The organism is Chryseobacterium sp. MDT2-18 (assembly GCF_030815285.1).
In the GTDB taxonomy this organism is placed as follows: domain Bacteria; phylum Bacteroidota; class Bacteroidia; order Flavobacteriales; family Weeksellaceae; genus Kaistella; species Kaistella salivictor.
Genome location: NZ_JAUSWQ010000005.1, coordinates 230,687 through 279,129, shown reverse-complemented (window position 1 = coordinate 279,129; position 48,443 = coordinate 230,687). Strand labels below are relative to the sequence as shown.

Below are 48,443 nucleotides of genomic sequence, written 5' to 3'. Positions count from 1 at the left end.
AGAATCACATTATTTGGTACTTTACATTGATGCTACTTTTGTACATACACGAAGAGACAAATCAGTTAGTAAAGAAGGTTATTACACGATTTTGGAGATCAAAGAAGACGGATCAAGAGAAGTTCTGAGTATTGTCAATCATCCAACAGAAGGTCCACCCTCGATCCAGCGAATGATTTATACAACGAACTGGATCGAGCGCTTGAACAGGGATTACAAAAGGGTTTTAAAAATGCGTGGAGCGATGCCTAGTCCAGAATCAATACTTTTTTTAATGGGTTCTGTTGCGATGGAAAAAGAATATAAATCTTACAGTTATCCAGTAACAGCGTTTCGAGAAATAGAGGAACTTAAAAAAAAGCAAATAATAGAAGTAGCGGTTTGATTTAGAAATATGGATAACTTTTTTACGCTTCGCTTAAAGTTACCCACATTTCTAAACCAAATCAACAACAACGACAACATTTTTTTTACACACTCTTTAAGACACTACCTTTTTGTACTCTAAACTCATTGAAAAGAGTGAACTAGTCGCCAGTTTATCTCGTCCCAAAATACGTTCATTTTGATTATTGCTCACGTTACGCACCTGTGGAAAGAATTTTGTCCTGGTAGAAAGATGGAACACACCAGATGAAAACTTTGACGATGATTTGAAAAATGGATTTTAAACCTTTAAATATACATTGTCTGGAAAACCTGGATGATACAACCAACTTGCTTTCAAGTTAAAACAACACCTGATTTCCTCAAACGTCGGAAGTGATTAATAAACGGAACCACACGAATTGCAGTTAAATGATTTCTATATAGACCAGGACAATAGCAGTTCTTTTAAAAGTATTCTGCATCGTTGTTTTTTTCGTGTAAATAGATTGTTATTTATCCGTAAGGAACTATGTGAAGTAGATTGTGGTAAAATTGAAAGGGTATAAAACGGCTGATCCACCTAAATAAATTACCATTGATTTCGATAGAAACTTACTCTGAAATTCGTCGCATAATGCTGAACCTTTAGAAATACTATTTCAAAATTGATTGTAGGTAGATAAAAAGATTCCGCATTTCAAAATACAGACTGCTTATTTTTCGGAGAGGTAAACCTTCGTGAAAAACATTCGGTTAAATATGATTTTCAATAATATTATTTGATTTGAAAATCGATAAAATATCATTTTTGCTTTTTTTAATAAAATTTCCACAGTATTAAACTTTCATAAAGTCATTATAATTAGCCTGAATAATTACTAACTTTGATTAATACATTTTTTGTATGTTCAATCCAAATTCCATATCGGCTAACGCAAAAACATTTTTCTCCGAAATAGGAGATATGACTTTATTTGCGGGACGCTTTTTCAGGGAAGTTTTCAAGCCACCGTTTGAGTTTAAGGAGCTTATTCGGCAATGTTATAATATGGGAAACCGTTCCTTATTATTGGTGGGAGTTACGGGTTTTATTTTGGGACTGGTATTTACATTACAATCGCGGCCGACTTTGATACAGTTTGGCGCGCAATCCTGGATGCCGGATATGGTCAGTATTTCGATCGTTCGTGAGATCGGCCCAGTAATTATCGCCCTTATCTGTGCCGGCAGAATCGGATCGGGAATTGGGGCCGAACTCGGTTCTATGAGAGTTACTGAGCAGATCGACGCTATGGAAGTTTCCGGCACCAATCCTTTTAAATATTTAGTCGTTACGCGGATCGTAGCCACCACGTTAATGCTGCCGCTTTTAGTCATTATGGGAGATGCTGTTTCGCTGCTGGGTTCGGCTATTATTGAAAATATGAAAGGAGATGTCTCTTATATGCTCTATTTCAACAAAGTTTTCAGTGCACTTAGTTTTAGCGATATTATTCCGGCAACGATAAAAACTTATTTTTTTGGGTTTGCTATTGGTCTGGTAGGTTGTTATAAAGGATACAACTGCTCCAATGGTACTGTAGGAGTAGGAGATGCATCTAATTCTGCTGTGGTGTATACATCGATGCTTTTGTTTATCATTGATTTTATTGCTGTATTTGTAACCGATATTTTTTTTGATGTGTAAATGAATACCGTAAAAAACATAAAAGTCGTCCTGGAGATGAAAAACCTCCATAAAAGTTTTGGTGACAATCATGTGCTTAATGGTTTCAACCTGAAACTCTATGAAGGAGAAAACTTAGTGGTCATGGGTAAATCGGGTGCGGGTAAATCGGTAATGATTAAATGTCTTGTGGGTTTGATGCAGCCCGATAGCGGGAGTATCACTATTAATGATCACGATATTACTGCAGTGGGACATGACGAACTGGATATGTTGCGTACCGAGATCGGTTTTCTTTTTCAGGGAAGCGCACTGTATGATTCGATGACCGTTCGCGAAAATCTTGAATTTCCCCTGCGGCATCATAAAGATAAAATTAAAAATTTTCAGGGAACCGAATTTTTGGTTAGAGAAGCTTTGTCTAATGTCGGTTTGGAAAATGCCATCGATTTGATGCCTTCCGAACTTTCAGGTGGCATGCAGCGCAGGGTGGCATTGGCGCGGGCATTAATTCTGAAACCGAAAATTATTATGTATGATGAACCCACAACAGGTTTGGATCCAATCACAGCAAAGGAAATTATCCAACTGATGCGGACGATCCAGGACAAATACCGTACTTCGTCGCTCATCATCACTCATGATGTAGATTGTGCAAGGGTAATCGCGAACCGAATGATTTTGCTGATCGATGGCATTAATTATATTGAAGGAACTTTTGCGGAACTTTCTGCTTCTAAAGACGAAAAAGTGCGGGCATTCTTTAAAAACTAAAATGATGGAAAAATCTGGAGAGAAAGTAAAAGTCGGTATTTTTGTAGTGGTCGGAACCGTACTTCTTATTGCTGCCCTTTATTTCATTGGCCAGCAACAGCAGATGTTTAGTAAAACCATTAAGCTTTATGCTGTTTTCACGAACGTAAATGGATTGCAGTCGGGAAATTATGTACGCTATTCCGGTGTGAATGTAGGCACAGTCAGCGATATTGAAATGATGAAAGGAGGAAGAATATCAGTTCAAATGTCGGTGGATGCAAAAGCAGGCCGCTTCATTAGGAAAGATGCAGTTGCTTCAGTTGCTTCCGATGGTTTGGTTGGCAGCATGGTGGTGAACATCGTTCCTGGAGAAAATCCGAACGCAAGGCGGGTAGTGTCCGGAGATACAATTCATGTGCGCTTCAGGATTGCGACTGATGAGATGCTTGCCACCCTGAGTAAAACCAACAAAAACGCCGCGTTGCTGACCCAGGATTTATTAAAAATTACCCATAAAATTCTCGAAGGCAAAGGGACAATGGGAATCATGCTGAGTGATACATTGATGGCAAAAAACATCCGCAAGTCCGTGGCTCAGATCGAAAAATCGACTGCGGGTACTTCTGCTGCGATTGCCAAAATAAATACCATTATTTCTAAAGTAAATTATGACCAAAGTGCTGCTGCAGTGCTGCTGAGTGATAAAGAATCGGCTGAACAAATTAAAACAGTATTTGCCAATCTTGAGCAATCAAGTAATCATATCAATGATATGACGGAAAATCTGGATGATTACATCAGGGAAATGAAATCCGGAAAAGGTGCACTCAATTATATTACCGGGGATCAGGATTTACCAAAAAATATAGATTCAACGATGGTTAATATCAAGAAAGCCACCGAAAAACTGAACGATAATTTGGAAGCCCTAAAACACAATTTCCTTTTCCGTGGCTATTTTAGAAAGCAGGCAGAACAGAAAAAAAAGGACAGTATCAAACGCAGTAAATTAAAATAATTTTTAATGTTGATTAGTTCCTTAGCAATAGAAAAGTAATTTCATTTTATTTTAAAACCTGCTCAAAATTCCCCAGTGGATTTTGGTGTCGCCGAATTTTATAGGATTTCCAAATTCACTCCCATTGGAGATTTGAAAACTCATTAAACCAATTGGCAGAATAAAATTAAAACCTAATCCCAAACTGTACAATTTCGGTTTTAGTCCTAAGTTTTTATTGTGCAGTTCGCCGTACTGGCCGAAGACATCGAAGAACGCCTGATTTCCGACCAGGTAGCGATATTCGGCAGTTCCGAAATAATAGAAGTCAGCGTACAGCGAATTTTCATTAAATCCCCGGAAAGAATTCCAACCTCCGAACCGCAATAATTCGTTGACCGCAAAATCGTTTTTGGAATTCAGAAGCGCAGTTTCTCCTCTTAAATTTAAATAATTATTCCCGGAAATATGGAAGTTTCTTTCTCCCGAAAAGAAATAATTGGTTTGGCTGGCGTTGATATTTTCGGCCGTATAACTGGTCGCGATATAATCAGCTTCGGCACGGAGACGGGTTTTGAAGAGAAATAATTCAACATCGGATGGTTGGGAATAATCGTACCACATTCCAATTCCTTTTTTATCGTAATCTCTTCCCTGAACGTACAGAGAATCTAGAACGGTGGATGTTTCAAAGGTTCCCCGCAATCCGATTTTCTGATTATTCCGCAAATGCAGATAGAAAGCCGGCGTTAATTTTACGTTCGCATAAGTAGAATCCTGACGGAAAATATTGACTTTAAAATTCCCACCAATATTTGATTTAAACAAATAAGGACTATCACTTTGCAAATCGAAAGTCTGGCCTTTGTCCGGATTTCTTTGCCAGAAAATATTTACCGTTTCGAAACCATTAAACATATTTCTAAAGTTCAGATTAAGACTTCCGTTGAAAGTAAATTTCTCCGTTTTATCGTTTCCAAAACCGATAACGCCGTCGAACGAGTTGGATTTTTTCTTTTGCAGAAAAAGAAAAACCTGAGTAGAATCTTTGGTAAATAAAGTTTGCGGTGGTTTTTCCAATAATAGAAAAGGATGATTTTGCAGCGACTGTGCCAAGTTGGCTAACGTTTGTTCCTGATAGCTTTTCCCCTGATATTCCTTTTCTAAATTCTTCACAAAACGGTGCGGAACCTTCTCATAACCTTTCAAAACAATGCCGTCAATTTTCCTTTGTTCGCCTTTAGCGACAGAAATCTCAATTTGTGCAATTTCCTCTTTCAGCCCTTTAAATTCAGATTTTACGCGGTTAAAAACAAATCCCTGATTTCTATATTTTTCGCTGATTTCCTTTTTTAAAGAATCTAAATTCTTGGTGAAAAACTCCGGTTTATATTTAAAGCTCTTTACAATTTCACCGGAAAGTTTGACCTGTGTTTCATTGTAGTTTTTTCCTTTATTAAAGTAGATTTGTGTTGAATTACCTTCTCTTTTTACTTTTTTTATTTCGGTAAAATAGTAATGGTTTTGGGTTAAAGAATCCAGGAATTTCACCGCAGAAGCAGAATCTTTTGCCATCGTCTTTTTTTTCGTCTGTACGTCGATTAACCAATATTCTTTTGTCTGCGCTTTAAGAAAAACACAGGAAAAAAGGAAAAAAAAGTGAAATAGGGTTTTCAATAAAATTGTTTCTTTGTTTGAACTCAATTTGTGGGCGTTTATTATATGTTCAGCAATATTTTTTTATCTTTATCAAATTAACTGTTTTCAATGAAATGGCGCTTAACTTTGCGCATTTCAGTACTTTTATTTATGAAAAAAATTGGTTTATTTTTCGGGAGTTTTAATCCCATTCACATTGGTCATTTGATTTTGGCAAATTATATTGTTGAAAATACGGATATGGATGAGCTTTGGTTTGTGGTCAGTCCGCAAAATCCGTTTAAAGATAAAAAATCTTTACTGAAAGATCATAACCGTTTGGATATGGTGCAGCTTGCCGTGAAGAATTATCCGAAAATGCGGGCTTCCAATGTTGAGTTTTCTTTGCCCATTCCGAGTTATACGATCGATACTTTGACTTATCTGCACGAGAAATATCCGGATTATTCCTTCTCCTTAATTATGGGCGAAGATAATTTAAACGGTCTTTCAAAATGGAAAAACGCAGAAACTTTAATTAAAAACCATCAGATCATCGTTTATCCAAGAGTTTTTGAGGAGTCGAAAGAAGCGCACGAATATCTACAACACGAAAATGTTTCTTTAATTAAAGCGCCTATTATCGAACTTTCTGCCACTGAAATCCGCAAGATGATTAAAGACGGAAAGAATGTGAGGCCGATGCTGCCGCCTGAAGTTTTTGAGTATCTGGACGGAAGTAATTTTTATAAATAGGAAATTTTAAATCACAATAGTTTTATGATTATTAAAGTCCGTGAAAATATTTCTTAAAGTTCACAAAAAGCAATATTGAAAAACATCAGTTTCATCTTATCAATATTATAATTCTTAAATTTGCTGCTTCACTTTAACTAAAGTTTTTTAACAAAGATTTCTATGCATTTTATCGAGAATTTTTTTGCAAAATATAGCCATGAGCAAATTGTTAAATGGTTTAAACAGATTTGCGTTGCCGAAGCCATTTCCTGCTTTCTACTTTATTGCGTTGCCATGGTTTGGAAACGGTATGATCAGGAAGGTTTGTGGCCGACGGTTTTTATAATCATCATCGGAAACATCCACGGATTATTTTTTACATTGTATTTATTGCTTTTAATTCCTGCCAGAAAAATCTATACCTGGGACGATGAAGATACCGTATTTGCTTTACTGTCGGCGTTTTTCCCTTTCGCTACGATTTGGGTTGATAAAAAACTGGCAAGGCTTGACAGGGAATAAACTGATTAGCAGCACATTATTTAAAAGAGCATAAATTTCTGCTCTTTTTTTGTTTTTTAGGGTAATGTTTTGGTCTGTTTGGTTGTCTTCTATTTGTAGCTTCTAAAAAAGTAAAAATTTTTATTACTGATTATCAGCTATTTAGTTGTTTTAATTAAGTTTGTTCACTACTTTGTATTGCATGATACTAAATAAATGACATATCTTTGCATTGTAATACTACTAAAAAAACTATAACTGAATAAAAGAAGGAAGCAAAAAACCAATAACCCAAACTAATAACCTGCTCTAAACTAATAACACCGCTTCCTTTTTTTTCTTTTTTTAAAATTAAACGCCATGAAAAAACTTTTGATCACCGTCTCACTACTTACCGGATTTGTTGCTTTAGCACAGGGAACTCAAAAAAATGATTCTGCAAAAGTGCAGGAAATCAAAGAAGTCGTAATGACCAAAAAAGTGTTCAAAAAAGAAAGCGACCGTTTTGTATATGATGTTGCGGCTTCGCCAGTTGCTAAAGGAAATACTGCTTTCGGACTGTTAAAAGAAACTCCTTTGGTGTCTTCTACCGACGATAAAACTTTAAAAATTGCCGGAAAATCCAACGCCGTCATTTACATCAACGGAAGAGTTACGCAGATGGATGCAGAATCTTTGGTTCAGTTCTTAAAAAACACGCCGGCAGAAAATATCCAAAAAATCGAAGTGATTACCATGCCCGGAAGTGAATATAAAGTGGAATCTTCCGACGGAATCATCAATATTGTTTTGAAAAAGAAGGCCAGCAACGGTCTGAACGGAAGTTTGAGAATGAATAATCAGCAAAATTATTACAATTCTACAGGTGCCGGTTTAAGCCTGAACTACAGAAAAGACAAGTTGGGAATCAGCACCAACATCAACACCAGTGAAAATATAGAGGAGCAATATTATATTTTAAAAAACGGAAACAGCACCGCGACCAACCAGTCTGAAGGAAGAATTACAGATCCGAATAAAAATTTAGGAGGTTACCTGAATATTGATTATCAGTTGAATGACAAGAACAGTTTGGCATTAACGTATAATTCACGGGCGAACAGAAGTTATAATTCCACCGTCAATCTTTTTAATACCACGACCGATTCCGTTAAAAATGAAACCGATTATACCTGGACGAGAAGTAAAGAAGACGCGCGTTCTTATAACAATTCCGCGAATTTAAATTACGAGTTGAAGACCGATTCTCTGGGAAGTAAACTGAATCTGAATGTTGCAGGTTTACTGTACAAACGATTTCAAAATTCGAATAATTTCACCATCGCTTCTGATCAAAATGGAAATGATGGCAAAAGCCTTCTGAGAATTTATCAGGAACAGCCGCAAGTCATTCATAATTTTTCGGCAACCGCAGATTATGTTCAGAAGTTTAAAAAAGATTTAACTGTTTCTTTCGGTGGAAACTTCAACAAAACAAAAACTGATAATGACACGAAATATGATACTTACAACTATATTACGGATCTTGTAGATCCACAACCCAACCATTTTCTCTATGATGAGAATATTTTTGGCGGTTATCTTACGGTTGAAAAAGTATTTTCCCCAAAATTCTCCGGTAAATTGGGCGCCCGGTATGAACTGACCAACAGCGAAGGCCACTCTGATAATGCGCAGGATGAAAACCTCAGAAATATCAAAAGAGATTATGACAAGCTGCTGCCATATCTGAGTATGAATTATGCAATTAATGACAAGAATACTATTTCCTACGCCTTTTCCAGCAGAATGAGAAGACCAAGTTTTTGGGAACTCAATCCGGTGCGGAATATTTTAACTGAATTTAATTATACCCAAAACAATCCTTTTGTAAAAGCATCTTCGGTCTATAATCAGGAATTGACTTATATGTATAAAAGTTCTTATTTTCTGATATTAAGTCACAGTTTAACCAAAGATCAGATCACACAAGTTCCTTTGCAAGGCGTGATCGACGGGAAAAATCAGCTGAGATACATCCGGACGAATTTCGGCGACAAACAGCAGTTGACTGCGATGCTTGGAATGCAGAAAACTTTCTTTAAAGGCTATTTGACATCCAATTTTAATATCGGTCTGCAAAGGAATATGAACAACGGAAGTTTGAATCAGGATCCCCTGACTGGCGATATTTTTCCAACCTACGAAAATCATATAGCGTCGAACAGTTTATTGATCCAAACCAATAATAATATCCGTCTCGACAAAAACAAGACCTGGTTTTTAGGCGTGAATTATTTCTATGTTGACCGACAGCAGATCGAATTGGGCCAACTTCACAATTTGATGAGTTTAGATTTGAATATTAAAAAAATCTGGGATCAATGGACTTTCTCGCTTGGCTTTAATGATGTTTTAAATACGCACAAAATAGTTATTGAAGATTACCAGCAAAACGGGAATTACAATTATGTCAATCAGAATCAATACAGAAGAGGCGTTGAACTGACCATCGTGTATAACTTCGGAAACCAAAAGGTGAAAAAAGTACGGACCATTGACAGCGCAGATAAAGATATTAAGAACAGAACGAGATAATTTAAATTTTTCATACTTCCTATTAAATTGTAAAAAAAATCCACGACGTTATGTTGTGGATTTTTGATGTTTAAAAAGGGTTGGGATTTTAATCCGGTTGGAAAGTTTTCTTGCGGCAGTAAAAATCAAGTGGTGTTACAAAAAGTATCATAGCCTTCAACCACGGAAACTCTTCCGACATTGAACCCTACCAAAACTAGTCACAAATCGGATTTTTAATTCAACACTGCAAACAAAAAGCCACTCAATAAAGTGGCTTCTTTTTTATAATAAACTGCAGTTTGGTTCGCTTATAAATAATTGCTGTGGAAAAGATGTTTCGTATTCGTCCACAATAACTGATATTAGTTCTTCGGTAGAAAAACTTCCGCCAGCATGCATCTTGCGCTTCCGCCGCCGTTGACTTCAATCGTATTCAGATCGGCATAAATGATTTCGCAGTAATTCTCTATTCTTTGAATTTGTTCCGGAGTCAGTGATTTGTAAGCCGTTTCGCTCATCACTAAAAACTGAGTTCCTTCTTCGTTTTGAACCTGTACCATATTACCGGCAAACTGGTGAAGCTGCTCTTCAGTGATTTCAATGATTTCTTTTTCGGTTGATTTGATGACTTCCTGTACTTTTTCCCTTTCCAGTTCATCATCGATACAATCAAGGCAGATTACCACAAATTGTTCTGCAACGCACATCATCACATTGGTGTGGTAAATGGGTAATCTTTGATTTCCGACATTTTGATGCGAATGGAAAACAACTGGCGTGTAGTCAAACTGCTTACAAAAATCACGGAATAATTCTTCATCTAAACGGAGAGAAACAGAACCGTAGGCGATTTTATAGTCATGGTCGAAAATCATACTTCCCGTTCCTTCCAGAAATTTGTCCTCATTTTCGGGAGATGATAAATCGTCGACCTCCTTAATTACAAAGCCTTCATTGCGAACGGTATCTAAAATATCGGCGCGCCTTTCAACTCTCCGGTTGGGCGCAAACATCGGGTACAAAGCCACTCTTCCGTCTTCATGAAAACTCACCCAGTTATTCGGGAAAATAGAATCCGGGGAATGGGGTTCTAAAGTATCTTTCACCGTAATCACCTGAATTCCTTTGTCTCTAAGTTTTGCAACGAAATTATTGAATTCCTGAAGCGCTTTTTCCTGAATATCGGCTTCTTTTTGTTCAACCTGAAAATAATTGTTTTGAGCAGTTTGAGAATTGTAACCGAAAGCGATCGGTTCTACCATCAGAACGGTATTGGCTGTTTGCATGAATTGTATGTTTTAGCAGGATATTCACCCCTTTATGTCACAAAAATACTTAAATTTATAGACAATAAAAAACCTATGTTAGAAATTGCCTGTTTTGAAGTGACCTCTGCGGAAACCGCCTGCCAGTCGATGGCGGATCGAATCGAATTCTGTGATAATCTGGAGCTCGGCGGTACCACTCCCGACTTTTACGAATTTTTGCATCTCAAAAGAAATTATAAAATGCCTGTTTATGTGATGATCCGACCGAAAGGTGGGCCTTTCTTTTATTCTGAGGATGAATTTGTTCAGATGAAAAACAGTATAATCACTTTTAAAGAAGGAGGAGCAGACGGTTTTGTGTTTGGGGTATTGACTTCTGACAACGAAATTGACGTAGTCAGAAATAAGAAACTTCTCGAGCTTGCCGGAGAAACGCCGTGTACTTTTCACCGTGCTTTCGACCGGACCGCAGATTTGGAAAAATCTATTCAAACTTTAATTAAATTAGGTTTCAAAACGGTGCTCACTTCCGGTGGAAAACCAACAGCCATGGAAGGAAAAGAGATGCTGAAAACTTTAATTGAAAAATATTCCGATAAAATCGAGATTCTGATTGGTGGCGGCGTACGTTCCAAAAATATTTTGGAATTGAAAAAGTTTACGGGCGGAAAAAGTTTTCATTCTTCTGCGATCAGGGATTACGATACTTTCGTTACCGACAATGAAATTAAAAAATTGAAACTGTTAAGTTCTTAGAACCTTTATTTAAACCTCAAAAGACACCGGAGTTTTGTACTTGAAAGAAATTTAAAAGTTCAAAAAAATGGTATTGAAAATCTGACTTTTGTAAATTTAGCGTCATTCAGTTGAAAAAATGTTTACCGCAAAAGATACAAAAGCATTCTGCTATAATAAGTAACTCAAAAGACTGCAAAATGTAAGTGGAATAAAAATTCTGTTTTTTTGAATTCTTTTGGCAATCTATTTTCACATTACTTTTTTGTCTCTTTTGCGGTTAAAAAAGAATTCTATTTTTAAAATTATTCCCTCACCAAAGGCATCGTAGAACATCTGAGCAAGCCACCCATTTTCGAAATCTCACGATACGGAATTTCTTCCACCGTCATTCCCCATTCGTTTCTCAGGTGATTGTTCATTCTTGTAAATGAGGAGTCGGAAACGACGATTTCCGGTGAAATCGAGAAAATATTAGGATACATTTCGAACATTTCTTCATCGGTCACATGAAAGCAGTTTTCTTCACCGAAAATATCCAGGATCAGAAGATAATCGCTTTCATCCACAAAACCGTCTTTATAAATTATGCATTTATCGGTCCCGACAGGATTGAAAGTACAGTCGAGATGCAGGATTCCTTTATAAGGTTCGCGGTCGTTTTTCTTTAATTCAAAATCAAGAATTCTCTTTTTAGGAAAATACTCCTTCAGGATATTAATGGCGTATTCGTTGGTCCGGGCGGTTTTGAAATTTCTGTAATCTTCAGAAAAACAGGTTCCTATGAAAAGAAAATCGTTCCAGACGATCACGTCGCCACCTTCGATGTGGGCTGTTTCTGGAAGATTGATGATGTCTCTCCATTTCACTTCTTCGAAAATTTTACGATAGGCTTCCTGTTCATCCGCACGGTCGGCAATCACATTAGAAATAATCATTTTGTCATCAATAACAAAAGCGACGTCACGGGCAAAAACCTGATTGTAATTTTCGATAATTTCCGGACGGAATACCTGAACACCGTATTTTTTTAATATTTTTTCAAATTCGTTCATCTCGTGTATGACCTCTTTTTCGGTAGGATAAATGCCTTTCTGAATGGTGTCATAAGATTTCGCATCGTAACTTTCCTCTAAAGTGGGAATGGCTCCTAAAGAATTAGGCTGCCCCAGAACAACCGATTTAAGCTTTCCTGTTTCATTTTTGATATTGAGTTTCATACGATATTGCTGATTAGAAATTTAAAGAAGTAATTAGTTTGTTTTGATTTTAAGAATAGGTTTCAAATATAACAAAGATTTTTTTGTCTGTCATCATTTATCTGCTATTTTGTCATTGGAAATGATTCTCAAGAAATTGTTAAAAAACAGGATAGGTAAAGGTAAATTTATTTAAATTTATTTAAAATATGGTAATTGTTGTTAATGTTTAGTTAAAGTTGAAACGAACCCCTTTTTATGAATACTGATTTAGCACTAAATTTGTTTAGTAAACAATTAAATATAACGTTTTAAATATTTTATGACGATGAGAAACACCTTAAAAAAACTGATTCCGTATGCAGTAGTAGGAGTAATGTCTGGAGCCACAACCTTTGGCGCATTCAATTACTTTAATGTAAAAAACCATGATTCAGATTTTAATTATTTTGCTCCCAAGACAAGCGATGCAAAATACGCCTCTTTTAATATGGCGGGAGTAGGCGATGACTTCGTGAAAGCTGCCAAAATGACAGTTCCAGCCGTAGTGAGTATCAAAAACTTTTCCAACAAAAAAAGCAGAACAAGTGATCAGGATATGTTTGATTTCTTTTTCAATCCTTTTGGCGGAAATCCAAGACAGCAGCAACAGGCTCCGCCGCCTAATATGCCTACCGGAATGGGTTCTGGAGTAATCATTTCGCCGGACGGTTATATTATTTCAAACAACCATGTAATTGCCGGTGCAACCAAATTAGAAGTCGTTCTTTCTAACAAGAAGTCTTATGTTGCCAATTTGGTAGGTACGGATCCGACCACCGATATCGCCCTTCTAAAAATCGAAGAAAAAGGATTGCCTTACCTTAATTTTGCGAATTCCGATAATGTAGAAGTCGGGCAATGGGTTTTAGCAGTCGGAAATCCGATGGGTTTAAATTCTACGGTTACCGCAGGGATTGTTTCTGCAAAAGGACGAAGTATCGATTTGCTCAGCCAGCAGTCTAAATCGCCGATTGAAAGCTTTATTCAGACCGATGCGGCCATTAATCCGGGAAATTCAGGTGGAGCGCTGGTTAATCCGAATGGTGAATTGATCGGGATTAATTCTGCGATCTCTTCCAAAACCGGTTATTATGAAGGGTACGGTTTTGCGGTACCATCGAATTTAGCAAGAAAAGTAGTTGAAGATATCAAACAGTTTGGATTGGTACAGAGAGGATTTTTGGGCGTAGTGCCTTTGGATCTTTCCGATGAAAGAACTGTTGCCGCCTACAATCAGCAGAAAAAAAGCAATCTGAAAAGTGGGGACGGTGTTTATTTAATTGAAGTTGCCGATAAAGGGGGAGCTGAAGATGCCGGTTTAAGAACGGGTGATATTATTACCAAAGTTGATAATACGGCGGTTTCCAGTTATTATGACCTGTCCTTTGCGGTAGGAAGTAAAAGACCAGGCGATAAAGTAGCAGTCAGTTACCTGCGTAACGGAAAACAAAACACCGTAAATGTGACTTTGAAAGACCAGACAGGGGGAACTTCACTGAGAAGCAAGGCGGATTTAAGTGTTACCGAGAAAATCGGCTCAGAATTCGAACCATTAAGTGAAAAATTCAAAACCGATTATGGTTTAACCAGTGGCGTTATTGCCAAAAATGTACAGGATGGCAGTGAAATGTCGAAAATCGGAATTGTCGATAATTACATCGTCATCGAAGTGAACGGTAAACCCGTGAATTCCCAAAAAGACATAGAGAAAATTTTGCAGGGTTACAGCGGAAACGTACAGGTGAAATATGTTGACGAAATGGGCAGAATTACGACAAGAGGATTCAAAATGCCTTAACTGGATTGATTAACAAATAAAAAAAACGCAACTTTTTAAAGGTTGCGTTTTTTTTATTTGTTAAGTTTCCGTCGCTGTCTTTTTTTTCTTTCATAAATTACCTCTGTAATCTTGCCGCCGATCCATGCAAAAGGGAAGAAGGTAAGGAAGATTAAAATTTTATAAAAGGTTGGATGATACGGGAAAATAATGATGTCCAGCATCGCCATAAACAGCAAGATAAAACCTATTAATATGGCATAAGCCACTTTCGCGTATTTTACAATAACTGCAGTAACAACACCGCCTACGGTCGCCGCAATGCCGGAAGAAATGAGTAAGGCTACAAAAAAATAAGGTTTGTGCTCCATCGATTTCAACAGTGTTTCCCATCGTTGAAAAGGGGCGTATTCCCCGTAGGTAATCCACGATGAGTTCAGCCTTATTCCCAGTGAAATAAGAATTGCCGCCACAACCAGACCTGTGAGAACTGCAAATGTATTTCTTAGAAAGTTCATTTAAAATTGATGTGCGATCATAGAGATTTCGATGTCTACATTTCTCGGTAAACAAGATACCTGAACTGTTTCTCTTGCCGGATAACTTTCCGGGTTAAGGTAAGAGGCATAGATGTCATTCATCACGGCGAAATCATCCATGTTTTTCAGGAAAATAGTTGCTTTCACCACGTTATCGAAGGTGAGTCCTGCTTCAGTAAGAATCGCTTCTAAATTTTTCATCACCTGATGAGTCGCTTTATCAATGTCTTCTTCTATTTTGCCAGTTTCTGAATTAAAGGGAATCTGCCCGGAAATATAAAGGATTCCATTCACAAAATTCGCTTGTGCATAAGGTCCAATCGCAGCTGGAGCTTTCGAAGTAGAGATAATCTTTTTCATAAGTAGGTAGTTTTTTTAAGTCATATGGAATCGCCTCTATTTGTGTTTGTTTACAGTATTTGATAATGGCGATTTCATAGGATTGATTTTTGGCAAATATAAAACTAAAGTTTAATTCTTTAAAATTTAAAATGGCGCATTGGGTTGGGTGAAACTTCGATCCTTATATTTCACTGCATCACGCAGAATGTTGGCTTTGATTCCGATAAAGAAATCGTACACTTTGTACTGTCCATAGGGAATCCAGTTAAAGTTGATGGTGAAACTTCTTTGGTCACGGGAGAATCCTAACTGCGTGGTCGCGATTTCTTTGGTGACAATATCGTAATATAAGTTTCCTGTGATATTCCAAAAAGGCGTTAATTTAATGCTGCCATCTAGTCCTAATGACGCTACATTGTTCCCGAATCGGGTTAAGGTTCGGGTGTAACCATACTGTGCATTTACATTTAAAGTCCAGGGCTGTTTAAATCTGGCGTAATGATCTTCATCAAAATAATAATCTTCATTCCGTATTTCTCCTTTGGTTTTATATTTCTTCGCGAGTTCTTCTTTTTCACCAAAGATGGCTTCACTCAACGGATAAGAAAGTTGTGCATTGAAACCCTGTATGCTGAAATGTCCGAAGTTTTCTGTTCTGATGCCGGTTTCACTTCCTGGGGCAAAAATAATCTGATAAGGCTCCAATGTTAAGTTGGTGTTCAAATTCAATTTTTCAAATAAGGTGGTTTGTCCGCTGAAACTGAACAGCGACCATTTATGATTGGGTGCCGCGAAATTGTAATTGGTATTGAAATTTAAACTTTCAAAAATTTTCAGCTTCTTCGTTCCGGTAGAGTCTTTTTTAGACTTTACTTTCATCTCTAAATTATTATTGACCGAAAAACTTAGCGCCTGTACCAGACCTGAGTTGGGAGAGCCAATAATACCGCGGTCAAAAATAGAGTAGGGCGTCATTTCGCCACGGTCATTATAATAATTTTTATAATATCCGAAACTGGCCGCGGAAAAATCCGGCGAATAACTGAAGCCGATCTGTGGAGTCATCATGTGACGAATCGCCTGAATGGATGAATTTTTTTTGAAATTTAACATTCCGTACAGAACAGTCTGTAAACTCGTGCTGGTGGAGAAAGAAGAATATCCTGCGATTTTATTGTTTAGCAGATCCTCTACTTTATTGGTAAGCGGGTTGTAATTTCTCGTCAGTGTTTTGGTGGTCAGCGCATTATCTACATTCGCAGAAACCGAGAATGTGAAAAATTTCGCAATAGTGGTATTGGTTCCTAAGGTAATGTTGTTTCGGAGTCCGGTTTGCATTTTATCCCACATCGCTTTGGTAAACAGCTCGCCCTCATTTGTCTGCACGTAATTATTCAGGTTCAGCCCTGTATTTACCGTAATGTTTTCTAATAAGCCTTGTCGGATTCCCGTCTTTGGTTTGAATAAATAAAACTGGTTGATCGCCACATTCATGAGCGGAAGTTTTAAATCTGATAAACCGGTCGAGAAATTCTGAGAATAAGAAGAAGTTCCTGTAATGGTGACCGGTAAAGTCAGGAATCTTTTAACAATACTGACTGATGAATTCTGTTGCGCGTTGAGGTTGTTTTGATTAAAGGCGTAATTATTATTTACGGTATTATTATAGAACTTGTTGCTCACCACATCCACGGATGCCGAGAAAGTAAGAAATGGATTGGCTTTGGAGTCCTGCTGGTGTCGCCACGCAATCCGGTACGTTCCTGTTTTGGAATAATCGGCAAGACCCTTTATCCCACGTACAGTTGTTCCCATATCCGCAGAAAAGTTCCCCGTATATTTGTAATTCTTTTTATAATTGATTTCAGGTTTTAAATTCCAGCTTCCTTTGGTATAGAGGTCGGCCAGAATTTTGAAATCAAAATGTTCCCCGATTGGTTGGTAATAGCCCAGAGAATTCAGGAAAAATCCAACATCTTCTCTTTCACCAAAACTTGGAATTAAAATCCCTGCGCTTCTTTTATCCGAAAAGGGTAAAATCGCAAACGGCATAATCAAAGGCGTAGGAACCTGTTCGATATACATCTGAATCGGTCCGGTAATGACCTGCGATTTATTTTTTCCTTTAATTAATTTAATGTTGGGAGCGAGCAAATAGTAATCCGCGATCGTATCTTTTTTCTTGATGAAATATTCGTCGGTGGTATATTTTCCTCTTTTCATAAAGAAGACCGAATCGTTATATTTCTTTGTTTTTTCGGCAACGATTACCCCTTCGCTTTCCTCAGTCCGGGCATTGAAAGCGATTGCCTGGCGGGTTTTGATGTTGTAGGTGAACTCATCGTACTCGTAAGTTTTGCCTCCCTGAATGGCGGCTGCAGGTTTTATAATCTTCCCCAAAGAATCGAGTTCTCCTCTTGCAAAGACCAGCGACTTGTCCCAGTCAATAGAGATGTAATCGGCATCGATGGTCATGTCCTGGTATTTCACCTGCGCATTTTTGTTCAGGTAGGTCATCTTTTTTGGGATGTCGTTTCTGGTGCGGTCGGCTTTTGTTTTCACCACTGCTTGCAACTGTTCTTTCTTTAGAACAACCGTATCAGATTTGGGTACAGTCTTAGCAACTATCTTATTTCCAGTCAAATTTTGAGCATGCAGATGTGCTAAAAAATTGTTAAAAATTAGGATAATTAAAACGAGAGGTATATTTTTGAAGCCAGTTTTGACCAAAGCGCTTTTATTCTATTATATATTATATATTGCCGTCAAAATTAATATAAATTTTAAAATTTACCGATGATTACTGATAGTTTTTCTTTTAAAAAATATTTATTCCTTTTTTTCTCATTGATATTTATTCTTCCCAGTGCTCAAAAAAAGTTCACGATTGTCCTGGATGCGGGGCATGGTGGCTCTGATCATGGGGCAAACAGGTATTACAGTGAACTTGGAACTTTACGGGAAAAAGATGTTACCCTGGCTGTGGTATTGAAATTAGGGCGTATGCTCGAAAAAAGCAAGGATTTTAAAATCATATACACCCGGAAAATCGATGAATTTCCGTCATTAACCGATCGGACTACCTTAGCGAACCGGAGTAAAGCAGATTTATTCGTCTCCGTTCACTGCAATGCAAGTACGAAAACTTCGCCATATGGAACCGAAACCTTTGTGCAGGGTCCAGATCAGAATAAAACAAATCTTGAAGTGGCCAAAGCAGAAAATGATGTGATTTTCCTGGATGAAAAAGACCGCGAGACCTTTGCTTCGTACGATCCGAAATCTCCTGAATCATTAATTGCGCTTAAAATTCAGCAAAGTAAATATTTAGAAAGCAGTCTTCTCTTCGGCAGTTTTGTAGAAGGGAATTTTGAAAAAAAGAATCAGCGGTTTTCGCGGGGAGTAAAACAACAGAATCTTCACGTGCTGCGGTTAAACGCGATGCCTTCTGTTTTAATTGAAACCGGTTTCATCAGTAATTACGAGGAAGGAATGTATTTGGCCTCGGACAAGGGTCAAAATGAAATTGCGGAAAGTATTTATGACGCTATTGTAAGTTATAAAAAAGCGATTGAAAGAAATGGAAGCATTGTAAATGTGCCAAAAGAACCAGAGAGGCCGGCAGAAATCGCTTTGAAAAATGATTTCAGAATTTTACTGATGTCATCACCGATGAAGTATAACAGCAGTGATCCGGCTTTAAAAGGCCTGAATTACGTTCTAACGATCAAAGACAATGATTTGTATAAGTATTATTATAGCGTGACTAATTTGGCCTCTGTTCGGGATAATAATTTAAAAACGGTTAAAGATGCCGGCTTTAAAAATGCTGTGGCGATATCATTTGTACCCCATCAGAAATTAGGTATTGGTTATTATACTTTAGAAGTTGCGGTGAGTGATCAGAAATTAAGTGCCAATTCTGCGGTGCTCAATACCTTGAAAGACGTGATCCGCACAAAGGAGAAAGGCAAGTTCTACTATACCTACGGCAAGTTTTCCAGTTTAGAAGAAGCGGTAAAAGTGCAAAATGATCTGGAGGGAAAAGGAATTAATAATTCGGTGATTCAAAAAATTTCAAGATAATTTTGAAAAAATGTTGCAGGATTAAAAACTAATTTCTATTTTTGCAGTCCTCAAAGCAAAGGCCTATTCGTCTAGTGGTAAGGACTCAAGATTTTCAGTCTTGCAACAGGGGTTCGATTCCCTTATAGGCTACTAAAGATGAAAGTTTTTGAAAAGTTTATTAAAAAAGATTTTGTAATTAAAAAAAGATTATTATCTTTGCACCCAAGTTTTAAGAAGATATGGCAAATCATAAATCAGCTCTGAAAAGAATCAGACAAAGCGAAAAGAGAAGAGTAATAAACAGATATTACCACAAGACTGCTAGAACGGTTTTGAAAGTATTGAGAAATGAAGAAGATAAAGCTGCCGCTACCTTACAGTTGCCATCAGTAATCTCTTTGTTAGACAAGTTGGTGAAGAAAAACATCATCCACAAAAACAAGGCGGCCAACCTTAAAAGTAAGTTGACTAAGCACGTTAATAAATTAGCGTAATTATATAAAAAAGCAAAGACGCACTGGCCCGTTCGTCTATCGGTTAGGACCTCAGGTTTTCATCCTGGTAAGAGGGGTTCGACTCCCCTACGGGCTACCAAACTTCCGAAATTAATTTTTCGGAAGTTTTTTTTGTGCCCTGTTCATAGGTTTGTCTAAATTTACAATATCATGGAACCAACTTAGGATATCAATGTTTTAATAAATCCTTGCATTTCTCAAGGCGATGAGCTTTTTATCACGCAGGTTAAAGAAAAATGATCAACATAATTTCAAAAAGCGGCATTATTCACTATCATTTTTCGCTGCACAATTTATTCTTGCTGATAAAAAGTTGTCTTATTATTGTAGACTAATCATCAGCAAATTCTATCAAAATATTTTAATTCCAGCCAAAAAAACCTGTGATGAATATAATCGTTACAGGTTTTTAGGTCTTTCCGAGGAGGATTAAGTTATTCTTTTAATGATTCGTGATATAGTTTTTCTGCACTCCATTTTGCATGGCGGGACGGCACGATCTTAATTCCTTTGTTCCGGGAGTACACTTTAGTAAATTCTGCGCCAAAAAAGATGAGCATACAGGAGTAATTAATCCACATCATAATTAAAACGATTGTTCCTGCGGTCCCGAAAGCGGAGGTTGGTTTCAGTTCTGAAAAGTAAAGACTGAGCAAAAACTTGCCGACGGTAAAAAGAAGTGCCGTAAGAAATGCGCCCGGCCAAACCGCTTTCCATGAAATTTCTGCATCCGGAAGAACCTTAAACATAAAAGCGAAAACCAGGATGACCAGGATAAATCCAGACAAATAATTCACGGTCTCCATTAAAACATAGGTTTCAAATCCTAACCGAAACATGATGAAATTATTCAGCAGGCTGATCAGGGAAGAAAGAACCATCGTAATCATTAATAAAAAACCAATCACGATAATCATTCCCAGAGAATTGGCGCGGTCGAGTAAAAATTTGATAATGGCTTTTTTCGGTGCTGCTTCTACGTCCCAAAGTTTATTTAATGATTTTTGAAGCTGAAAGAAAACGGTCGTTCCACCGTAAATCAGCGAAGCGACTCCCAATGCTTTCATGAAGATATTCTGCCGGTCTATCAACGCTCCTGCGATCATGTCCTCGATACTTTGGGCGGCATCCTGTCCCATCACACTGTTGATCTGATGGCTGATTTCACCACGAATGGCTTCTTCCCCGAAAAAGTTTCCGGCAATCCAAATAATGATAATCAATAATCCCGGAATCGAAAAAATCGCATAATAGGCCAAACTCGCAGCGTCTTTACCCGCCGGCGAATTATTCCATTCGGTGAAGGTTTCCATTAAAGTCGTCCATAAAAAAGTTAACTTCTTCATCTCATTATCTTTTTTTTAGAGTAAAACACTTATTTTTTTTACCATAGAGTTACCAAAGAATACTTCAAAAAGTAATGTGGTCTAACTTTTTTCATCAAATTATCAGAAAGGATAACCAATTGCGATATTCAAAATCAAATTGTCTTTTCTCCAGGCACTGCTTCCAAAATCAATTTTATCAAAAGTCCAGCGGTCGCCTTCTTCATAATAAGGAATGCGGAGAGGCATTGCCAAATCCAGTCTTAAAATAAGAATTGAAAAGTCAAGTCTTAATCCGACGCCGGCACCAACTGCGATTTCTTTTACAAAGTCTTTGGAGAATTTTCCACCCGGACGGGTAAGATCCTCATTCACGAGCCAGACATTTCCTGCATCAGCGAATACGGCGGCATTTAAAAACTTATAAATATTCGCGCGGTATTCTGCATTCAGTTCTAATTTAATATCTCCGGACTGATCAAAAAAGAAAGACGCATTTTGGATTCTTGGATCATAACTTCCCGGCCCTAAAGTTCTGGCTCTGAAGGAACGAATACTATTACTTCCGCCCACAAAGAACTGTTTTACGTAAGGCATTGTCATTGAATTTCCGTAAGGATATCCGATTCCTGCAATAAACCGCGTAGCAATAGTACTTTTATCGTTCACCTTTCTGTAATATCTGAAATCATGTTCCATCTTCGCATATTGACTGAAAGGAATATTGAAAAGTTCTTTTTGTTTTCCGGCTTTTGCATCGGCGCCACTCACTAAACCGGTGATTGTTCCTGCCAAATCTGTACTTCCTTTATAATAGAAAGTGTTCTTTTTCGGAAGCATCGTATTGGTATAGGTGTAACTGTAAGTGGGACCAAAAATCAATTGTTTGTCAATTACTCTTTGAAGCGATGGATTTGCCGGGATTTCTTTCGATGGATTTCCCTTAATTTGTTCCAGATACTTCTCTGTTACCTTTTGTGGGGCAACAACGGTTACATCCAAAATTTTTAATTCATGTTCCTTTCTTTCGTTTTCTTTCCAAAGATATCCGAATGAAGTCGTGAAACTGTGCAAAGTATACAATTGAGTTCTGCTCAGATATTCATAACCGATATTGATGTTCGTTCGCGGAACATAAGCACTTGAAGAATGAAATTTGAAAGGCGCCACAATTCTCGGAATAGAAAGTTGCGCATTGGCACCGACTCTGACAATATTGTTCGCGTCTTTTGGACCGCCGACCTGAACATCTGCTGCGCCATAAATAGCCGCTTTTAACTGTTCAGCGCCGCGGAAAAAATTCCGGTGCGTCCAGTTCAGATTAACTTCTCCACCGGTATAATTGGCGGAATTGGTTTTTCCTAAAGTTTCTAAACGCAAAGACTGAAAAGGTCTCGGTGTCAAAAGATAATATGCATCAAATTGATGATTCAGTGAATCTGAAACGATAAACTCATTTTTCACAAATTTGAAAACGCCTAAACTGATCAGTCGGTTCAATGAAAGATTGTGGTCTGTTCGGTTGTATAGATCTCCTTTGTCAAAATAAAGCGTACGGTCGAAAATTTTCGGTTTGAATTTATTTTTAGGATCGATGATGTGAATGTTGTTGTATATTTCTACAGAATCGGTATTATAAGGAACTCCATATTTCCCCAGTTTTACGTCTCTGATATCATAATCTGCAAAAACGATCGTTTTGTCTATCGTGAACTGGTCTTTTGCCAATGCCGGCGTATTGTTTTTCAGTTTTACGAAAAGTTCAACTTCTGGTTTTTGGGTTACGGTACTGTCTGCCTGAACAATAATATTATCAGGACTGAAATAATAAAAACCGCGGTTTTTTAGATGTTCATCAATTCGCTCACGCTCTGCTTTGATTATGTCTAAATCGAAAGGATTTCCTGTTTTTAAAAAAGTTTTATCCTTTATCGATTGGATTTCAGAATTGATAACGGTAGAATCTTCGGGGAAATTAACTTTGCTGATCAAATATCTTGCACCAGGTTTTAAGGTGTAAATAACCTGCGCTTTTTTATTTTTAGAAATGGTGTCTGATGACGCTTTTGCATTAAAAAAACCTTTGTTTTCAGAATAATTTACGATGATCTTTTTATTGAATTCCCGATCGACATCACCCAGCAAAACGGGTTTTTCTCCGATTTTATATTTCAGCCAGTAACCAATTCCTTTTTGTTTTTTAGGTTCTTTGGAGATATTGTAAATGTAAAGTTTAGGCCTTAAACCTAAAAAAGAAGAATTCGGTTTCGGGCGAAGTTGCTCCTGAAGTGCTTCTTTTAAATTTGATTTTTCTTTTTTTGAGAGCGTATCATTTTTAATGTTGATTTTCGCGCCGATATATAACAATTGACCTTCCTGCAGAAATTTGGTATTGCTACAGGATGAAATTAGGAATGCCAAAGAAAGTGTCGTGATTATTTTATAATAAGAATTGTTCAGTTTTATCATTATTTTGAAGACGTATTTTGTTTTCTGAAATTTTTATTTTTCCTGGAACGTTCGAATATTTCCCTGAATTGATCGTAATCTAAGGTGATGATAAATCCAACGCCGGTTTCGATAATCTGTCCTTGCAAGGCGACCTGATAATCGTTTTTACGGTAAGCACGCAGCATGTATCTGCCGTTTTTAGAAAGACTGTAATCCAAAGTAATATCGCCTGCGATATTGGTCATCTGTTCATTTTGTCTGGCATCTCCTTCCAAAGCGAAATTGTTTCCCACCGTCACTTTTAGGCGGTCATCAAATAATCTTTTGGTCAGGCCGACATTCAGATCGGTTTTTTCATTTTTATTGCCGCTGGAATAATCTTCAGTGGATTCCAGATCAAAATTCAATTCTACGCCACCAATTAAATCCGAAGCCAAATTGTTCAGCTGATCCGATAAAATCCGACTCACACTTTGTTTCGCTAAAGTAGAAGCCGACAAACCGGTTTCACTTTGGAAAGGGTTTTCACCCACGAATCTGTTTAAAAGAAGCAAGGCAAAAACCTGTTTATTCATTTCGGATTCCTCGCGCCGCAACTGATCGAGTTTCGCCGTCGTATTGTCAATCACTTCAGAAGAGACAGAATTGTTTTCCTTAGAAGTGGTGATGTCAAAAGTAATCACAGGTTTCAGCAATTCACCTTTCATGATCAGTAAAGTGTTGAACGGTATTCTTTGCTTGTACTGATTGAGTTCGCTGGCAGAAGCGGTTGCCAATTGCTGCTGCAATAAATCGAGTGGTGCTGCGTCGGTTTTGTACACTGCGGTAATGTCTAGATTTGCCGTCATCGGTTCGCCCGTCCAGGTAATGGTGCTTCCTTTTTCGATTTCAAATTTTCTTTTCAGTAAACTTACCGACATTTCGTACGCTCCTTTTTCAACCTGATAAATGCCGACTAAAGTGGTTTTTCCTGAAGGATCGATTCCACCTGTTAATTGTGCTTCACCTTGAAGTTTTACAAAATCACCATTCGCCTGATCGATAATTAATGAGATTTTCGCGTCTTTAACGACTTCGATATTCACGTTCACGTCCATTCCTTTAATTTGGCTTTGGTCGGTTAGTGAATCTGCTTTAATAGTTTTTTGTAAAGCAATTTGATCTTGATCAATGAATTCTACAATTCCTTCACGCTCTTGCAAAGCAGGTGAAGATTGCGGTAAAACAAAAGTGAAATCGGTTTTATCGGTCACCTTTAAATTTCCGTCAACCTTTGGTAAATCCATATTACCACGGATTTTTAAATCGGCATTCATCGCGAGAACGCCGTACATTATTTTGTCGTTGTCTTTTTCAGAATCGACTACTTTAAAGTTTCTCGCTTTTACATCTAAGTTAAAAGCAAAATCTTTGTAAGTTTTGGTAAGCACGGCTCCGTCGATTACAATGGCATTTCCGGATTCATCTTTAATTTTAAAACTATCGAAATCAATTCCACGGTTGGTGAATTTTATTTCATCATTAATGTTTTTAAAACGGCTTCCCAATTGGGTTAGTCCCAGACCAACTTCGTTAAATTTAATTCCGCCCAAAATATTTGGCGCATCGGTTTTTCCGCTTATTTTTAAATTTCCGGAAAGATAACCTTCAGCTTTTTCAATGGCATTCATCGAGAATCCCTGAACCGTTTTCATTTGAAGCTGATTCATGTTGAGGTTCATATCCAAATCGCTGGATTTGGTATTGTAAGTTCCTCCCAGTTTTACATCATTATCAAAGCCGGAAAGTGCGATATCTGCAAGGATTAAATCCGAAGATTGGTTATTGGCTTTAATTTCTAAATTCCCGGCCGGACTTCCGTAAACATACAAATCAGTCACATCAATATCTGACGTAAAAGTCATATTGTTTTGCAAGTCGCGGATTTGTGCAGTTCCATTAATATTCCCTTTTGCCAGAAGCGAATCTTTTTTAATGAGTTCGGTAATGGTTTCAATTTTAAAATCTTTTATGGAAATATTCAAAGGACTGTTTGGAATATTTGTTTCAGATTGAACACTTATTTCACTTCCATTATTTGAAATTGCAAAGTTGTTAGCCAAAATTCCTTTGCTGCTTAACTGGATATAGTTATCAGATGAAACTTGCCAGTTGTCGTAATTTAAAGTTAAACCATCAGGATTTAACCTGATTTTTGTGAGGTCGCCCATCTTTTCAACATTTCCTGCGATCAGAAATTTCGTGACGTCTTTTTCATCTTTGGTAGAAGCGTTGTAGGAGATGAGATTGTCTTTAATGCCGCCATTTAAACTTAATTTCATTAGAGCAATTTTTTCATTTTTAAAGTCTGCCAGTTTCACATCATAAACCAAGGCGTCATTCAAATTATTAATGGTTAAAACGCCGCCGCTGATTTTATTCGCACCGTAAGTCACTTGCGGAATTTGTCCGCTGACTTCTAATTTCCGGGAATCGGCATTATAATTTCCAGCCAAAGTTATCGGTTCAAATTCCGTTAATTCTGGAACAAATTTCCGAAGTAAATTATCGTCTTTAATTTTAGCATTAAAAGTAAAAAACTGGTTTGAATCGATTTTTTCAACTTTCGTTCCCGGCTTTTGAAACTGATAATATTGGTTAATTGTGTTTTTCAGCGAACCTAAGATTTGTGTCAATTTATATTTCCCTGTCAAATCGATATCTGCGATTTGGGATTGCAGTGTAATTTGATTCTGATCTGCGGTTGAAACAGCTTTTAGAGAAACTTCCTGCAACGGAAAAATATCTTTGGTGTCAGAAATCGCAAAGTTTTTTACATTCAAATATCCGTTCGGAGCGTCGGGATTTAAACTCGTGAAATCGCCGTCGATATCTCCGGCCAAAATCATTTGATCTTCGTAAAAACCGAGTTGGTGTAAATCCAGTTTTCGGATCGTTCCTTTCACTTTAATGGTAGGTTCTTTTTGCGAAAAATTACCGGAAGCCAATAATTTTAAGTCCGCATTTGGATCTTTAGAATCGAGATTAACAACATAAGCGCCATGATTTACTTTTCCGTTCAGCGCCATATTTTGGTACGTATAACCTTTGTAAGCAACCGATTTGATGTTTCCTTTAATGTCGGCATTCGCTTTATTGGGATCGAAATTTTGTCCTTTCACCGCGATTTGTCCGGTGATGGAACCAACATCTTTATTCTGAATAATTTTTCCGATTTGTAAATTTTGCAGGTTCGCCCGAACATCGTAACGTTCCTGATTTTTACGTTTCATATCGACTGATGCTCGAATTCCGGCGTTTCCTAAAGTGGAAGTTACGACCAGATTTGTATTGACAATCTGAGTTGTTCCTTTTGCTGTTCCCGCAATTTTAAAATGGGAAGGAAGCGTAATATTAGTAGGAATCGTATTTTTTGGAACTAAATTATAAATAGTTTTTGCAGACGAAGAAAGTTCCCGAACATTTAAATCATAATATAAATGGTCTGTATTCATCGCGTTTTTAATCGTTCCTGAAGCCTTAACTTTTAACTGGTCAATTCCCGAAAGTTGCAGGTTTTGAATCAGTAATTCATTAACTGTTCCTTTCAGTCTGGCATCAATATTCAGAATCGCATTCGGATATTTATCAAATGGAACTGTATTTTTTAAAGTTGGAACGAGCATTAAAATATCTGAAAAACCAACTTTAGATTTTTGGATGTTAGCCGAAATTTTCACTGCGCCAGGATTCGCTGAAAGTTGTTCAATTGAATTATAATTTAAAACAACTTCATCACGCAAAATGGTTTTTGGAGTTTGCAGATACAGTTCTTTCAAATACGCTTGTTGATCTTCAAACACGAAATCGGTGGTGAATTTCTGAATATATAAGCCACGACTTTCCTTAATTTCTGCTGATTTTATAGTTCCGGCAAAGCTTCTGTCTTTCATTTTGAAATCAGAAAGAACGACATCCATTTTAGAAAAACTCAGGTGATTGAAGTCCATTCCACTTTTGGTATGAGCAATCGCGGTATTATCGTAAATTACTTTTACATCGTCTAAAACTAATTTATTCAGTAAAAGCGCTAATGACTTTTCGTCTGTTGAGGTGGAAACTTTTTCTTCTTTTTTCGGATGGGCATTTTGCGCCGGCAGAAATAATTTGGCATTAATGTCTGCTCCTTTTAAATACAGATTTTCAATTCCGAAATTGCTGTTCTCTAAATCGAGTTGATTTATTTTCGTGCTTAATTCTTTGAAAATAATTTTAGCAAAAGTTTTGGTATTGTCGTCGCCGTAATCAATATTGAAATTGGTGAGTTTAATTTTATTTAAACCTAATTTCAGCGGACTTTGTTGTTTTAAAGAATCAACTTTTTCTACAACTTTATTGGCAACTTCTTCAACTAAATCCTGTTTCAATTTCAATCGCAATCCATCCATATTGATGTCATTCACTGCGTAATTATTTTTTTTGAGATCGAAAGTTTTTACGCTGGTGTCAAATGATTTAAAGTAAAGATTAATGTCATTCCGGGATTGATTATCAATAAATGAAATCCCAATATCTTTAAGTTTAATTTTATCCAAAGAAATAATAAACGGTTTCGAAGGAGTCTGCTCTTCATCTTTGGTAGCAAAAGCATCGATGATATAATCGAAATTAAAAGTGCCGTTTTCGTTGCGGACTACATTTGCTTTCACCCCTTCTAAATTGACAGAAGTAATATCAGCTGTGTTTTTGAGAAGTTTAGGAATGTTTAAACCAACATCCAGTTTTCGGGCAAATAAGAGTGTGTCTACCTTTTGACCTTGTATGTACAGATTTTCCATCACCAAACTATTGGGGAAGCTGACATAAACACGGTCTAAAATCACTTTGGTTTTTATTTTTTTTTCCAGATAATTCACCAGTTTTCCTTTGGCAAAATTCTGAACAGAAGGGAATTGTAAACTGAAAACCAGGACCATCAATAACACCAGTAAAGAGGCGATGAAGATTCCGGTGTACTTTAAAATCTTATGATAAATATTCACAAATTAGAGTTTGAGGTGATTACAAAAATACATTTTTCTAAAGGAGGACAATGAACGAAACCTGCGATGCTCCTATTTTACGAAAAATGGGGATGAACCAGTTTTTTTTGTAACAATTATTAAGCCTAAAAGCCTTTATTTTCAGTAAAACCATATCTTTGTAAAAATTTCTACATGAAAATTTTAATATTGAACGGCCCTAATCTCAATCTTTTGGGAACCCGCGAACCGGAAATTTACGGAAGCGTTTCTATGGAACACTATCTTGAGGATTTAAGGCAGGAGTTTCCGCAACACGAACTTCTCTATTATCAGTCGAATGTTGAAGGTGAAATTATCAACCGTCTGCAAGAAGATGATTTTGAAAGTCTGGTGATCAATCCCGGCGCATTTACCCATTATTCCTATGCAATCGCCGATTGCCTGAAAAATATTTCGCAACCGAAAATAGAGGTTCATATCAGTAATATTTACACCAGAGAAGAGTTCCGCCAGAAATCCGTAACGGCTGCAAATGCGGATGGGATTTTAAGTGGTTTCGGAATGAAAGGATACCGATTGGCAATCTTGAGTTTGCATTAGAGAATTCATTTCTTAAACAATCAACCATTTCATATTGCTGGCAGTTTGTTGCCTAATTCTGATATTCCTCATACTCATTCCACTGCGATTCGTCGAAAGAGTGGCTGTCTTCTGCGAGAAGTTCTGCCTCACGATCCAGGTGTTCTGTCATCGTGAAAGTTACTTTGTCGCTCAACTGCTCTTTTGCCAATTTTCGCGTCATCGCTTTATCGATCACCATAAATCTTTGCCCTAATCTTCTGGCCGCATACGCGCGCATTCCGGTTGCTTTTAAAATGTCAACAGCCATATCTACAGCGGTTCCTAACGTTTCACGGTAAATATTTTCCACACCGTTATTGATGAAATCATAAGCATCAAGACGGTTTTTTGCACGGACGAATATTTTCAGTTGTGGAAAGTGTTCGCGGGCATATTCGAGAATAAATTTATTTTTTTCAGGACTGTCCAGACAGAGAATTAAAAGATCTGCGGTTTCTGCACCGGCAGATCGAAGAATTGCCGGTTTGGAAGCGTCACCATAATATACTTTAAATCCTTTGGAACGCAGAAGATTGATACGTTGCGGATCATTATCCAGAACGGTTGCGCTGATTCCGTTCACTCTTAACAGCCGTCCCACGGTACTGCCGAAATGACCAAAACCTACGATGATGATTCTTTGCTTTTCGATAGGCTCTTCCAGTTCAGGTTCATCATTTTTCACGTCGTGAATGTGTGGTTCGATCAACTTTTCATTAATGAGTAAAAGAATTGGCGTTACACACATGGTAATTGCAGTGATGGCCATTAACTGCGCGTTGAGTTTCGGGTCGAATAAATAGAGTTTTGTAGAATAGTTGATCAGGACAAAGGCAAACTCTCCAATTTGTGAAAGTCCAAAAGCCACCAGAAGGTTTTCATGCAGTTTTAATTTAAATAATTTTAAAACGCCTGCCAAGACGATGAATTTCACAATTAAAACAATAATAATGGTAGTGAAAATAAACATCGGATCTCCCATGATGACGTGGAAATTTATTGTAGATCCCACGCTCACGAAAAATACAGCCAACAGTAAACCTTTGAAAGGGTCGATCTGGCTTTCCAGCTCATGGCGGAATTCGCTGGTTGCCAACATTACGCCGGCGATAAATGCGCCTAAGGCGGGGCTTAATCCGACAGCATGCATCAGTTCAGAAACACCAATGACCAGGAAAAGGGAAGAAGCGGTGAGCAATTCGTTCATACCGGAACGGGAAACATACCGGAGAAACGGAACAAATATATAGCGTCCTAAAATAATCAAAGCAATAACACCTAAAATAATCGAAAACGGTTGTAGCCAGTCGGGGAGATATTGCAACAATAACTGGTTCTCGTCAGTATTTGATTTTTTGGCAATAACCGGCAAAAGCGCGATAATTGGGATTACGGCAATATCCTGAAAAAGAAGGATGGAGAAAGAGGCTTCACCAACATCAGTTCTGAAAATATTTTTCTCTTTTAAAGTCTGCAAAACAATTGCTGTGGAAGATAAACTGAAACATAAGGCGGCCACCAATGCCTGATCCTTACGCCAATCTGCCAGGTAAAAAATCAGATATAACAGGGTGACGGTGATGGCCATTTGTCCTAATCCCATCCCGATTATTTTCTTTCGGATTTTCCAGAATTTTTTTGGTTCGATTTCCAGACCAACTAAAAAAAGCAACATGATGACGCCGAATTCTGTGGCTTGCATAATGTCATTGGAATCGTTCCCTGTCAGTTTCAAACCAAAAGGGCCAATGATTATTCCGCCCAATATAAAACCGATCACCGCACTTAGCCCCAGTTTCCGAACCAGTGGAACCATTACGATTGCAGCACCTAAAAAAATTAAGGCAGTTTGGGCTAATGAACTTTCATTCATGATGTTTCTAAAGTTTTTGTAATTTTATGACAGATTGTTTTTAACTGTTCTTCCTGCAGATCATCTGATTCGTAAACGGCAATGATTTCTTTTACCTCAATTCCCGTTACCTCCAAACATAATGCAAGCGGTCTCATCAATTCTTCGATGGTGGTTTTATACAATCCGTTTTTCTGATAATGTTCCTCTTTCGCCCCAATCGTTACAATAATGATGGCGTCTTTATTCATCAGTGGATGATCATTTTCGTCTTCAGCTTTCCAGCTCATGTCGAAAACTTCGTCAATCCATAGACGGAGCAGTGGTGGCAGGCCAAACCAAATTAAGGGAAAGTGAAAAACCAGCCGTTCATATTCTCTTATTCTTTTTCTTTCTTTGAAAGTCGCGATATGAAAATCCGGATATTCTTCATATAAATCTTTAAAAGTCAGCAGGTCAGAAGTTTCATACGCTTTAATAAGTTCAATATTCGTGGTTGAATATTCAAAATAAGGATGGGCAAATATGGCCAGCGTTTTTTTCACGGAATTTGAATTTTTATAAAAATAGTGAAAAAATCAAAAAAATCTCTATTTATTGCAAAGAAACTTTATTATTTTTGAAAAATGAAGGTAATTAATGTGGTGTCGAAAGAGTCGGTTTTAGAGTTTCTGAACTTTCCAAAACTCCTTTTTCGGAAGGATAGAAATTATATCCGGCCTCTGGATCAGGATATTGAAAACGTCTTTGATCCCAGAAAAAATAAATTTTTCAGATCCGGCGAGTGCGAACGGTTCCTCTTTAAAAATGATGACAATAAAACCGTCGGAAAAATTGCAGTTTTCATTAATAAAAAATACACACAGGATCAGCCAACGGGTGGAATAGGTTTTTTTGACTGTATCGATCACCAGAAAACCGCAGATTTTATTTTTAATTTTGCTAAAGAATGGCTGCAGAAAAAAGGAATGGAAGCGATGGATGGGCCGATTAATTTCGGGGAACGCGATAAATTCTGGGGGCTTTTGACCGAAGGTTTTTCAGAACCACTTTATGGGATGAATTATAATCCGTCTTATTATAAAACACTTTTTGAAAATTATGGTTTTCAAATTTATTTCAATCAATTATGCTTTGGGAGAAAAATTCATCATCCGGTTGCAAATCATTTTTTAGCGATGCATCAGCGAATTTCAAAGAATAAAGAGATTAAGGCGAAACCTCTTCAAATCAAATTTTTGGAAAAATTCGCGAAGGATTTTACGGAAGTTTACAATCAGGCGTGGGCAAGTCATGGTGAAGGAAAACAATTGACGGAAATGCAAACGGTGAAAATGTTTAAAAGCCTAAAACCTGTTATCAATGAGCATATTTCCTGGTTCGTCTATGAAAATGAAAGGCCCATCGCGATGTGGATGAATATTCCCGATTTGAACCAGTGGATTAAATTCTTTAATGGAAAATTCGGACTTCTTCAGAAACTCTTATTTTTAATCATTAAAAAATTCAGGAAGAATAAAAAAATGGTAGGGCTGGTTTTCGGAATTATCCCGGAATGGCAGCGAAAAGGGATTGACGGATTTATGATTTGGGAAGGAACGAAACATTTTCGTGAAACCACTGATTTTGAAGATTATGAAATGCAGTGGATCGGAGATTTCAATCCTAAAATGATTAAAATTGCCGAGAATCTGGAAACAAAAGTCACCAGAAAACTGGCGACTTACCGATATCTTTTTGATGAAACTAAAGAATTTAAAAGACAGGAAACGGTTTAGTTAAATCTGTGAAAAATCAGTTGAATTTCACATCACGGATACTCAGAAAATAAGTGACATTTCCTTTCCAGTGATTTTCTTCTGCCGTGAAAGCGATGTCGAACGTTTTCTGTCTGAATTCATCCGCATATTTCCCTAATTTAAAGCCAATACATTCGATGTTTTTGCCGGTAGAATCCTGCTTTATAAAGAATTTAAGATGACTGTTTTCTTTGCCCATTGTTTTTACATAGCCCGAAAGTTTTTGATTTTTTAGAACCAAAACAGGTTTCATATTATCCGGACCAAATGGTGCAAGTTTTCTGTGGAAATTAAAGAAGTCTTTGTTCAGGTCATCAATTTCTACAACAGCGTCAATTTTTATGCTTGGTTCTTTCTGATGCTCCTGGATTTTCTCTGCAACTACTTTTTCGAATTTTTCTTTGAATAAATTTAATTTTTCCTTTTCCATAGAAAGTCCTGCAGCAGCTGGATGACCTCCGAATTTTAAAAATAAATCTGAGCATTCTTCCAGAGCATTATGTACATCGAAATCTGAAACCGATCGGGCAGAAGCAACAATTTCGCCATTGTTTCCATCTGCAAAAACAACGGTAGGTTTGTAGTACGTTTCTGTCAGTCTGGATGCGACAATGCCGATCACTCCCTTGTTCCAGCCGGCGCCATAAACAACGGTCGAGAAATTGGTAACCTGTCCGCTGGTTTCTACCTGCAGAAGAGCTTCGGTGGTACTGCTCATATCCATTTCGCGTCGGGAATCGTTTAAGTTTACGATATCATTTACGATTTGAGTCGCATGTTTCAGGTTGTCGGAAACCATTAATTCCACGGCGGCTTTCCCATGAGAAATCCGTCCGGCAGCATTGATTTTGGGAGCAATTTCGAAAACGATATTGGAGATTTCAAAAGTGGCGAGTTTATCTTCAGGAATTAGCATCCGCAATCCCAGGTTTCTGGACTTTCTTAAGATTTTTAAACCTTGTTTTGCGAGAACCCGGTTTTCCCCCGACATGGAAACGATATCTGCCGCAATAGAAATCGCAAGCAGATCGGTCAATTCAAAAAGTTCGGCTTCGGGGATTTTATAAAGGGTGTTCAGACCCTGACAAAGTTTGAAACCTACGCCACAACCCGAAAGTTCTTTAAAGGGATATCGGCAGTCTTTCCTTTTTGGATCCAAAACGGCAACGGCATCAGGGATTTCTTCGCCCGGTAAATGGTGGTCACAAATAATGAAATCAATTCCCAGTTCTTTGGCATAATCTATTTTGTCGAGTGCTTTGATTCCACAGTCAAGCGCGATGATGAGAGAGAAATCATTTTCTTTGGCATACTCGATTCCTGCTTTAGAAATACCGTAACCTTCAATATTTCGGTCCGGAATATAATAATCCAGGTATTTTTTCTCTACAATTTTACTGAGGTACAGATACATCAAAGCAACTGCGGTCGTCCCGTCAACATCATAATCTCCATAGACCATGATTTTTTCGCCGTTCTCGATCGCTGTTGCAATGCGGTCTACGGCCAACTGCATGTCCTTCATCAGGAAAGGATTGTGTATATCGTTGAGGTTGGGTTTGAAAAACTCTCGTGCTTTTTGATAATCATCGATGCCACGAAGGACGAGAATTTTGGATTCAAAAGTTCCAAATCCAAGAGACGAGCTTATTCCGTCGACAATATCCTCATCGGGTTCGGGTTTGTAAATCCATTTTTGACTCATAATCTCACAAAATTAGGGAAAAAAGTTGGAAGCCGAGGCGGAACTCAAAAGAAAAAACCGCTCAATTTTTTGAACGGTTTGTTTTTAAATATAAGGGAAAAGATATTTTAAGAATACATTTGCTGCTGTAATTCTTTCACTTTCTTATCTTCTAAATATTCGTCGTAGGTCATCTCTCTATCGATAATTCCTTTCGGAGTTAATTCGATAATACGGTTACAGACCGTTTGCAACATTTCGTGGTCATGAGAAGACAGCAAAATGTTTCCTTTAAAGCTAACCAAAGAGTTGTTCAAAGTGGTGATGCTTTCCAGATCCAGGTGATTGGTCGGTTCGTCCATTAACAGGATATTGGCGCGTTGCAACATCATTCTGCTGAACATACACCGCATTTTTTCCCCTCCCGAAAGAACGGTACAGGATTTTAAGGCTTCGTCTCCAGAGAAAAGCATTTTTCCTAAAAATCCTCGCATATATTCTTCATGGCGCTCTTCATCATTCTTTGTAAATTGTCTTAGCCAATCAACCAAGTTGATGTTTTCCTGGAAGAAACTTGAATTGTCAAGGGGCATGTAAGATTGGTTCGTTGTAATTCCCCAATTGAATGTTCCTTTATCAGCTTCTGTATTCCCGCTTAAAACCTGGAAGAATTCGGTAATTGCCAGGGAGTTTTTAGAAATCACGGCTACCTTATCTCCTTTCTTTAAATTCAGATTAATTTTAGAGAAAAGTAATTCGCCATCTTTGGTTTTTTCTAAATCTTTAACTTCCAGAATTTGATCACCGGCTTCACGCTCTGTATCAAAAATTATCGCAGGATAACGTCTGGATGAAGGTTTAATGTCTTCAATATTTAGTTTGTCGATCATCTTCTTACGAGCGGTTGCCTGTTTTGCTTTTGCTACGTTGGAAGAGAACCGGGCGATAAAGTCCTGCAATTCCTTTTTCTTTTCTTCAGCTTTTTTATTGGACTGCTGACGCTGTCTTGTCGCCAATTGAGAAGCTTGGTACCAGAACGAGTAGTTTCCGGTATATAAATTAAGTTTAGAATAATCTAAATCTCCGATGTGTGTACAAACGGTATCCAGGAAGTGACGGTCGTGAGAAACTACAATTACCGTATTTTCGTAAGTTGATAAGAAATCTTCTAACCAAGCGATGGTTTCGATATCCAGATCATTTGTTGGCTCATCCAGAATCAGAACATCTGGGTTTCCGAACAATGCCTGTGCAAGAAGTACTTTTACTTTGTTCTGATTTTCCAGTTCACCCATCATCTGATAGTGCATATCGTCTTTGATGCCGACATTAGAAAGCATCGTCATTGCGTCGGATTCAGAGTTCCAGCCGCCCATTTCGTCATAGATTACGCCAAGTTCACCCGCTTTAATTCCATCGGCATCAGAGAAATCTTCTTTTGCGTACAGCGCATCCATCTCTTCTTTGATTTTGAACAATATTTTGTTCCCTCTCAAAACGGTGTCGAGCACGGTAAAATTATCGTAAGCAAAGTGATCTTGCTCTAATACAGACATTCTTTTCCCCGGTTCAAGAGAAACGGTGCCTGTTGTAGGATCTTGCTGTTTGGTTAGGATTTTCAGGAAAGTAGATTTACCGGCACCATTGGCACCAATAATTCCGTAGCAGTTTCCTTTCGTAAACATAATATTTACCTCGTCAAAAAGTACTCTTTTTCCGAATTGTAAAGATAAATTAGATACTGTTAACATATAGTTTTGTAAATTTGATGCAAAATTACGAAAAGAAATCGGGTTTAATACATTGTTTAAAAAGTGTGAATTTAAACGCAGCGAAATTGATAATGACCAGCCCGATTAAAAAATCTGAAGTGTTATGTTAAAATTTTATAAAATTTAACAGTTTAAAGAATATCAAATTTACCATCAAAATGAAAATTGAAAAATCAATTGCAATCTACAATAAAAGAGCACGCTTTGAATATGAACTTTCTGAAGAAATAGAAGCGGGAATGGTACTTACTGGGACAGAGATTAAATCTTTGCGGTCGTCGAAAGCGAGTATCACCGAGTCCTTTTGTCAGTTTATTGACGGTGAATTGTACATCATAAATATGATGATTGATGAATATAAATTGGGAACTTTTTATAACCATAAGACGAAAAGGGAACGGAAGTTGCTATTGCACAAAAGAGAGTTGCAAAAGTTTGAAAAGAAACTGAAAGATGCTGGTAATACTATAATTCCTTTAAAACTTTATATAAATGATAAAGGAAAAGCCAAGATTCTTATTGCACTCGGTCGTGGAAAAAAACTCTTTGATAAACGCGAAAGCATAAAAGAAAGAGAAAACAAACGAAATCTCGACAGAATATTAAAGAAAAGTTAAAAAAAGACCAAAAATCTTTGTTTATGAAGAAAATTTATATTTATTTTGCATTATCAATTATTTAATCATTTAATTCTATGAAAAATCTAAAATTAGGAATTTCAGCATTGGCACTTACGATTGCCTCTACTGTTTTCGCTCAGACTACCAGCAACCCGTGGTTAATCGGTGTTGGTGCTCACGGAGTAAATCATGCTGCGGCAGGAGGAAATGTGGGAGATGTTTTCTCAACTGCTTTTGGCGGTAGTGATAACGGTCAGTTGTATAACATGAACAATTTTACAATTACACCTCCACTTTCAAAATTAACAGTTGCGAGAAACTTAAGCAAGTACTTAGTTCTTGACTGGCAAACCTCTGTAGGGAATGTTGACAACAAGAAAATCGGAATGGGGAAAGAGTTTTTCCTTATGACTGGTTTAGGTCTTCAATTTAAATTCAATGGTCTTTGGAATGAAGATTCTTGGTTCGATCCATATTTGAGAGCTGGTGCCAATTATTTGAGACATGACTATACCGGACAAGCAAATGCGCTTGACAAGGATGGTAAAAACATCGGTGCTGATCATTTTGCTCTTGCTACCGGTATCGGATCTAACTTCTGGATTACTAAAAGCTTCGGTTTAGGTGTTCAGGGAGATTACGTTTCTACGCCAGGAGACAAATCTAGTGTTGCTAACTTTTGGCAAGCTTCCGCATCTTTATTATTTAGATTCGGAAATACAGACAGAGATAAAGACGGAATTCTAGATAAAGATGACAGATGTCCTGACACTCCAGGTTTAGCGCAATTCCAAGGTTGTCCTGATACTGACGGAGACGGAATCCCAGATATCGATGACCAATGTCCAGATGTTGCAGGTCCAGTTGAAAACAACGGTTGTCCTTGGCCAGATACTGATGGAGATGGTGTTGTTGACAAAGATGATCTTTGTCCACAAGTTCCAGGTCCAGTAGAAAACAATGGTTGTCCTTGGCCAGATACTGACGGAGACGGAGTATTGGATAAAGATGACGCTTGTCCTACAGTTTTCGGACTTAAAGAATACAACGGTTGTCCTAAACCTAAAGAAGTAACAGGAGCTGAAGTTGAAGAGAATCTGAAAGCGGTTTATTTCGACTTTAATAAAGCAACTATCAATGCCAAATCTACAGGAGCATTAGATACAGCTGCTGATATCATTAAGAAAGATGGAGGAAGATTCCTATTAATCGGTGAAACTGATAAAAAAGGATCTGACGCATACAATTTAGAGCTTTCTAAGAAAAGAGCTGCTGCTGTAGTTTCTGCTTTAGACGCTAGAGGTGTTGAGCCAAGTGTACTTAAATCAATCGGTATCGGTGAGCAAAATGCTAAAGTAGCAGAAAACGCTTCAGACGCTGAAAGACAAGTAGACAGAAAAGTAGTCGTTAAATATATCGGTGATGATTCTGAATGGTCTAAATACCAAAAATCAGATGTTGTTGCTGCTAAAAAAGCCGCTGCTAAGAAAAAAGCTGCTGCAAAAAAGAAAAAATAATTAAATTATTATTCTAAATAATAAACACCCTCGGATTTCGAGGGTGTTTTTTTATAAACAAAATTGTATTTTTGTAATCAGAAAAAATCAAATAATATGGGACGCGCATTTGAATATAGAAAAGCTTCTAAAATGGCCCGCTGGGATAAGATGGCCAAAACGTTTTCTAAAATTGGTAAAGATATCGCTCTTGCGGTAAAAGCAGGAGGACCAGATCCCGATACTAATCCAGGGTTGAGAAGATGCATCCAAAATGCTAAAGGTGCTAATATGCCGAAGGATAACGTGGAGCGTGCAATTAAAAAAGCAAGTGGCGCTGACGCGGAAAATTATGAAGAAATTACCTACGAAGGCTATGGACAGGGTGGAGTCGCTTTTTTTATAGACTGTACAACAAATAACCCCACAAGAACTGTCGCCAATGTACGGGCAATATTCAATAAGTTTGACGGGAATCTGGGCAAGAACGGAGAGTTGGCTTTCATCTTTGACCGTAAAGGGATTTTCTCTCTGGACCGTTCCTTAATTAAATTGGATTGGGATGATTTCGAAATGGAAATGATTGATGGCGGCGCAGAAGAAATAGAACAGGACGAAGATGAAGTTTTCATTACCACAGCGTTTGAAGATTTCGGATCATTATCTCATAAATTAGACGAACTGGGTATTGAACCCAAAAGTGCGGAAATTCAAAGAATCCCAAATAACACCAAAGAAGTTTCGGAGGAGCATTTTAAAATAAATATGAAAATGCTGGAGCGTTTCGAAGACGATGATGATGTACAAAACGTATTTCACAATATGGAAATTACAGATGAATTAATGAATTCGCTTTAAGCAAAGGTTGCTAAATATTTTCTTTAGTAACTTTTTAGTTTAAAATGTAGAGAAATTTTCGATCTTAAATTCACCTTATAAAAAAACCAAAACTAAATTTAATAGTTTTGGTTTTTTTATAATCGATATTTTATAAATTATTTTAGAACATTAACTTCCAAAAAGCTGTCACCATATACTTTAATAAATGCTTTGGTGTAATCTTCCTTTACTGCAAAATTTGGATTCTCTAAAAACTTCTGTGGATTAACTGCAAACAACGGAAACCAGGTGCTTGAAATCTGAACCTGTATTTTATGTCCTTTTTTGAACGTATGCAGAACATCCTGCAATTTCACTTCTACTGCAGTTTTTTCATTGGGAACCAATGCTTCACCTTTCTCTCTTGAATTTCTGAATCTTGCCGGCATGATTTCACTTCGAACCAACTGGTGATAATTGCCATAAACGACACCATTCTTTTTTTCTTTCGGTACAAAATCCTGCGGATAAACATCAATTAATTTTACTGCAAAATCAACATCATTAGAAGTCGATGAGAAATTAAGTTTTGCTAAAATTTCTCCCGTCAAGGTAAGATCGTCTGTCAAAATATCGGTGGTAAAAGTTAACACATCCGGTCTTCCTGCGGCAAAACGCTGATCTTCACTCATGTAATTTCTCGGAGTGAAACCATTGAAATCTTTTATGTTTTCTGAGCTTAACACGGGATTTGCCGGATCGCTGTAATATTCTGAACTGCTATTGGAAGGACTTTTTTTAAAGGTTCGGTCTGCAAGATAGAAATTTACTTTCTCTGTATTCTTCGCAGGATAAGTACTGAATTCTTTCCATTCCATTTTTCCGGTGTCAAACATTGTTGCTTCCGGTAATCCTGCGTCAACTTTGGAATTTCCTTTTAAATAATGTTTAAAAAACGGAGTTTCTAATTTGGTTTGATAATAAGTCGCAATACTGTCTCCGAAATAAATCTCATTATGAAATTGATGTCCGGTTTCCCTTGACCAGCCGCCATGCGAGAAAGGTCCCATCACAATTGTATTCTTCGCTTTTGGACTTGTCTTCTCAATTGTTTTATAAATATTCAAAGGACCTGATAAATCTTCGGCATCGAACCAGCCCCCAACCGTCATCACGGCGTGGTTGATATTTTTCAGATGAGGAAGAATGCTTCTCTTCTGCCAATAATCGTCATAATTTGGATGATTCATAATTTCAGTCATAAAGAAATTATCTTTATAGTGTTTTTCATAACCATCTTTCAAAGTTCCCATGTCCCGGTAAAATTTTAATCCATCCTCAGAAGTCTGCTTTACGAAAGTATCCATATACCAGGCTTTATTTTCAGCTTTTGTTTTCTGAACTCCGAACACAGGAAATGTTCTGAAATAGCCAAGCATAAATTTTCCGTTATGAAGAAAATCATCATTCCAAAAATCGGAAATCGGCGCTTGCGGAGATGACGCTACCAAAGCGGGATGGTCAGAAAGAATTCCCGCAGCAGTATAAAACCCAGGATAAGAAGTTCCGTACTGGCCAACTTTTCCATTATTATTTGCAATGTGTTTCAAAAGCCAGTCGATGGTGTCATACGTATCGGTACTTTCGTCGACATCTTTTTTGGTTTTATGTACTACCTGTGGTGTCATGTTGGTAAATGTTCCTTCACTCATATATCTGCCGCGAACATCCTGATAAACGAAGATGTACTGATCTTTCATTAAATATGGGTTAGGACCGAGGGAAGATTTGTACTCATTTTCACCATAGGGCGCAACACTATAGCAGGTTCGCTGCATCAGGAAAGGGTATTTCTGGGATTTAGAAATGTCTTTCGGGATATAAACGGAAGTAAAAAGTTTTACGCCGTCCCGCATCGGGATATAAACTTCTTTTTTGGTATAATGTTCTTTAACAAAACTATTGTCAGGTTTGTTTTGAGCTATTGCTAAGACAAAACAGAGCGTAAAGAAAATCTGAAAGTATTTTTTCATGAAAATTATTTTGAACGAATTTATGAAAAAAAATGTAGAAATTTGAACGAGAATATGAAACAATGGAATTATTTGAAAACCTGCCGGATCCCGAGTTCAATTTACTTCCCCAAGATGGGACAGTCAATTATTACGGCAAAATTTTTAATCAGGAACAGTCAGATTACTTTTATCAGAAGCTTTTGCAAACCATCGACTGGAGAAATGATGAAGCCATTATTTTTGGAAAGAAAATCTTAACCAAAAGAAAAGTGGCGTGGTACGGCGAAGAAAATTTTGAATATACTTATTCAAAGACGACCAAGAATGCGCTTCCGTGGACCAAGGAACTATTAGAACTAAAAAAAACGGTTGAAGAAAAAACCGGTGAGCAGTTCAATTCCTGCTTGCTTAATCTCTATCATGACGGCAGCGAAGGAATGGCTTATCACAGCGATGGAGAAAAATATTTAAAGAAAAACGGAGCTATTGCTTCCTTAAGTTTAGGAGCTGAAAGAAAATTTTCATTTAAACATAAAACAACTAAAGAGAAAATTGAACTCATCTTAGAAAACGGCAGTTTATTAGTGATGAAAGCTCAGACGCAAAGTTTTTGGCTCCACCGGTTGCCGCCGACAAAAAAGATATTCTTGCCCAGAATCAATTTGACATTCAGAACAATAGATAAAACCGGCAAACAAATTTGATTTTTAATCGCTATATTTGAGGAGAGTATTTCACGATTTTAATAATGAATTCGCCCGGAATGACAAAAATTTATGAAAAAATTATATTTTTATTATGAAAATGGCTGATAATTTATCATTAAATTTGAGAATAATTTTTAACATTAAACAAATCAATTATGAAAAAAACAATCGCAATGGCTGCTTTGGCAGTTGCAGTTTCTTTCGGGTCAATCGCCTGTAAAAAGAAAGTTTCAGATGCAGAACTGCAAACGCAGGCAACCACGGTAGTAACTTCTAATCAGAACGCGTCGGTTGAAGTGAAAGATGGCCAGGCTCACCTGAGCGGAACGTTCACGGACCAAGCTGCCAGAGACGAAATGATTGCTTCTTTAAAAGCCATTCCAGGGATTAAAGATGTTCATGATATGTCAACGATACAAGCTCCTGTGGTGGTGGAAACTGTTTCAGTCGTAGATCCTGCAGTTCAGCAAAAAGTTGCGGATGCTGTGAAAGATTTCCCTTCGGTGAAAGTAGAGGTAGTAAACGGTGAATTAACTTTAACAGGTAATGTTTCTTCGGAGCAGGCGAAAAAAATCAAAATGTCTGTGGATGCTTTAAAAACTGGGAAAGTTAACTATAATTACACTGTAAAATAATTGAATATGAGTGCTTTACAAGATAAATATGCAAGTGTGATTTCTGCGGCAAAGTCCGCCGGAGTCTCTAATTTACAAGTTGCTGAAAAAGACGGAATTCTTTATATTTCAGGTAATACAACTACTACAGCAGCGAAAGATGCCGTATGGAACGCTCTTGGAGCGATCGATTCCACGTATTCGGCTTCTGACATCAATGTAGATGTGCAGGTTGCAGGATTGGCAGCTGGCGCTTCTCTTACGGTAGCTACGGAGTCTACAAGCCTTAATATGAGACAACAGCCTTCTACTGATGCCGCCGTGGTCGGTAAAGCTGCAAAAGGCGCCACTGTAACTTTGATAGAACAGAGTTCTGATGATTGGTGGAAAGTGAGAAATTCTGACGGTGAAGAAGGATATGCTTATGCAAGATATTTGCAGGCGTAATTTTAGCATTTCTAAAAATAGGAAACCTCTGATTATTCAGGGGTTTTTTATGTGTGTTCATCGCGTAAGAGGATTTGCCGGTGGAAAATTTCCTGAAAAAACTGCGGTCTTTATTATAATCTTTTACGTATTTTCATGTTTTGAAAAAGGATTTCCATTTCAATCGCTTGTCCAGCGCTGAAATTTTAACCATTTTTTAACAAAATAACATATATTTGTAAATCTTATAAGAAAATATAACATGAAAGGTCAAAACAAACTATTCGTCTTCATTATTATCGCTCTCGTAACAGGCGTAATCATGGGTGGCGTCGTGCATACACAGTATCCTGAGAGTTCCGAAGGATTTTCAAAAAATATAAAACTTCTTGGCACCGTCTTTATCCGCTTGGTACAGATGATTATTGCGCCCCTGGTATTTACCACTTTGGTGGTAGGAATTGCCAAGATGAGTGATGTAAAGATGATTGGGCGCGTAGGAACCAAAGCCATGCTTTGGTTTATTACTGCTTCATTAGTCTCTTTACTGATTGGATTAGTTTTTGTGAATTGGTTAGAACCGGGACGAGTAATGCAGCTTCCCAAACCTGCCGCAGATGCTGCCGGAGAAATGGTTGCACACAGTCAGGGGCTTTCTTTGGAGCAGTTTGTGACTCATATTATTCCGAAAAGTTTATTCGAAGCTTTTGCGACCAATGAGGTTTTGCAAATCGTAGTATTCTCTATTATGTTCGGCGTTGCGTTAGCCAATATGGGTGAAGAGTATACAAAACCTATTGTTAGAGGTTTGGATATTTGTGCCCATGCTATTTTAAAAATGGTAGGGTATATCATGTGGTTTGCGCCGCTTGGAGTATTAGGTGCAATTGCTGCGGTTGTCGCTACCAACGGATTTGATATTTTCAAAGTATATGCGATTTACCTGCGGGATTTCTTTTTTGCTTTAGCTGTTTTGTGGTTGGTACTTTGTATCGTAGGGTATATGATCTTGGGAAACCGCTTATTCGAATTATTACGGAGAATCAAAGAGCCTTTATTGATCGCATTTTCTACAACAAGTTCAGAAGCAGTTTTCCCGAAATTGGTTGAAGAACTCGAGAGATTCGGATGTAATAACAGAATTGTATCGTTTATTTTACCTTTAGGTTACTCCTTTAATCTGGATGGAAGTATGATGTATATGACCTTTGCAGCGATTTTTATCGCCCAGATTTACGGGATTGATATGACTCTAGGACAACAGGTTATTATGCTTTTGGTTTTAATGTTAACCTCCAAAGGAATCGCCGGAGTTCCAAGAGCGAGTCTGGTTATTATTGTAGCAACCTGTACCATGTTCGGAATTCCGCCGGAAGGAATTGCTTTGATTTTACCGATTGACCATTTCTGCGATATGGGAAGAAGTATGACCAATGTTTTAGGAAATGCTTTAGCAACTTCTGCAGTTTCGAAATGGGAAGGACAACTGGAAAATCACGGTGGAGATTTGTAAATAGTAAAAAACACTGCTGAATATGGGTAAATCGAGTATTATTAAACAACCCCATCTATTTAGCAATAAAGAAAAACAAAATCCCGAATTTTTTTCGGGATTTTGTTTTATTCAGAAGTATTACTTCAATGCTTTTTTCGCTTCTTCCGCTTTCGTGAGGTGATGCTCTAAAGTTGGCAGATGGGCAGAAGCAAAGGATTTTAGAGAAGCTTCAGTCCCACTGGATATTTCTTTTTTAAATTCTGCAATATCCATTTTGTGATCGCTGATCATTAGTTCAGTATAAGATTTATCAAAATCCATCCCTTTTTTCATTTTCAAATCATCGACTTTTTTCTGTTGGCTGGCGTCCAAAGATGCGGGTAGTTTGTAGCTGCCTTTGGAAGCCCAGTTTTTCAATTCATCGTTAATTTTTGTATGGTCCTCAACCATCATTTTTCCAAATGCTTTCACCTGCTCGTTAGCGGCATTTTTTTCAGCAATTTTTCCGAGCATTACCTCCATCATTCCTCCTTTTGCCGCGGCTTCAGCGAATTTTTTATCCTGATCGGTCATCATATTTATATTTTCTTTGGTTCCTGGCATATTTGCCGATTCTGCCGGCGTGGTGGTAGGCTCAGCCGGAGCTGTAGTAGAGGTGCCATCTGCAGAATGATCTATGGTGGTAGTTTCACTCTTTTTACAAGCTACCAATGCAGAGATAGCGAGAACCGTTACAATTGAATTTTTCATAATAGTGATTTTAAAAATGTTAAATAAATATTATATTTTCATCTCTCTGTATTTCAGCAATTTATTTGCCAAAAAAGCAGTGCATGGTGAGAATTCTTATTTTAAATTTTTAAAATGATTAAAATTTTGCAGTATTGAAAGAAGGCTGGAATCCTTTACTATTCATTGTTTGCTCTTCATGATATGTAAAATAAAAGGCAGCGGATTACATGTTTTTTATTTTTATTTACATAAATCATTATAGTCGTTGAAAATAAAATTGAGAGTTTTTCTTTTCTCCGGTTTTTGCTGAAAAATAGTTTTTGGGAATATTATCGTTGATGAGTTTTGGTGTAAGTATTTGATTTCTATTGATGAAGGAAGGTTCAAAATCTATATTTTACTTTCTTCACCAACCTTTTTATGAGCCGCCTGTCAAAATTTTCCTGCTAAATCTGTTATAAAGAATGGAAATGCCTTCAGGTTTAAATTAAAGACAGAAATGTTTATCTTTGCAAAATTATTTTTCTCACTTAACCCGTTTATAGCATGCAACTGTACAACACCTTAAGCGCAGAAGAAAGAGCTCAACTTATTGATGAAGCCGGTAAGCAACGTCTTACTTTGTCTTTCTATGCGTACGCTAAAATCTCAGATCCAAAAAAATTTCGCGACGAATTATTTATAGCCTGGAACGCACTCGATGCGCTAGGCCGTATTTATGTTGCCCATGAAGGAATTAATGCTCAAATGAGTATTCCTGCAGAAAATATAGACGGTTTCCGCGAGACGCTGGAAGTTTACGATTTTATGAAAGGCATCAGGTTGAATGTGGCTGTTGAGCAAGACGATCATTCTTTTTTAAAACTCACCATTAAAGTCAGACATAAAATTGTTGCCGACGGTTTGAATGATGATTCTTTCGATGTGACCAATAAAGGAATTCACTTGAAAGCCCAGGAATTCAATAGCTTACTTGAAGATCCAAATACGATTGTAGTCGATTTTAGAAATCATTACGAAAGTGAAGTTGGTCATTTTGAAGCCGCAATCACGCCCGATGTGGAAACTTTTAGAGAAAGCCTGCCCATTATTAATCAACAGTTACAGGATTTTAAAGAAGATAAAAACCTGTTGATGTACTGTACAGGCGGAATTCGTTGCGAAAAAGCCAGCGCTTATTTTAAACATCAGGGTTTTAAAAACGTTTACCAGCTGGAAGGCGGAATTATCGAATATACCCGTCAAATCAAAGAAGAAAATATTGAAAGTAAATTCATCGGTAAAAACTTTGTATTTGATCATCGATTAGGCGAAAGAATTACCGACGATATTGTTTCGCAATGCCATCAATGTGGCAAACCCTGTGATAATCATACGAATTGCGCGAATGATGCCTGTCATTTATTATTTATTCAATGTGACGATTGCAAAGCTGCGATGGAAAACTGCTGTTCTACCGAATGTTTAGAAATAACCCATTTACCTTTAGCTGAACAGGTAAAATTAAGAAAGGGAAAAGAAGTCGGAAACAAAGTTTTCCGAAAAGGAAAATCCGATGCTTTGACTTTTAAAAATTCCGGTGATTTACCTGCAAAACCTTTAGCAAAAGCAGAAACGAAAAATATCCGTCAAAAAATATCCGTTAAGAAAGTATGGGTTGGAAAGGCAGAACATTATTACACCAAATCGAGAATTGCCCAGTTTTTAATTGAAAATAAAGAACTTTCAGTAGGAGACAAGGTTCTGATTTCCGGTCCGACAACGGGAGATCAGGAACTGATAATCACTGAAATGTTCGCGAATGGAGGTTCTTGTGAAAACGCTAAAGAAGGCGATCAAGTCACTTTTGAAACTCCGTTTAGAATCCGTTTGTCTGACAAATTATATAAAATTTTAGGATCATGACAAAAAGCGGAAAAATAGAATTAATGTCGCCGGCCGGTGATTTCACTTCCATGCAGGCAGCGATTGATAACGGAGCAGATTCCATTTATTTTGGCGTGGAACAGTTGAATATGAGAGCGAGAGCTTCCATGAATTTCACTTTAGATGATTTGCCGGAAATCTCCAGAAGATGCTCAGAAAAAGGCGTTCGCACTTATCTGACACTGAATACGATTATTTACGATCACGACTTATCCTTAATCAAGACCCTTTTAGATAAGGCAAAAGCTGCTCATCTTACGGCAGTAATTGCGATGGATCAGGCGGTGATATCTTATGCGAGACAAATTGGAATGGAAGTTCATATTTCTACCCAAATTAATATTACTAATATCGAAACGGTGAAATTCTACGCACTTTTCGCCGATACCATGGTGATGAGCCGTGAACTAAGCATGACTCAAATTAAAAAGATCTGCGATCAGATTGTTAAGGAACAGGTAAAAGGTCCTTCAGGAAACTTGGTCGAAGTCGAGATTTTTGGGCACGGAGCGCTTTGTATGGCGGTTTCCGGAAAATGTTATTTGAGTCTGCATTCCGCGAATTCTTCTGCAAACCGTGGAGCCTGCAAACAGAACTGCCGTAAAAAATACACGGTTATTGATCAGGAAACGGGTTTCGAAATCGAGTTGGACAACGAATATATGATGTCGCCAAAAGATTTGTGTACCATCAGTTTTTTAGATCAAATTGTGGACGCTGGAGTTAGCGTTCTTAAAATCGAAGGTCGCGGAAGAGCACCGGAATATGTCGCAACCGTGACAAAATGTTACCGCGAAGCCATCGATGCAATTGCAGAGGAAACTTTCAACCAGGAAAAAGTAGAAGACTGGATGAAACAGCTTGAAACTGTTTATAACAGAGGATTTTGGGGAGGTTATTATTTGGGACAAGAGCTGGGAGAATGGTCTGCAGATAACGGTTCTGCCGCAACCCAGAAAAAGGTCTATATCGGGAAAGGCAGACATTTTTATCCAAAATCAAATATCGCAGAATTTTTAATTGAAGCCTACGATTTAAAAATTGGTGATAAAGTTTTGATTCAGGGACCTACAACAGGTTCGCGGGAAATGATTTTGGAAGCGATGAGAGTAGACGAAAAACCCGATGCAGCAAAAGCCGCGAAATCTGACGTGGTTACTTTTAAAACGGACTTTAAAGTAAGACCTTCTGATAAATTGTATAAAATTGTGCAAGCTAATTAATTGATAAATTATTTTGTACTTGAGAATTTAGGTAAATATTTTACTCAAGCACTCAAATATTCAAGCATCCAACTATTCAAAAATGGTCATTATAACGCTTCAACGGGATAAATGTATCGGCTGTAATTACTGTGCAGAATTTGCACCGGAGTAT

General features: G+C 37.5%; 38 protein-coding genes and 2 tRNA genes (1 of these 40 cut by a window edge). 25 read left to right on the top strand and 15 right to left on the bottom strand.

The features are described from left to right. The 4 genes from QF004_RS07720 to QF004_RS07705 form a co-directional block, all read left to right on the top strand. On the top strand, positions 1-385 hold a 385-nt coding region (locus tag QF004_RS07720; protein ID WP_307424642.1), incomplete at its 5' end, for a transposase. An 888-nt stretch (positions 386-1,273) separates the two neighbouring features. Then, on the top strand, positions 1,274-2,056 hold the full coding sequence (locus tag QF004_RS07715; protein WP_307424639.1) for an ABC transporter permease: 783 nt from the start codon (positions 1,274-1,276) through the stop codon (positions 2,054-2,056). 36 nt (positions 2,057-2,092) lie between these two features. Then, positions 2,093-2,809, top strand: a complete 717-nt coding sequence (locus QF004_RS07710) for an ABC transporter ATP-binding protein (RefSeq protein WP_307424636.1) — start codon at positions 2,093-2,095, stop codon at positions 2,807-2,809. Position 2,810: 1 nt separating this feature from the next. Beyond that, positions 2,811-3,809: an MlaD family protein gene (locus QF004_RS07705; protein WP_133438913.1), complete on the top strand. Its 999-nt coding sequence runs from the start codon at positions 2,811-2,813 to the stop codon at positions 3,807-3,809. A gap of 51 nt (positions 3,810-3,860) precedes the next feature. Here the strand turns inward: QF004_RS07705 and QF004_RS07700 are convergent, their stop codons facing one another. Continuing rightward, positions 3,861-5,363 carry a hypothetical protein gene (locus QF004_RS07700; RefSeq protein ID WP_307424633.1) on the bottom strand — a complete coding sequence of 501 codons (1,503 nt, stop codon included), beginning with the start codon at positions 5,361-5,363 and terminating at the stop codon, positions 3,861-3,863. Positions 5,364-5,597: 234 nt separating this feature from the next. Here QF004_RS07700 and nadD point away from each other — a divergent pair, with 234 nt between their 5' ends. The 3 genes from nadD to QF004_RS07685 all read left to right on the top strand — a co-directional run bounded on the left by nadD (position 5,598) and on the right by QF004_RS07685 (position 9,242). Further along, positions 5,598-6,182, top strand: coding sequence for a nicotinate (nicotinamide) nucleotide adenylyltransferase (gene nadD, locus QF004_RS07695; RefSeq protein WP_133441039.1), 585 nt, complete (start codon positions 5,598-5,600; stop codon positions 6,180-6,182). 162 nt (positions 6,183-6,344) lie between these two features. Further along, complete coding sequence (locus QF004_RS07690) at positions 6,345-6,686, top strand: DUF3817 domain-containing protein (protein ID WP_133438911.1); 342 nt, start codon at positions 6,345-6,347, stop codon at positions 6,684-6,686. 339 nt (positions 6,687-7,025) lie between these two features. Further along, entirely contained in the window at positions 7,026-9,242 is a 2,217-nt protein-coding gene (locus tag QF004_RS07685) for a TonB-dependent receptor domain-containing protein (protein ID WP_307424629.1), read from the top strand. Between the two features lie 344 nt (positions 9,243-9,586). Here QF004_RS07685 and ctlX read toward each other — a convergent pair whose 3' ends face one another. Beyond that, the gene (ctlX, locus tag QF004_RS07680; protein ID WP_307424626.1) at positions 9,587-10,510 is read right to left on the bottom strand and encodes a citrulline utilization hydrolase CtlX; all 924 of its coding nucleotides are present in this window, start codon (positions 10,508-10,510) and stop codon (positions 9,587-9,589) included. A gap of 75 nt (positions 10,511-10,585) precedes the next feature. On the opposite strand from ctlX, the gene QF004_RS07675 reads away from it, so the two are divergent. Then, positions 10,586-11,248, top strand: a complete 663-nt coding sequence (locus tag QF004_RS07675; RefSeq protein WP_307424624.1) for a copper homeostasis protein CutC — start codon at positions 10,586-10,588, stop codon at positions 11,246-11,248. Between the two features lie 284 nt (positions 11,249-11,532). Here QF004_RS07675 and QF004_RS07670 read toward each other — a convergent pair whose 3' ends face one another. After that, the gene (locus QF004_RS07670; protein ID WP_133438907.1) at positions 11,533-12,447 is read right to left on the bottom strand and encodes a dimethylarginine dimethylaminohydrolase family protein; all 915 of its coding nucleotides are present in this window, start codon (positions 12,445-12,447) and stop codon (positions 11,533-11,535) included. 307 nt (positions 12,448-12,754) lie between these two features. On the opposite strand from QF004_RS07670, the gene QF004_RS07665 reads away from it, so the two are divergent. After that, positions 12,755-14,266: a trypsin-like peptidase domain-containing protein gene (locus QF004_RS07665; protein WP_307424619.1), complete on the top strand. Its 1,512-nt coding sequence runs from the start codon at positions 12,755-12,757 to the stop codon at positions 14,264-14,266. Between the two features lie 53 nt (positions 14,267-14,319). On the opposite strand, the gene QF004_RS07660 is transcribed toward QF004_RS07665, so the two are convergent. From QF004_RS07660 to QF004_RS07650, 3 genes are all read right to left on the bottom strand, one after another. Further along, positions 14,320-14,763: a hypothetical protein gene (locus tag QF004_RS07660; protein WP_307424617.1), complete on the bottom strand. Its 444-nt coding sequence runs from the start codon at positions 14,761-14,763 to the stop codon at positions 14,320-14,322. Further along, complete coding sequence (locus tag QF004_RS07655) at positions 14,764-15,144, bottom strand: Rid family detoxifying hydrolase (protein ID WP_133438904.1); 381 nt, start codon at positions 15,142-15,144, stop codon at positions 14,764-14,766. A gap of 126 nt (positions 15,145-15,270) precedes the next feature. After that, positions 15,271-17,856, bottom strand: coding sequence for a putative LPS assembly protein LptD (locus QF004_RS07650; RefSeq protein ID WP_133438903.1), 2,586 nt, complete (start codon positions 17,854-17,856; stop codon positions 15,271-15,273). A gap of 66 nt (positions 17,857-17,922) precedes the next feature. Here QF004_RS07650 and QF004_RS07645 point away from each other — a divergent pair, with 66 nt between their 5' ends. The 4 genes from QF004_RS07645 to QF004_RS07630 all read left to right on the top strand — a co-directional run bounded on the left by QF004_RS07645 (position 17,923) and on the right by QF004_RS07630 (position 19,788). Continuing rightward, the gene (locus QF004_RS07645) at positions 17,923-19,212 is read left to right on the top strand and encodes an N-acetylmuramoyl-L-alanine amidase (protein WP_133438902.1); all 1,290 of its coding nucleotides are present in this window, start codon (positions 17,923-17,925) and stop codon (positions 19,210-19,212) included. A gap of 60 nt (positions 19,213-19,272) precedes the next feature. Next, positions 19,273-19,344: transfer RNA gene (locus QF004_RS07640), tRNA-Glu, on the top strand. Between the two features lie 89 nt (positions 19,345-19,433). Then, on the top strand, positions 19,434-19,688 hold the full coding sequence (gene rpsT / locus QF004_RS07635; RefSeq protein ID WP_133438901.1) for a 30S ribosomal protein S20: 255 nt from the start codon (positions 19,434-19,436) through the stop codon (positions 19,686-19,688). 25 nt (positions 19,689-19,713) lie between these two features. Continuing rightward, positions 19,714-19,788: transfer RNA gene (locus QF004_RS07630), tRNA-Glu, on the top strand. A gap of 355 nt (positions 19,789-20,143) precedes the next feature. Here QF004_RS07630 and QF004_RS07625 read toward each other — a convergent pair. The 3 genes from QF004_RS07625 to QF004_RS07615 form a co-directional block, all read right to left on the bottom strand. Continuing rightward, on the bottom strand, positions 20,144-21,055 hold the full coding sequence (locus QF004_RS07625) for a YihY/virulence factor BrkB family protein (protein WP_133438900.1): 912 nt from the start codon (positions 21,053-21,055) through the stop codon (positions 20,144-20,146). 102 nt (positions 21,056-21,157) lie between these two features. Further along, the gene (locus QF004_RS07620; RefSeq protein ID WP_307424611.1) at positions 21,158-23,503 is read right to left on the bottom strand and encodes a BamA/TamA family outer membrane protein; all 2,346 of its coding nucleotides are present in this window, start codon (positions 23,501-23,503) and stop codon (positions 21,158-21,160) included. Beyond that, a complete protein-coding gene (locus QF004_RS07615; RefSeq protein ID WP_373456883.1) occupies positions 23,503-28,440 on the bottom strand; it encodes a translocation/assembly module TamB domain-containing protein in 4,938 nt (1,645 codons plus the stop codon). Before QF004_RS07615 ends, QF004_RS07620 begins: the two co-directional genes overlap by 1 nt. Positions 28,441-28,680: 240 nt before the next feature. Here QF004_RS07615 and QF004_RS07610 point away from each other — a divergent pair, with 240 nt between their 5' ends. Then, entirely contained in the window at positions 28,681-29,088 is a 408-nt protein-coding gene (locus tag QF004_RS07610; protein WP_133438898.1) for a type II 3-dehydroquinate dehydratase, read from the top strand. Between the two features lie 52 nt (positions 29,089-29,140). On the opposite strand, the gene QF004_RS07605 is transcribed toward QF004_RS07610, so the two are convergent. Together QF004_RS07605 and QF004_RS07600 are read right to left on the bottom strand one after the other, a co-directional pair. Continuing rightward, positions 29,141-30,982 (bottom strand): monovalent cation:proton antiporter-2 (CPA2) family protein, encoded by a 1,842-nt coding sequence (locus QF004_RS07605; protein WP_133438897.1) that lies wholly within the window; start codon positions 30,980-30,982, stop codon positions 29,141-29,143. Next, positions 30,979-31,506, bottom strand: a complete 528-nt coding sequence (locus tag QF004_RS07600) for an NAD(P)H-dependent oxidoreductase (RefSeq protein ID WP_133438896.1) — start codon at positions 31,504-31,506, stop codon at positions 30,979-30,981. Before QF004_RS07600 ends, QF004_RS07605 begins: the two co-directional genes overlap by 4 nt. A gap of 81 nt (positions 31,507-31,587) precedes the next feature. Between QF004_RS07600 and QF004_RS07595 the strand changes: the two genes are divergently transcribed. Continuing rightward, entirely contained in the window at positions 31,588-32,739 is a 1,152-nt protein-coding gene (locus QF004_RS07595; RefSeq protein ID WP_307424604.1) for a hypothetical protein, read from the top strand. A 16-nt stretch (positions 32,740-32,755) separates the two neighbouring features. Here the strand turns inward: QF004_RS07595 and recJ are convergent, their stop codons facing one another. Together recJ and QF004_RS07585 are read right to left on the bottom strand one after the other, a co-directional pair. Beyond that, a complete protein-coding gene (gene recJ / locus QF004_RS07590) occupies positions 32,756-34,465 on the bottom strand; it encodes a single-stranded-DNA-specific exonuclease RecJ (protein ID WP_133438894.1) in 1,710 nt (569 codons plus the stop codon). 107 nt (positions 34,466-34,572) lie between these two features. Then, positions 34,573-36,195 (bottom strand): ABC-F family ATP-binding cassette domain-containing protein, encoded by a 1,623-nt coding sequence (locus QF004_RS07585; protein ID WP_133438893.1) that lies wholly within the window; start codon positions 36,193-36,195, stop codon positions 34,573-34,575. Positions 36,196-36,374: 179 nt separating this feature from the next. On the opposite strand from QF004_RS07585, the gene smpB reads away from it, so the two are divergent. The 3 genes from smpB to QF004_RS07570 all read left to right on the top strand — a co-directional run bounded on the left by smpB (position 36,375) and on the right by QF004_RS07570 (position 39,190). Beyond that, the gene (smpB, locus tag QF004_RS07580) at positions 36,375-36,833 is read left to right on the top strand and encodes an SsrA-binding protein SmpB (RefSeq protein WP_034719015.1); all 459 of its coding nucleotides are present in this window, start codon (positions 36,375-36,377) and stop codon (positions 36,831-36,833) included. 77 nt (positions 36,834-36,910) lie between these two features. Further along, positions 36,911-38,353, top strand: coding sequence for an OmpA family protein (locus QF004_RS07575; RefSeq protein ID WP_133438892.1), 1,443 nt, complete (start codon positions 36,911-36,913; stop codon positions 38,351-38,353). A 96-nt stretch (positions 38,354-38,449) separates the two neighbouring features. After that, positions 38,450-39,190: a YebC/PmpR family DNA-binding transcriptional regulator gene (locus tag QF004_RS07570; RefSeq protein WP_133438891.1), complete on the top strand. Its 741-nt coding sequence runs from the start codon at positions 38,450-38,452 to the stop codon at positions 39,188-39,190. 137 nt (positions 39,191-39,327) lie between these two features. Here QF004_RS07570 and QF004_RS07565 read toward each other — a convergent pair whose 3' ends face one another. Next, on the bottom strand, positions 39,328-41,184 hold the full coding sequence (locus QF004_RS07565; protein WP_307424581.1) for a CocE/NonD family hydrolase: 1,857 nt from the start codon (positions 41,182-41,184) through the stop codon (positions 39,328-39,330). Positions 41,185-41,246: 62 nt separating this feature from the next. Between QF004_RS07565 and QF004_RS07560 the strand changes: the two genes are divergently transcribed. The 4 genes from QF004_RS07560 to QF004_RS07545 all read left to right on the top strand — a co-directional run bounded on the left by QF004_RS07560 (position 41,247) and on the right by QF004_RS07545 (position 44,426). Next, positions 41,247-41,870, top strand: coding sequence for an alpha-ketoglutarate-dependent dioxygenase AlkB (locus QF004_RS07560; RefSeq protein WP_307424579.1), 624 nt, complete (start codon positions 41,247-41,249; stop codon positions 41,868-41,870). A gap of 158 nt (positions 41,871-42,028) precedes the next feature. After that, entirely contained in the window at positions 42,029-42,508 is a 480-nt protein-coding gene (locus QF004_RS07555) for a BON domain-containing protein (protein WP_133438888.1), read from the top strand. Between the two features lie 6 nt (positions 42,509-42,514). Further along, positions 42,515-42,934: an SH3 domain-containing protein gene (locus QF004_RS07550; protein ID WP_133438887.1), complete on the top strand. Its 420-nt coding sequence runs from the start codon at positions 42,515-42,517 to the stop codon at positions 42,932-42,934. 241 nt (positions 42,935-43,175) lie between these two features. Next, positions 43,176-44,426, top strand: coding sequence for a dicarboxylate/amino acid:cation symporter (locus QF004_RS07545; protein WP_133438886.1), 1,251 nt, complete (start codon positions 43,176-43,178; stop codon positions 44,424-44,426). Positions 44,427-44,546: 120 nt separating this feature from the next. On the opposite strand, the gene QF004_RS07540 is transcribed toward QF004_RS07545, so the two are convergent. Further along, complete coding sequence (locus QF004_RS07540; RefSeq protein WP_307424574.1) at positions 44,547-45,158, bottom strand: DUF4142 domain-containing protein; 612 nt, start codon at positions 45,156-45,158, stop codon at positions 44,547-44,549. 528 nt (positions 45,159-45,686) lie between these two features. On the opposite strand from QF004_RS07540, the gene QF004_RS07535 reads away from it, so the two are divergent. The 3 genes from QF004_RS07535 to QF004_RS07525 form a co-directional block, all read left to right on the top strand. Then, positions 45,687-47,045 carry a rhodanese-related sulfurtransferase gene (locus QF004_RS07535; protein ID WP_307424570.1) on the top strand — a complete coding sequence of 453 codons (1,359 nt, stop codon included), beginning with the start codon at positions 45,687-45,689 and terminating at the stop codon, positions 47,043-47,045. Next, positions 47,042-48,289, top strand: coding sequence for a peptidase U32 family protein (locus tag QF004_RS07530; RefSeq protein WP_307424567.1), 1,248 nt, complete (start codon positions 47,042-47,044; stop codon positions 48,287-48,289). Before QF004_RS07535 ends, QF004_RS07530 begins: the two co-directional genes overlap by 4 nt. An 82-nt stretch (positions 48,290-48,371) precedes the next feature. Beyond that, positions 48,372-48,443: the 5' end (the start) of a ferredoxin gene (locus QF004_RS07525; RefSeq protein WP_133438882.1), read on the top strand. It continues 159 nt past the right edge of the window; 72 of the gene's 231 nt are visible here — the first part of the coding sequence; the start codon lies at positions 48,372-48,374; the stop codon falls past the right edge of the window.

Coding starts and splice junctions, on each gene's coding strand:
- QF004_RS07670 (WP_133438907.1), bottom strand. CDS start 12,447: ATGAAACTCAATATCAAAAATGAAACAGGAAAGCTTAAATCGGTTGTT.
- nadD (WP_133441039.1), top strand. CDS start 5,598: ATGAAAAAAATTGGTTTATTTTTCGGGAGTTTTAATCCCATTCACATT.
- QF004_RS07530 (WP_307424567.1), top strand. CDS start 47,042: ATGACAAAAAGCGGAAAAATAGAATTAATGTCGCCGGCCGGTGATTTC.
- QF004_RS07570 (WP_133438891.1), top strand. CDS start 38,450: ATGGGACGCGCATTTGAATATAGAAAAGCTTCTAAAATGGCCCGCTGG.
- QF004_RS07575 (WP_133438892.1), top strand. CDS start 36,911: ATGAAAAATCTAAAATTAGGAATTTCAGCATTGGCACTTACGATTGCC.
- QF004_RS07675 (WP_307424624.1), top strand. CDS start 10,586: ATGTTAGAAATTGCCTGTTTTGAAGTGACCTCTGCGGAAACCGCCTGC.
- QF004_RS07555 (WP_133438888.1), top strand. CDS start 42,029: ATGAAAAAAACAATCGCAATGGCTGCTTTGGCAGTTGCAGTTTCTTTC.
- QF004_RS07535 (WP_307424570.1), top strand. CDS start 45,687: ATGCAACTGTACAACACCTTAAGCGCAGAAGAAAGAGCTCAACTTATT.
- QF004_RS07610 (WP_133438898.1), top strand. CDS start 28,681: ATGAAAATTTTAATATTGAACGGCCCTAATCTCAATCTTTTGGGAACC.
- QF004_RS07560 (WP_307424579.1), top strand. CDS start 41,247: ATGGAATTATTTGAAAACCTGCCGGATCCCGAGTTCAATTTACTTCCC.
- QF004_RS07715 (WP_307424639.1), top strand. CDS start 1,274: ATGTTCAATCCAAATTCCATATCGGCTAACGCAAAAACATTTTTCTCC.
- smpB (WP_034719015.1), top strand. CDS start 36,375: ATGAAAATTGAAAAATCAATTGCAATCTACAATAAAAGAGCACGCTTT.
- QF004_RS07615 (WP_373456883.1), bottom strand. CDS start 28,440: ATGGTCCTGGTTTTCAGTTTACAATTCCCTTCTGTTCAGAATTTTGCC.
- QF004_RS07705 (WP_133438913.1), top strand. CDS start 2,811: ATGATGGAAAAATCTGGAGAGAAAGTAAAAGTCGGTATTTTTGTAGTG.
- QF004_RS07660 (WP_307424617.1), bottom strand. CDS start 14,763: ATGAACTTTCTAAGAAATACATTTGCAGTTCTCACAGGTCTGGTTGTG.
- ctlX (WP_307424626.1), bottom strand. CDS start 10,510: ATGCAAACAGCCAATACCGTTCTGATGGTAGAACCGATCGCTTTCGGT.
- QF004_RS07605 (WP_133438897.1), bottom strand. CDS start 30,982: ATGAATGAAAGTTCATTAGCCCAAACTGCCTTAATTTTTTTAGGTGCT.
- QF004_RS07645 (WP_133438902.1), top strand. CDS start 17,923: ATGATTACTGATAGTTTTTCTTTTAAAAAATATTTATTCCTTTTTTTC.
- QF004_RS07620 (WP_307424611.1), bottom strand. CDS start 23,503: ATGATAAAACTGAACAATTCTTATTATAAAATAATCACGACACTTTCT.
- QF004_RS07685 (WP_307424629.1), top strand. CDS start 7,026: ATGAAAAAACTTTTGATCACCGTCTCACTACTTACCGGATTTGTTGCT.
- QF004_RS07690 (WP_133438911.1), top strand. CDS start 6,345: ATGCATTTTATCGAGAATTTTTTTGCAAAATATAGCCATGAGCAAATT.
- QF004_RS07710 (WP_307424636.1), top strand. CDS start 2,093: ATGAAAAACCTCCATAAAAGTTTTGGTGACAATCATGTGCTTAATGGT.
- QF004_RS07595 (WP_307424604.1), top strand. CDS start 31,588: ATGAAGGTAATTAATGTGGTGTCGAAAGAGTCGGTTTTAGAGTTTCTG.
- QF004_RS07665 (WP_307424619.1), top strand. CDS start 12,755: ATGAGAAACACCTTAAAAAAACTGATTCCGTATGCAGTAGTAGGAGTA.
- QF004_RS07545 (WP_133438886.1), top strand. CDS start 43,176: ATGAAAGGTCAAAACAAACTATTCGTCTTCATTATTATCGCTCTCGTA.
- QF004_RS07585 (WP_133438893.1), bottom strand. CDS start 36,195: ATGTTAACAGTATCTAATTTATCTTTACAATTCGGAAAAAGAGTACTT.
- rpsT (WP_133438901.1), top strand. CDS start 19,434: ATGGCAAATCATAAATCAGCTCTGAAAAGAATCAGACAAAGCGAAAAG.
- QF004_RS07540 (WP_307424574.1), bottom strand. CDS start 45,158: ATGAAAAATTCAATTGTAACGGTTCTCGCTATCTCTGCATTGGTAGCT.
- QF004_RS07550 (WP_133438887.1), top strand. CDS start 42,515: ATGAGTGCTTTACAAGATAAATATGCAAGTGTGATTTCTGCGGCAAAG.
- QF004_RS07625 (WP_133438900.1), bottom strand. CDS start 21,055: ATGAAGAAGTTAACTTTTTTATGGACGACTTTAATGGAAACCTTCACC.
- recJ (WP_133438894.1), bottom strand. CDS start 34,465: ATGAGTCAAAAATGGATTTACAAACCCGAACCCGATGAGGATATTGTC.
- QF004_RS07565 (WP_307424581.1), bottom strand. CDS start 41,184: ATGAAAAAATACTTTCAGATTTTCTTTACGCTCTGTTTTGTCTTAGCA.
- QF004_RS07655 (WP_133438904.1), bottom strand. CDS start 15,144: ATGAAAAAGATTATCTCTACTTCGAAAGCTCCAGCTGCGATTGGACCT.
- QF004_RS07700 (WP_307424633.1), bottom strand. CDS start 5,363: ATGGCAAAAGATTCTGCTTCTGCGGTGAAATTCCTGGATTCTTTAACC.